The following is a 57,671-nucleotide window of genomic DNA, read 5'->3' on the forward strand; positions in this document are numbered from 1 at the left end:
GGCGGCCTGCGGGTCGCCTCGGGTTCCATGAGCCTCGGTGACGCCACGGCGTTCATCCAGTACTCCCGCGAATTTACCCAGCCGCTGGGCCAGATCGCCGGCATGGCGAACATGCTGCAGTCCGGTGTCGCCTCAGCCGAGCGCGTCTTCGAATTCCTTGACGCCGAGGAAGAGGTCGCAGAGACCGGAACGCGCCACCTGCCTGCCAAGACCGATGGCCACGTCGAGTTCGAGCACGTCTCGTTCAGCTACGTGGAGGACAAGCCGCTCATTGAGGACCTGTCCTTCAGCGCGGAACCGGGTCACACCGTGGCCATCGTCGGCCCCACAGGTGCCGGCAAGACCACCTTGGTGAACCTCGTCATGCGTTTCTACGAGCTCAACTCGGGCCGGATCACCTTGGATGGCGTGGACATCAAGGACCTCAGCCGTTCCGAGCTGCGTTCCAAGGTGGGCATGGTGCTCCAGGATGCCTGGCTCTTCGGCGGGACCATCTACGACAACATCAAGTACGGCAACCTGGACGCCACCGAAGAGCAGATCATGGAGGCGGCCAAGGCCACCTACGTGGACCGCTTCGTGCGTGCCCTGCCGGAGGGCTACCAGACCATCATCGACGAAGAAGGCAACAACGTCAGCGCCGGTGAGAAGCAACTCATCACCATTGCCCGCGCCTTCGTGTCCGATCCGTCCCTGCTGATCCTGGACGAGGCCACCAGCTCCGTGGACACCCGCACGGAACTGCTGTTGCAGAAAGCCATGGCCGCGCTCCGCACGGACCGGACCAGCTTTGTGATCGCCCACCGCCTGTCCACCATCCGCGACGCCGACACCATCCTGGTCATGGAGAACGGCAAGATCGTGGAGCAAGGCAACCACACCGAGCTACTCACCCTCCAAAGCGCCTACTACCGGCTATACATGTCCCAGTTCGCCGGTGAGGAAGAAACCGCAGTGGACGACTCGACGGCGGTGCACAGCTGAGCACGGTTCCGCTGAGTACTGAGTCGGCAGACCCGGCATCCACGGCAGCACAACGTCAAGACGGTCTTGTGCCTCCAGCCCGTATGCTCGACGTCTTCGACCACGCTTCCTAGACTTGTCCTTTCCGTGGCCGAAACAGTTCCTTCGCGCTGAAATGCTACTGCGCCTTTGCCCGCACTTGCTCGGCCAGCCATCCGCTCAGTTCCATAACCCCCGCCTTTGTGAAGTGAACACCATCCAGGTACATCGGCTGGTTTCCGTCCACTGTTCTCTGGCGACAACGGCCGTCCGGACAGAATTGTCCGTTCAGGTCTAAAAGTCGAAAGTGCGGCTTTGCCCTAACAACTTCGGCGATGAACTCATTGTGGCAACGTGCCTGCGCTGCAGTGTTGACCGGTGTATCTACTCGGGAGTTTGTCCAATAGACCGTGGCCGTGGGCGCGAAGGTGGTCAGGATGTTCCCTGCCTCAGCTAGGGCCTCACGATATCGGGATCCACTGTTCGGTGCGCAAAGATCCGTCCACTCGCCGTTACTTCGGTACTCAGTTCCGTCCCACGCGAGGTCGATCAAAATGACATTCGGGTTCGCCGCCTGAATTGATTCTGCCCATCTCTGCTGCCACGGAAGGCAGCCGTTGGGGACGGCCATCTCACCCATGAGGTCAGTTCGCGTGAGCTCCGGGGAAGCGATGCCACAACCGCCAAGGCTGCCATCTGTGACCTCAGCTCCCGGTACTTTATTCATGGCAAGTGCGAAATCGCGGCCCAGCGAATCACCCAAGGTCAACACTCGGGTTCGCGCTTCCGTTGCCGGGATGTTCGTGGGCCACGATGCCGCAACAACAGTGCCTAACCCCATTGCGACCCCTATGAATATCAAGAAGAGAGAGACACGAACGCTTCGGAAGGGGCTGTCCTTCCTTCTGTTGCCGCCACCGAAACGTGTGCGTAAGGAAGCTCGCCACGGCTTTCTGCGCAGAGGTTCCCCGACCGCATGGTGCAGTACCAGACCCAGGATCAAAGAAATGCCGCCACCGACGGCCAGGACCTGCCCGTCGGAAATTGTTGGCTGAAGCTGTATCACCAACCAGTAGATTGGCATGTGGACAAGGAACAGGGCGTAGGAAGCCTTCCCCAATGAGGTGAGAACCGGGAATGAGAACAGTTCTGTCAGGAATGACGGTCTTGTCAGGGTTAGAATGAATCCTGTTCCCATAATTGCGGCCGCTATGAAACCGCCCGAGTACAACCACTCGGACTGATAATCAGTTGCACCGACGCTCATGCCCACGAGGATGCCAAGAAATAACGCCCCAAGTCCCGTATTAAGGCAATATGCGCTCCAATTTGAGCGTCTTTCTTGAGAATCCTTTACATGGAGAAGTACAGCAGCCAGGGTTCCGCAGATGAGTGCCGTGGCATGCGTATCAGTTCCGAGGTAAACCCGATCAACATTGTCCCCATCAAATGCAATGAGTGACCAGACGGCCGACACCAGTCCCATTGAGGCGGAGGCAAGCAGGACTCCTATGAGAACGGCACTAGGTTGTTTCCCTGCTCGTGAGAGAACGAACAATATTACCACCAACAGTGGTGGCCAGATAAGATAAAATTGCTCAGTTACGGCCAAGGACCACAAATGTGACAGTGGCCCCGGGCCGTTGAACGAATCCCAATATGCTTCTTTTCGCACGATCTGTTCCCAGTTCGTAACAAGGAGTAGAGTTGCTGTTGATTGCTCTAGAAAGCGGCGAGCGTCACTGGCGAGGCCAAATAGTTGGACCATAATTCCGGCTGCACAGAGCGTAATTAGCAAAAGTGGGGCCAAACGCTTTATGCGCTTGCGATAGAATGCTCTAAACGAAATGCGCCCGTGTCGCCTGAACTCCGCCAGAAGATTATGTGTAATCAAGAAACCCGAAATTGCCATAAAGAGATCTACGCCGAAGATTCCGTTTGAGTATATATTGCTGTGGTAAATGAGGATACTCAGCACAGCCACCGCCCGCAGCCCGTCGATAGCGGGGAAAAATGCTGTGGGCGGAGGCTTCTCCTCAGCCGGGGCGCCGGCAATCAGAGTTTCCTGAACGCCGGATGCCCACGCGCGATCATGAGTCAGCGGGGCCTCTCCTCTACTACGTATGGTCACTTTCCACTCCTGCTTCGTTGGCGACAAGTCAGGCCGGGAATGAACCAACTGCTCCGAGGGCTACTAGCTCGTTTCCCGCTGTTTATGACGACTAGTCCCCCGGCGGTTTGTTCCAGAGATTCGCGGGCTACAACGAACGGATGCAACGGCTGTTCGATTTCCCAATAAGGTCATGCCGGGGAACAGAACCGGCAGTGGTGCCAAGCCAAAACGGCTGCCAATGCGATTGATGACAAAGCCCGCGGCACGCTTACGGTCGGCCCCGGACACGTCAGAACCGCGCAGAACATCGCCCGCTCAGGTGCGCCTCGACCAGATCAGTCACGATGTGAACCCCCTGGCATGCACATCCAAGGCTCAAGTGGCGTCACAATCCCGGATGATATCGCTACTCACAAGCGAACCTCTCAGAAGAGTGGTCTATCACTGGCGTAGGCGTGGAATGCGTAGACGCTTCAAGACGGAGAACCCAAATGAAGTAACCACTACGGGGAAATGTCCGCACCCAAACACCATCTCATCGTTCGCCGCGCCGATTCTCACCTGCAGCGTTGCAATCCGAGGATCAGATCAGCCCCATCCACCAGGGAACATCGTCCCGACCTGTGACGCCTCAGGTGCGGGTGCTGTCTAGTGAGCCACACACGCCAGAGGCTACGGTCGGTGATCTCCTCATATCACCCACGAGACCTCCACTCATTTATCCATCATCGAGGTTCAAGAAATGACCATGTTCTGGTCCGTTATCAACGCCTTGGCAACGTTTGTCATGGCCCTCTCCGCTGCCTACTTCTTCCTAAACGTCGGGATGGGCATTGGACAGCTTCGCCGCGACAAAACGACGCTGGGACACCAAAGTCACTTTGTCTATGGAAAACCCTTTCAGGTCTCTCCGGACATCGAAATGCCCACAGACTACGTCACTTATTTTCTAGTTGCCTGTTTGAACGAGGAAGCGGTCATCTCATCGACGGTGGCGGGGTTGCTTCACCCCGACGGACAAGCACGCATCGTCGTAATTGACGATGCGAGCGATGACGACACCGGGGCTTTGGCAACTGAAGCCGGCCAGGGCCAGGTGATTCTCGTTCGGCGAGAGCTGCCAAATGCCAGGAAAGGCAAAGGCGCGGCCCTCAACGCCGGATTCACCCGCATTCGTGCAGATGTTGCCGAACGTGGACTCGATCCCGAGAAAGTTATTGTTTGCGTCATGGACGCTGACGGGCAACTTTCAGAAGGTGCAATGGCCCACGTACTTCCGGTCTTCGAAGATCCAAAGGTCGGCGGGATCCAACTAGCTGTTCGTATTCGAAACAGGTCTACGAACTTTCTGCTTCGCTTCCAGGACTATCAATTCTGGTCTCAGTCTGCTTTAACGCAGTTCGGCCGCATGCGAACCAACAGCGTCAGTCTGGGCGGCAATGGCCAGTTCGCACGTTTGTCTGCTCTCTTGGCTGTCGATGACGCCCCTTGGTCCACATCTTTGACCGAAGACCTGGACTTGACCGTCAGTATGGCCACACGAGGCTGGCAGACGAGTTCCACAACTCGAGCAGCTGTCGATCAGCAGGGCGTGGAAACGTTCCAGGCTCTGCTGAAGCAACGCACCAGGTGGTATCAGGGGCACATGCTGACTGCCAGGAGGCTCCCCGAAATACTTCGCTCCGCCAAGATGGGACATGGTGCCGCCCTTGAAATGGCACTCTACGTCCTAGTCCCGTGGATATTTGATCTGCCTTGGTCCATCCTGTACCACCTGGTCTTGATTGAAGTAGCTCTAATGCTTGGAACCCTCAACATCACAGAATGGGGCGCCGTGTCGCTCATTCTCTACGTATTCACGTGGTATCTGCTTGGCTTCTGGCCCGCACTCCTTACGGCGTTCATAGCTCATCGTCGGGACCACACACTTGGGATTGGCGGTGCGCTCAAGATGGGCCACGCGTTCGTTGTCACCAATTATCTGTCCTATGCGTGCGTCTGGCGAGCACTCATTCGAATTCTCCGCGGTCAGCATGGCTGGACAAAGACAGCCCGTACCGCCGAACCCCGGCTAGACAGGATTGGCAATTTCACTGACGCTGCCGACGTTCAAAAGCAAGGACAGTGATGAACTTAAAAACAAAGGCAGATGTCGTGACCTCAAAGTCCTGTCCGGTACCCATCATCCGATGGAGTGTAGCTCTCCTGCTAGTGGGTGCTCTGGTATGCATCTTTTCCGATGAGGCAGCATTTCGTACGACCGAGGCACACGTACTCGCAACATGGCTGAATCCGCTGATTAGTGGTGGTGTCACCCATGCAACAACTTACTTCCTCGTCTATTTACCAGGCTCCGAACTGATCGCGTTCAACATCACCATGGAGTGCACGGCCTTGTTGCTGCTTGCACCCCTCGCAATAGTCAGCGCACTAATGCTGATGTTCACGAGAATTGGCTTAGTAAGAGTGCTCGCGGCTCTGGCAATTTCTGGGAGTTTGACCTTTCTCATAAATCAACTCCGCCTGGCTCTCATTGCGTGGACTACGCAAACCTGGGGTATGGACTTCGGTTATGAAATCGGACATCGGTTTATCGGATCGGTAATCGCACTCTTTAGTTTTGCTCTGGGATTTCTTGTCCTCCTTTGGATGGTTTTTCGTCCCGAACGATCCAAAGGAGTTATCTCACGCGAAAGCCGTACGGAAACTTCGGGGGAAACCTCTTGAATAGCTCCAGCGAAATCGCAAGACAGATTCCATCCCAACGCTCAAGGAACATTAATGATCAACTCTGATGTTGCAGTCGTCATGGGCACTCGGCCCGAAATGATCAAGCTCGTGCACGTAGTCAGACAGCTCGGGGACCGTGTCCGATTGATCCACACTGGACAACACTTCGACGACGAACTATCTGGCCAGATCCAGAGCAGCCTGGGCCTGCCCCATCCTGACGTTGTCCTGAAGGACGTCGGAGGTCAATCTCGTTCCAGGCAAATTGCCACGTGCATGCAGGCCATCTCCGAAGAATTTGACAGGCAGAAACCTGCAGTTGCAATCGTTCAAGGCGATACGAATACAGTGTCAGCCGCCGCCCAGGCCGCCAATTACGCAGGGGTGCCTCTCATACATGTTGAGGCTGGGCTTCGATCCTTTGACAGAGCCATGCCGGAGGAAATTAACAGGCTCGTCGCTGGAGCATTGGCCGATGTGCATTGCGCAGCCACTGAAGCCAACCGATGGAACCTCGCATCTTCAGGCACTGATTCTGACACTATCGCCCTCACAGGGAACACAATCGTGGAAGCCACGCATGCGTCATTGGCCTTCGCTGACAGCCAAGGCCCCCATAGCACCCTCGATAAATGGGGCAACACTGATTTCGCCTTGGCCACGATCCACCGGCCAGAGAACACCGACAGCGCTCAAGCCCTTGAACGCTTTCTGGCAGGATTGGCCGGCATCAATCTTCCAGTGCTTGTAGCGGCACATCCCCGCACGCGCGCGGCCATCGAAAGATGGGGACTAAATCGCTATTACGGCCCCCTGACATTCATTGACTCCGTCCCACATCATGACTTCCTGCGCTTAGCCCGGGCGGCCAATTTACTCGTTTCGGACTCGGGTGGGCTCCAGGAAGAATGCACCGTACTCAAGAAACCTCTTGTGGTCGTCAGACGCAGTACCGAAAGACCAGAATCAATTGCGGCAGGTTTCGCCCAGTTAGTAACCCCAGAACAGAGCATCAGTCGGGTAGCCAATCAAGTCCTCGACAGCAACCAAGAGCATGCTCTTGCCGCTATTTCTTCACCCTATGGAGACGGGCTGGCAAGCCTTCGCATCGCAAACCTTGCATCGTTGATCGCCGACGGATCCGTGCCAAGCGAAGCCATAGCCAAAACCGCTCAAACCTATCCCTTGCTGCTCAACCGATAAACCTGCCATAAAGGCAATCGCTTGAGCGTGAAGCAGAGATTATTCCAGTGCGACAAACAAACTCGCTACATATGAACGACCAAGAAAGATGAAACAACCATGTCAACACATCTCTCCCCCGAACAGTGGCCCGGGCACACCGAATCAGTCACGATGACCTCGCCAAAGTCCGTCCCCGACGTGACAAAAGACAAGTCAAAGTCGGGAAGGTCGACTCCTAAGCCCCTGCCCACAGTTCTTCGGGCCATCCCGCTCCTTGCCGAGGTACTCATCGTCGCAGTAGGTTCTCTCGTGCTGTGGTGGGGTGCAGACGGAAACGGCGTGATCAACGCCAACCAAACGAGCATCACAGTCTTCATCGCGTCACTGACTGCGCTCATGACCGGCCGCGGCTTCATTTTAGTTATGCTCGACGCCCCAATGGCCACCCCAAAGTCCAGTCCGTTCCGCACGCAATGGCTCACCACAGTCAGGAATGTTGCCCTGGTGGTGGTAGCACTGTATTCAAAGTACCTCGGTGACTACATGGGCCAGTGGATCATCACATTTGCTGCGATCGCCTTGGCAGCCACCAGCGCCACGGGACTGATACTGGCCATTATTCGACGCGAACCATCCACGCTTCTCACTCATCGATGCCTCGATGCCTGCGCAGGATTCCTGGCATTGGTTTTTACCTACGACATACATCATTGGGACGCCACCTTTATCTCCGCGCTGACTAGCCTCGTGCTGGTTCCCGCCTTCTTCGCTTGGGCCATAACGAAGACTGTCAGCACCGATTGAAAGAACTATTGACGCACCCCTGGTCACCGTCTGAGGCAGCAAATGCTCGACTTTGGGGGGCCTCCCTCAAGCATAGAGAACATCACGACAGCAACCGGAAAGTCCCGGCAAGAACCGCGGCTTAGCGTTCCCTGCCAGATCCATCCGGCATCCAGGGCGGATGATGACTCATACCCCAGGACACTAAGTGATGAACGGCCACCGAACAGATGGAACTCAAGTTAGATAGCCAAGACCTGGGACACTCTTGAGTCCTGCTCAACCGCAAATAATGCTGCGGTGTTCGCAATACATGATCCAATACGAATTCCTTGGCTTGTCATCATGATTTAGTACATGAGGACTATTGACTTCTGCAAGGGACGGATGCCACTCGAAGTTGCATTGGTGGTCCGGCCTCCATTCTTCCAGCGTCTCAAATACCAAGTAACCAAAAGGAGTCATTCCCATGACCACTAAGATTCGCAAGGCAATCGTTGGTGCCGGCGCCAGCGCCCTGATAGCCGGTGCACTGCTCGCCGGTACAGCCACGGGGGCCTTCGCTGCCACCGTCGCGCCGACCGTCCTCCCGGCAAAAACCATCGCCAAAGGCGCTACAGGAAATGTTGGCGCGTTTGTCGGAAACCAAATCGGCACTGCCCAGACTGGTACGGTAACCCTCAACCTGACAGCGCCAGCCAATTCAATCTTCAAAACCCCTGAGGTTTGGGGCGAGGACGTAAACCAGGGCGTCCCCACAGGGGCGACTTCAAAGAGATTCACAGGCGCAGGTGAAGGGTGCACTATCAGCAACGCCGGAAAGAACATGACCTGCACCGGCGCAATCACGATACCCGCCGCTGGCAACGGCAAACAAAGCGGTGTGAACTTTCTCGCAGACGTGACTGTCCAGTCCAGCGCGGCCGATAACACCCTTTACACGGACGGTGACTTCAACATGACCAACGCCGGGAGCACCATCTCCGGCGGACGAACCAACCTCCAATACCGGACACCGGTAGTGGCCAATGCCCCGATGGTTGACCCGGTGATCGGTGGCGGAGCGGCGGCCGCCGGACTCCTGGCACTTGGTGGAATTTACTTGACGCGTAACCGCAAGAACGCGGCAACTGCCTAGGAACATCCACACGGACAAATCGGCGATCCGAAACGACTTCTTAGGACGATTTCTGGTTTCTCATTCCAGTTCTCGGTTGATATGTAGCTATTGGTCATGAATCTAGTTTGGCCGGCCCGGGGAACAACTCCCCGGGCCGGCCTTTACGTTCTGCAGGTCCATGTGACGTCGGCGTTGAGTCTCCTTACGTGGCTGTGCCGCGTATTGCCGAAGCCCGGCACGTGTCACCCCGTCTCCAAGAGGGCGACGACTGCCTTCCGGTCTGTGGTGATCCACGGCGCTGAAGTCCCACCCATGAGGTCGTCAGCGATGACTCGGTATCTAACGTCTGAATCATCTGTGTTCTGATCAATAGCGGACTTGATCAGGATGCGCCTGTTCACTCGCCACAATTTTGCGATGTCATCGAGCAATGCCATGCCCTCATCACCGGCGATCTTCATCCGCACGGATCAAGCCCCCACAGGAAATCTGTCAATCGCACCTTAAAGACTCCTGCCAGGCAAAGCACCGCCCAAGGGATAGTTTTCCCGAAGATTCCACTGTCGTCGTCATTATCGTCTGACCTCTTGCTATTGAAAGACAGGTCACTCACATGTGAGCAACCATTCACCGGAGATAGATGATCTCGATTTGCAGAGAAGGAACTTATGAAGACACGCATGAAATGGGTAGCAGAACCTCCAACGACCCTTGCCCTAGTTGCTGGTGACTCCCGACACCGCCAACGCCGCTACCACGGTCTCGGGGGCTGATATGGCTGCATATGGTTCCACGGGGCTACCGGGAGGCGGCGGGCTCTTGGGAGTGGCTGGTGGGGGCGTCACAGGCGCCGGAACCCTGGCCTACACCGGATTTGAGTCTTTCTCCGTTGCTCTGCTCGCCGCTGTCTTGATCCTGGGAGGAGCGTTGCTGTTCAGAATCACATCTACGCGCTCCAAAGAGGCAGCACTACCGCCAGCAAGCATTTAGTCCATTCTCGAAAACGTATTTGGGTGGCTTCCGGGACGAAATCCCGGAAGCCACCGAATCCTCTCTAGCGATGTCGGTTTCTGTGCTTCCTCCTCGAACAAACGATCGCAGAGTGGTGGTTCTTTGTTCATCCAATGACCCTGGACCTCGTTCGACAGCTCTGGTCCATGCGTCGCCATCTGGAAGTAATGCTCAAACACCCCTCGAACATAGGGGAATGAATCGCAATTCAGCCACTTGTTGCACTCATCGATTGTCTGGGGTGCCGGGCGTACGCATCGCCGGCAAGTCAATTCAAGTGAGGAACACCAGGCACATGACATCCACCATTGGTACACAGCATCTGCAGGATTGGACCTAACGATGCGGAAATCTATCCGAACACGTGCACACGCATCTTCCGCCCCTGCTGTAAGGCATATGAGAATCACTCCCATCGTCTCTCACAGCCTTGAATCCCCACCAGATGAAACCAGCCGACAAATTTCGTGGGCAAGCGGGCCATCGAAAAACTGTGAGCAGGTAACTGCCGAGGTTGAATGGTTGATTCAGGAACTGGAGCGGGCACTGGCCAATTCTGAAGCGATACGCCACCCCCTTTCCATGCAACGTGCATGAGGCCAGCAACTTGATTTGTCCCTATTGCCAGTGTTCTGAGTGGGAATGCGATGGCGCACATGAAGCTGACTCCGTCACGGAAAAGCGGACGCTTTTCCGCGTCTGGTGGAAACCACCGAGGCTTGGGCAGCGCAGCTGATTCCACTGCTCAAGGGACCGGCAAAATCCATATTGGACCATTCCGGGCCACGGCTGTGTCCTGCTTGCTGATTGAAGCCCTGCTTGATTGCTAGAATATTTGCGTCGAACGAACTCAGGGATTGAACAATATCCTGATTGATCCGGAGTTTTTCAGCACCGTACTTTCTGTCGACCTGAATGGCAGGAAATCCATTCCCGCGGGTCTGACCAAGGGACGAGGGCATCTTCCACTCAGTACTATCACCGGGCTTCCATTCCCCGTCCAGGCCGGAGGGAGCCAGACATGAGCGCCACCGCTGAGAACACCAGGTCATCCGCAAACAGCGTCGGCCCCGGACTGGCGTCGATCTTAGCTGGCGCTCCGGGGACATCTGGGTCGCTGGATTGATCGCCAAGAAGACGGCCGGGATGCTCCGGTAACTATAAGGCCCCCGGGAAGTTCGTAGGTATGACACCGCTCGAAACGATCGAGCCCAGCACGCGCAGCCCCTGATTTACCAAGCCAGCGCCATTTTCCCAGGATTCGACCCGCAGACCTGCCTGTGGAAGTTGACAGCGCTTCTTTCGCGTAGCTCGGATGGGACCACATGGCTCCCGCCAACAAGATCAAGCCCGGCCAGTACAAGCCGTTGGGTCGAAGCTCTCCTGCAGGACCGCATCCATGTTGATCTCAATGCAGAGCCGGGGTCTGCTCGCTTTGAATATAGAGCCGCAGCCGTGCTCCTGTCTTTGTTGACTCGAGATCTTGCAAAGGAGATAAGCATCCCATAAGTTTGTAAAACGATTAACCAAGGCCGACGGCGGCAGCACTTTCCAGGTCGAAAGGCAACACGCAGTGGAATCGTAAGGGTTCCGTGAGACACACTCACTGTCCCATTAGCGCTTCAGCAGAGAGGCGACGATGATAGCTGCCCGAACAACACGATGTGCACAGCCTGAAATACTCACTCGCACTCCCCCTCGGCCGCCCCAAGAACTGGCGATCCTGGATGACGGAGAGCTTCTCATTGTGCTCCGGCAAGGACGCCTCGATGCCTACGCAGTCCTATTCGCACGCCACTCGCCCGCAGCCATACGCAGAGCCCGGCGTCATACCCGCGACCACCAACTAGTCCAAGACGCCGTTCAAGGGGCCTTCGCCAACATTCTGGCTGCCGTCCAATCAGGTCATGGGCCCGTCGGAACCTTCACCGGTTACCTCCATGCCAGTGTCACCCGACACATTCAACGCGAAACCATGCGAAGGAGGAGGGAAATCCTCGTCCCTTACGATGAAGAGCACCTTGCCCTGCACCCCAAGACGTTCCCCGAAGTTGCCTTCAACGCCTACTTGGTGGACGATGCCCTGCAGCAGGCATTCCAGTCCTTACCTAAGCGCTGGCAACTAATCCTTTGGCACATTGACGTCACCGGCATGCCTCCCCGGGAAATCGCACCGGTCTACGGAATCACCCCTAACGCCTTGGTGGCACTCCACCGGCGCGCTAAGACAGGACTGCGTCGGGCGCTCTCCAAGCCGGACCTAGTCCAGTTTCCAGCTCAGCGAACTCTCCCGCCTGCTGGAGCGACGCTTCTAGGAGCGACGACTCACAAATTCAGCAGCGGCAAGAAAGCAATCATGACGAAAGCTGATTCCGAGCGATAGTTTCGATCAGGCAAAGGATAAAGACTCCAACACAGATTATCTGCCACCTCGGCGGGCACTCAGAATCTGCTCTTACGCTCCCGAAGACCACCGGCGGCAGCCGCCCCGAAGGGGCCTTTAGGCCCCGCGAAGCCTGGCCGTGTCCAAGGTACCCCGCCACTGGAATCGATTTGATGACGGAAGTTTGGCGGGGTGTCGGGAGAGTGTGCGGCTGTCCGCTCGGGGGAATGGACAGCCGCACCGTCCGTTGGACTCAGACAACAGACAAACGCACCATGACTGTCGCAGGTACGCTTCCGGTTCGCGTCGAGCAAAGAACGTTATCCAGCTACCTGGCCAGGCACACATCGCCAGATGCCAGGTCCTTTGGATATTCCTTGCCAAGCGAACCCGTGACAAATGAGTTCGTTGCTCCCAACGAGACCCAACACCGCTGACAGACCAGTCCGCCCCGGCTGGTCCCTCGCGGGCTGTCCAGAATCATTAGCGTATCTTCGACCGATCGTGACGCCTTCTGCGACGAATCCCTGCCTAACCACCAGAGTTGGCCTTGCCGGCAAGTGCTGGGAATGGCTGCCGACTTACACAAGCAAACAGCTTTCGTGTGCGTCGGAATGACTGTACTCACACGGTTGAAAGCACTCACGCTTCTAGGAGATGAGTTCACGGAAGCAGAGTCCGTCTCTGCGATCCGAGTTCCTGGTGGACTCGGGCTGGATGGAAATGGCGTCCGTTACGTCACTGGTCGCTGCGAGATGGTCCCACGGCCAGCATTTTTCTCCGCCGCTGTCCTGCCCAAGGTTATTTGAGCCAGAGCCTATTGTCGCTGTGGACGATATGGTGGCGTCGCCTGCCAGCAACCATACGTCTAAACGGGCACATCTGCCCATTTTGCAAGTTTCAATGTCTGTTTTCTATCCCACTCGAGGAGGACTGGCTAGTTATTAGCGGGATCCATCGGAATTGCGACTCCGCGCAGGCCAAATATTTCGCTCGTGGCTAACGCCGTCCCAATTGTCTTCGTCGACGAGACGAATGGTTGTGCAACGAGGATGCGGGTCTTTTCATCGTTTCCTTGGAAGTGACATGGTTGGGGTTGGCGTTTAACAGTTACGCCCGCGTCGCATTCGTCCCATAGGGGGACACCGGCGGCGGTAGTTGCTTGCACCCCCAGGGCGCTGATCAACTCCCCTCCATACCAAAGATCCCTTTCAGTCACACGGTAAGTGAAGGTAATGGAAGCGACTTCGCCCGCTGGCAAACTGCCCAACCGCATGCCAGGCACATCAGGTTCAGTGGCGTAGGTGAGGTTTTCCAATCCGGCGTTGGTGAATGAACGGCGAATGATGGCGATGTCGTGAAGTGGCTCGTCCGTGTCATTCATGACCCAGGCAGCGAATGTAATCATTTCGCCGGGAAACGCCTGAAGTTTGTCGGCGCTGTAGATTAGGGTAATGCCCGTTGTAGGTGGCCTGCCGCGCCCATCCAAGAAGGGGGTTCCGTCCATGACGATAGCTCGAGAAAGGCGCAGCAGGCCTTTGGACCACTTCCTCGCCACAATGGGCGAAATTCCCAACTTCAGGGCCAAGGCCATCGGGTCGAGTCCATCTTCCATAGCTTCAATGAACTGATCTGGCATGGCTGTGGGACTCTCGTCAGTCACGGGCTAAGTCTCCTTGCTGTGCGACCAGTACCGTGAGTCCTGCACACATAGCCGCATCTTCTTTGGGTTGACGGTCACCTTGGCGCCTATTGTCTCCCATTGCGCTTATCGTGCTGGCGCATGGCAGAGGGTCGTAGTCGCTCTGCGCGAACCTTCGGGTCCGCGTCGAGTCCGTCTGGATGTCGGTTGGGTGGCCCTCACAGAGAGTCAGGACCAGCGCCATGATGCTTTTGGCTCGAGCCGTGGCTAGTTCCGGCACGGCAGTCTCCTTGTTCGTTGGTGAAGGATTGGCTTAACTACCTTCGTAGGTTCGAGTAGCCGCCAACTCGTTCAAAATGACGAAAGAAAACTGTCGGTTTGTCTGTTCCACTAGTCGCATTCCCGCAATGACATGACGGGATCGGGTCCGCACGTCGGGCGTGCCGCGTTCGTCGGTATGAATCCGCATTAACTATTGGGCAGTCGCGGCAGATGTGCATGGACTGGGCCAACTCTGCTGTTTGGGTGCCATTTGTGGTGCCGAGATGACGACGGTAAGTGGTGTGGAGGTTTGGCAAGAGGGCCTTGTCAGGGTCAAAGTCAACCTCATCGTGGTGGCGCGGCCGGCGACGGAACGACAGCCAGCGCTGCCGTCAGAGTCCACTGTGCAAGCCCACTCCTCTGGATTCGCCGGAGCTGCTGCGAGTATTGCAGATCCGGAGCCAGGAGAGATTTTTACGACAACGCTTTCGGGTAATTCCGCTAGAGGGACCGGTGTTTCAATTGTTGCTACGGCCTCTAGGCCGTTGTGGTTGAGCATCCTAAACTGCGCTTTCGAGTCTGGAGGATGGTCCGGGGCTGAAGGTGTTGGATTGGGCTGCACGGAGGGTGGATTTGGCGCCAAACCTGTAGCAGCATCAGTCGTGGGAGCTACGAACGCTACTGCTGCCAGGGTGGCAGCAGATACGACCATGACCGTCGCAAAAGAGGTCAACAGGATATCCCGCAGTTTTCCCTGCCCCGCCGGCGGTTCTGTGACAACCGTTGCTGCTGGGTCAGGGAACACTTCCGCCAGGGAAAGCAGGGCCAGCGCGGGAAGTATGGCGCCACGTAGTCGGCCGACATCCTTAATCTGCATCAGAACCGTGCCGCATTCTTCGCAACTCTGAAGATGGTCTTCCAACTGGGTCTTCCGGCTTTTTCTAAGGGTGCCAAGGATGTAGGCAGGAATATCCTTAGACATATCCTTGCACTCGCCAGAGTCCTTATGTGCCAGATGTTGTTGAAGGTACCCGAGTCTCAGACCGGCTTTGGCCCTGCGGTGCAGAGCGACGGTGGCGTTGGGTGACAGCCCCAGCATGGGGCCTGCGTCCCGAGGGGGTATCTCTTCAATCTCGACGTACCAGAGAACTTCGCGCCACCTTGCTGGCAGTTGCTTGAAGGCCTCCCGAGCGGCGTTGTTGTTGAAGTTCTGAACGACGCTGCTTGTGTCCGGCATGACGCCATCAAGAATCTCAGTGTCGTTAACAGGTGCTTCGCGGGCGCTGCGGCCACTATAACGGTAGACAGCGCGAGTGACGCTTGAGAAAAGGTACGGGCTAAAGACTCCCACAGGTCCCGCGCCCCGTCGGATGGCAGCCAGCACGGCGGTGAATGACTCGTTGACTGCGTCCTCTGCCAGATGTCGGTCCGGGGTCTTCCGCCGGGCAACTCTAAGGGCGGCGTCGTTGTGACGTAAGTAGAGGACTCCATAGGCATCGTCGCTGCCCGCTCGGACGGCCTCAAGAAGTTCGCCGTCCGATAACTGACTTATGTCGTCTACACGCGTTGGTTTCACTCGCTCGCCTGTGATCCGGCTCGGCGACTAAGGCGGGCACGCGATAGGTTTCCAAGCAGTCCCGCGAGGAGGGCGGCAAATCCGCTGACGAGCATGGTCGGATTTGGTTTCCACACACCGTTCGCGGGTGTTGATGGACTAACAGATTCGCCGATTGCGGCCTCCTCAACATTCGGGGCACGATTAACGGATGAGATGAGGCGAATCTCGGAGAGACAAGCCGTATCAGGAGATCCGTTGTGACAATTGGTTCCCCCGGCAATCGAAATTCGCAGATTCTTCGGTCCCACGTTAGGTGAATTAACCGCCGCGGAAAATGTGAACTTTCGTTGCTCATCCTTGGCCAATTCTGCGGACAAAATAAGTCTGGGAGCTTCATAATCAATGCCCTCAGAGGCGATACCATCATAGCTTGCCCCAGCCAGGGCATCCGTCAAGTCAATTGTCGCCAAAGGGGAATCTGATACAGGAAGTGAAGCGCCGCTATTAGTGATAGTGGCTGTATAAGTCACAGTATCTCCAGGTAAGACCGTTGATTTATCGGCGGTTATTTTCGCAGCCCAGGAATGCACCGGATTGGTCGTGCAGGTCGACTGATCACCGTTGCATGCATCGGCGGGAGACGCCGAAGAGTCTTCACCACTGGGCATGAGCACGCTGTCGATCAGCTGATCACCGCGTTGGCCATCTGCCTTGACGGTTGCTGCATATCTGATGTCCACAGTTTCCCCGGGGTTCAGGAATCCTTGGATTCTGTACGTTCCGTCCAACCTGGCCGTCACGGTCCATGCCGGTTTGGAAGCAAAGGGAAACGTCGAGAGCGTGGCATCGTCCAGCAGACCGCTGAGATTCTCCGTGCGGTCAATCCAAGCCCTGCCGGTCCCAGTGTTGCTAAAGGTCAGGATGTAGTTCAGATTTTGGTTGACCTCAACTTTGGTTCCCGATGCAGGGTCCACGGATTTAGATGCGTGCGTTACGGGAAAAATATCCGGTTCGTGTTCTGGCCTGCCTTCGTCCTCGTGGGACAGACACACTGCTTCGTCGGTCTCCCCTGCGAAGGTCACCGAATATGTGATGACGACGGCTTCTCCAGCGGCCAGTTCACCCTCCCATTGGAGCAGACTCTCAGCGGATACAGTCGGGGAAGCGCCGCTGGAGGCGGTCGCATCGCCGTTATATCGGGCATACTTTGGAACGTCCTTTAGATCCTGCGTGACGACCGCCGGATGGTCCGGGGTGTAGTCCTCTGTACCCGTATTGGAAGCCGAAAGTGTGTAGTGAACGATTTGGCAATTGCCCATCTTGGCGGAGGCCTTTGACGTCGTAGATACTGTCAGGGTCGGTTTGCCCTGGACGTGAAGCAGGGCGCAAGAGTCAGGCAAATCAAGGCCAATCGGCGTGCCGTAGTTCGACCCGCAACTGGCATAGGTCCCCGGTTGCGGGTCGCCGCCACTTACCCCTGATGTTGAAACGGTGACTGTAGCGGTACACGATTCCTGTCCCTGCCCTAAGTCTCCCGATATAGTAAACGACCCTCGATTGGTCTCGGCGTATGCCGCGCCATTTGGACAGGTGGTTGTGATCTTGTCATTTTCAGTCACGCTGAGCCCTTTAGGAAGCACGCTTGTAAAGGTCCACCCTTCCTTTGCGGCAAGATCTGTGGTGTTTCGAATGACAATTTGCAGTTCCGCTGTTTCGCCCACTTTGACATATGACTTGGAGAATTTCTGCTCTAAGAAAGGTGTAACATCACGGACCAGGACGTTGTCGATGCCATGGTCGTTGCCTGCTGCCACGGGAGTGTGATTGCGGATGGTGACGCCGACACTGTTGCCAGATACCAGCGAGGCCGCCGACGGTCCCATCGTTCCCACCGCACCCGTGTCGCCACCAAACACCCACCCTGAAGTTCCCTCGGGTAGGGGGGAAGACAAAATTTGCTTCTCCGGGTCCGTGCACACTGAATAGGGTGTTTCGGTGACCGGGATCTCTTTGCCGGCGGCGTCAACGAAGAAAAACGCCAATACGGCTCCGCCCGCGCCGCAGGAGACATCGGCGACATCCGCCGAAAATGTCAGAAAACGGTTTGGCTTGCGAAGCGCAAGATTCTCTGTGGTCTGAAATTCGACGAGATCTAGTGGCGCGTCCGTGAACTTTGTGACGTTCCCGAGGGCGTGATTGGCTTGTGATGCCGTTAGAGGGTTCTGCCCGGTTGTTGATCGCATGCTCGTCGGCGTGTCACCCGTATTTAGGTCGTGCAGATGCTTCTGGCCCAGGATGTCGGCGAGGCGTTGCAGATTCTGACGGGAACCTGCGCCACCTTCATCGTCTGCAGGACATGAACCGGTCGCTCCGGAGTTGTAGCTCAGAACTAGGCCGTTGCAAAGACTCTCATCCAGCCAATATGAGTCCGCCGTGTAGGCGGCCCTTCCATCTGAAATGTATTTGGACAGGGAGGATGCATTCGAGTCAGTAGACTCAAAATCTTCAAACAAAACCTCAGCAGGTTCCTTCGCACCCTTGTTCGAGGCTGACCCGTCGGTAACAGGCACAGCTATTGACATAGGCAGCTCTAATCCTGCAGCCGGAACGACATTCACCCCAAAAGCCACAATTGTCGCTGCAACGGCGGCTCTGATGCCCATGCGAGTGTGTAGCGCACTGAGTTTCATTTATTGCCTACGAGGGTGACCAGTTTGTAGCGTGTTCGAACTTCGACCGCTCCCACGGCGAGCATTCCAAATGCTCGGCCGGCGAGAGCGGCACCACAAAGTGCTTGAGGGCACGCGGGCCGGTTCCTGCTAACCTGCAAGTTCCACCGAGACTTCACAATGCCACCCTTTCCATTTCCTGCTCGCGAAGTGTCGCGGTCCATGCCGTGTGCTCTCGCCTTCCGGTTCTGCGATAACGCAAGTCTTGATTGGAGCCGTGCGGTGCAACCAAAAACGATGACAACACACGGCTCATGTGCTCGATGGGGTCACCGAGGGAGTGCTCGCCGGTAGCCAGTACGTCCCTCCACGTTCTAGAGCTCGTGTCTAGTAGCCCGGAACTTCGAAAAAGTGACGTCCAGTCTCGAAATCGTCATTCTCGATCGGGCAACCAGCAGTAGTAGGTTCCCTAAACGTGCTTCGTGGTGATCGATCTCCTCAACCAAGCCCAGAATCAAACGCTGGCGGTCTTGGTGAACCGTTGCCGTGTTGGCCGTGAACCCATGCTCACATCTGCGCGGCTGGAGCTCTCTTGGCAGCATGGCGCCACCAAGTAGGTCCCCCTGGATTTTTGTGAGGGTTCGGTACCGCGGCCATCAGAAATCCGTGTCTGGGCTCCCAGCTTTCCGCATCGATGATCCCGCTGCGTATCGGGTCGGCTGGGTGGCACATCAGCTTTCCACACGCCGACCGGCACCACATTCCCTGCCCAGTCCCCCGGCTCCAATTGTTCTGCTCCCTCGAGAGAACAACATTCGTCGCGAGTAAAGTGAACTGACCAGACGCGTGGCCGGCATCTGCGGGACAGCACTCACCTGCAAGATCAGCTCCGACAATGACCATTCCGCCGGTTTGCCGGCCAACGGCTTTTCCGATCCTCGTCGCAGGCCACGACGGACGCTGTCGCGACCCCTGGAGGGCTGTACGCGGAAGCATCCATTCGATACACCTCGGCAGCAGCACTACCCTCACGATCACCAACGGCGCGTTGGACGTGAGCATCGTGCATTCCGCTGCCGATTGGAGGGTGGGCCCAGCGGCCAGACCGGCATCAAGGCCGCAGTGGTGATACTCCTGACCATTGGCGACAGCGGCCGTCACCTCGGCAAGTCACCTTTGAGGCGAAACCTTCTCGAAGCAATTCCCGTAGGGGCCACTTGACGACAAAGCATGGGACCTCGAAATTCAGGTGCTGAGGTCGGCCCTTAAACTCGCCGTGCCCCGATGCTTGTTTTCTCAAACAACGCCATAACTCGGTCCCAAGCGCGCGTCGCTCGTCCGCGTCATAGTTCCCTGCTGCCGCGCTCTTTACTGATAGTTGGGGGTCATCCCCGCCTGGCGCGCAAATAGTGGAGCCACGGGCCCAGCGCCCGGGTAGGCTCCCTCCAAATGCCCGCGGAACTGACCACGATGACCAATTCGGAGAAGAGCTGATGGAAACTCCAAGGGCAGTCGCGCACAGGGACGACATACTGCGTCGGCATTTCACGGAATGGTGCGCAAAGTTTAGGATCTTTCCTGAAGGTACCGGGTTCATGTCCGCGTCAGGCCGAGCCGTATACCCCGCATACGTAGTAACCGAATCGGACGGAACCACCTGGCTGTCTGCCTTGGACACATTTGAAGAATCTGGCATACGAGGCCACGTTGAAAACAACCAAACGTTCCGAGATATGCTCCTCCAAGTCGCGGCTTCGCCCGATGGACACCCCGACGGGCTAGCCCTGCGAATCAACGATAAGCCATATCAGGTTATCTTCCAGAACACGGAAGAAACCGGCGGCAAGAACATCACTAACGTTGCGTTTATCACCAAACGCGACGAAGCCACCAACGGTCAGTGAGAATAGCAATCTGTTTTGGACTCATCTTGTGGTGAAATCGCAGGGCGGATTCTCGCGATCGTCTAATCAGTACGCGCCTGGCGATAAGCGTCTTTGAGGATCTTGCAAAACGTGAGTCCGGAGCGGCCGCAACTTCTCTCAGCCGTTCGGGCTCTTGACGGACCAAGTCAGTGCCCCACGGGAAATACTTCCTCGGCCAATGGAGTGGTCCACATAGGCCCCGTGTAAAGGATCTAGACCCAGTTCAGGTGGCGCTTCCAACGGAAGGGTCTTGGCCTAAATGGAACTGATCTTCACGTTGGTCGGCAAGTGTCGATTCAGCGGTTGGCGTGCGCTTCCTTCACCGAGGACATCATCAGCGTGACGGGCGGGCCGCTCGAACCAACTCCAGAGTCCACCCATATCTCCGTCGTAATCCAGTCTGATTGCGCTACTACTTCATGACTGGCCGGGTTCGGTATGGGGATATTCCCAACGCCGGCTCGTCACCCACCTGTTGTGTGGGTTGATCAGAAAGCGCTGGGGCCCGTCCTGTTTGGCCATCAGGCCAGGGCAAGAGCGGGCCCCCGCACCCACTGGCCATCGGGCGCTATCGATCGAGGCACCAGACGCCCCCGACGCCTCACCGGCTCGGCACTGTTTGGCTCTTCCAACTCTGGACAGGACGGTAAGACGATGCAGGAACCCAGGTGGAGGCCAATGCGGGATATTGGTGTTACGGCCATGAAAGAAACGGGCAAGTCCAGGAGGGCGGGCATGGTCGCGCGTGATCTCGCGACTGTCCTCCGGGAAGTCGGTCGACAATCCCTGTGGCCAGGCGGCCAGGCAAAGGTGATGGAGTCACTGGGGGCCGAAGTCGAGACATTGATGCAGGAGCTCCAAAGAGCCCTCGAACATCCCAATGCCGATTTCTGAGAAGATATGCAATCGGAGCAAATATCCATCGGTTCACCCAGCCTCCGCCGCTTCTCCACCTGGCAAACCCGCCCCTCGCACAACACGGCAGAAATGTAAACCAGAAACTGGTCACGGGATGAGCCCAACCGCCATCTCGCCATGACCACGTCGCCCCCGTTGAGCATCTTCGGTCGTCTAACTGAGGTTGACGATGCCACCCCAAATGACGTACTGCCCTCAAGTTTGCGGTGAGAAGACTGTTGTTAGTGGCGTCAGTTCCACCTTTCAGGCAGGATGCGCGGCGGGCTTCCGGTAGTGCGCTTCATGATCGAGCCAGGAATGGCTGGTGCGAACACCGATCCATTCAACCGTTCGCTAGCTCGGCTGGAAGCAGCAAGCCTGCCCCGGCGCGGGCTCACTCATGGAATTCAGTCCATCGGGGCCAGTGTTCGTCTGGGGTTTCTCTGTGAATTTCGCGTCATTCTGACGGGGTTGATGGGCTATTAACATCCGGCCGGCTTGCCAGGTTCTTGCGGCCGCCCTACACCCTACTGAATAGACGGACTCATGAATACTGTTCTGACAACAACCAATATTTCAAAATCATTCAACACCGGCCCCGGGGCGGCCCCGGTCGATGTCTTGCGGGGCATTTCCGTGGACATAGAGCTCGGCGAAATGGTGACCATCGTTGGGCCGAGTGGGTCGGGTAAATCGACTCTCCTGCAGTGTATGTCGGGGCTGGACGAGCCGACCTCGGGGGACGTGTTTATTGCCGGCACCGACATCGGTGCACTGAACGGTGATCAGATGGCTGCGTTCCGGCGGGATAACCTCGCGTTTGTTTTCCAGGCCTATAACCTGATCCCGGCGTTAACAGCCTTCGACAATGTCGCGCTGGCGATGCGCATGTCACACGGAACGATCGACCGGAATGCTGTTACTTCTGCGCTGGAGTCCGTGGGCCTCGGACAGGTGGCTGACCGCAGGCCCGGCCAGCTTTCCGGTGGCCAGCAGCAACGAGTTGCCATCGCCCGGGCGTTGGTCACGTCCCCGCACCTGTTGTTCGCGGACGAGCCGACCGGTGCGCTAGACACGGAAGCCGGCAGCCGGGTGTTGAGGCTGCTGCGTGACTATGCGTCCAACGGGAAGAGCGTGGTCATGGTGACGCACGATCTCGAAGCGGCCGCGCTCGGGGACCGGGTGCTGGTCCTGCGCGATGGAACCATCCACGGGGAACTCCATGCCCCATCGGTGGGGCAGATCCTTGATGCCGTCGAACACGCCCGGAGGTCCTCATGATCATCAAACTTGTCACCGTCGAACTGTTCAGCTCCTGGCGGCTCTGGGTGTGCGCTTTCATTGTGGCGCTCTTCGCGGCCCTGATCGCCTGTGTATGCGCGGGCGACTTCTCGACGGCCCGGTTCATGCCGGCGGAGCAGGGCCCGGCAGGGCTGATCAATCACGCCCTCATCTATGGAGGCTTCAACGCGCCGGTGGTCATCGGAGCTCTCAGCGTGCTGCTGACGTACGTCGTGGACCTTCGCCGTGGCCGCTACGCGCTGTGGCAACTGGCTGGAGTCGGTCCCCGCACCATCCGCCAGGTTGTTCTTCTCCAAGCCGCCTTTCTCGGGCTTGCCGCGTTCGCCGTCGCAATCCTTCTGGCCGTACCGACCCTGAATCTGTTCCTCAACACGCTTTCTGCCCCGATGCGCACTGGCAGCAACCCGGTGCGGGAGGTGCGTTTGGAACCTTTGGAGATGTCGGTCGCGTTTGTCGTGTTCATGGCCGTGGTCGTCCTGAGCGCGCTCGGTGCTGCCGGGAAAGCCAGCCGCACTCCGATCCTCGCAGCGATCCGCACCCCGGAAGTCGCCAACGCGCCCCTGTCCAAAGCCCGCCTCATCACTTCGGCAGTCTTCGCCGTGCTTGCCATCGGGGCACTCGTGATCGGTCAGCTCGATCGTAACTTCATCGTTTTCGGAGTGTTGCTGGCTCTGTTCGCCTTCCTCCCTGCCGCCCCGTGGATAGCTGAGAGGGTCACGAGTTTCTGGGTCGGCCTGATCCCCAGACCCACGACAAGCTGGTTCATTGCTAGGGAAACGGCAAAATACAACGTGACACGCAGCCACGCCGGCATCACTTTCATGGTTATCGCCTCCGGCCTCGGCATTGTGACCGGGTACATCGGCCTGTGGGATGACCCGGACTTTTACGCCCTCGCCCTTGCCCTTTTCGGGGCACCCATCGGCCTGGTGCTGTTCGCCGGCGCCGCGACCATCATCATGACCGCCGGACACCGACGGCTGGACACCACGCTCTTGATCGTCTCCGGAGGCACCAACCTCACCGCCCTCAAAGCCGCGGCCTTCGAAGCCCTCATCTTCACCATCACCACCGGGATCATCGCCCTGGTCATAGCTCTACCAGGCTTTCTATGGCCGATGGGATCCCCCCTGGCCGTGCTTCTACCAATCCCGTTCGTTCTCGCCCTCGGATTCATCACCATGCTCATAACCACCACCGCCCCCGTCATCCAAACACGCCGCAACACACCCGCCATAGAAATGCGACGCGCCACCATGTAACCCCCACTACGCACGCCAAACAGCACCGTTTGGAAACGAACGACAAGACCACGGCACGTTCAGTCCCCCTCGTGCGCCGCTGATGCCTTGGTCCAACCAGCGTCACAACACCGGACTGCTCGGACGCAACAGTAGTAGGAGCCTGCTATGCCCCGGCTCCTACTACTGTCTCCAATATCTAGATGACTTTCCAGATGACGCAGACGACGCCAATTCCTAAACGCGACAAAAAGCGCTCACCATACTCACCGCCGAAGAAATGAACCAGATCCGCGCCGCCAGCGGGAGGGGTTTCACCGTTTGTGGGATGTCCAGTGCCGACGACAGAGCTTATGGACGGGTACCGCCACAACGGTGCTCTGAAGGCCGGGGCCGATGATGCCTGACTCTCGGCGCTCCGTGTTGGAGAAGGGTTTGACACATGTTTCCCGACGTACCTGGTTTTCCAGGACGAAGGGTGCGTGTATCCACCGCGCACCCCGGCACGACATTGAATGCCATGCTCGTGAGCCCCGATGGGACCGTCATGGCTCAGGAATGTGCACCATCAGGAGTGGGCGCTGCCCATTAGGGTGGATAGTTCTCGTGTTGGCGGGATTTAGAGGGGTCTGCGAAGCCCACCCGGCCTGGGGTTCGCTGGCTCTTGGAGGACTTCCCTTAGCCCTTTGGTGGCACGGCGGTGGAGCGTCTTGACTCCGGCGGGGCTCAGGCCCAAAAGTCTGGCTACTTCCGGCACGGACACTTTGTTCAAGTCCATTTGCCAGAGCACTTGCCTCCAGAGATCAGGCAGGGATTGAAACGCCTCGCGCAGCGACTCATCGTTCAGGCGTGCGCCCAGGACATTCCCGCCCGAATCATCGTGAACAAGCTCAACACCGGCACTCTCAGGAGCCGGTGCATCTTGCTGGAGGACAGGGTCCGTGCAGTCGAGGACCGTGCCAGCGCCGGGCCCGTCCAGGCCATGCCGTGCAAACGGAGACGGCGGCCCGTACTTCGCCGCGGCGGGTCGGGGGTCAGGGGCGATATCCATGGGCGCCAATCTGCTGAGAAGCAACAAAAAAAGGGGGGTGCATACATGGTCCATTAGAGGATTCGATTATTCATATGATTCAAGATCCGGGCTTGGCCGCCCACTCTCGCCGCTGGGCGGACGGAGCTGTTCAGCGTGCCTAAGAAAGGTGTGCCGCCAAGCCCTGCCCCAAAAGATCAGGGCGGCGCTCCCCGCCGCCAAGTCCGTGCCGCCCCTCTCAGCGCTGAGGCAATAGCGCAATGTGGTTCAGATCACTTCAGTTAACCGTTTAACAAACCATAACTGACCATTGTCATTTTTTGCAAGATCTTGTTCGAAAATGTCGCATAAATCAGCTTTCATTGTCGGCAGACTCTGGGGGCGGTTAGTGGGGAGTAGGCCGCCGTGCGCATGCAGCCGAAGAGCCTGTTGTCTTCGCCGGCCGACGCCCACGAAAAGGTCGCATTCGGCCTTGCGGGCAATTTCAGGCTGAGCTCACAAAATCCAGGCCCCTTGGCCGAGAGGCTCCTTAGCGTACTCCGACGTCCGAACTTTCACGTCACCCCGCACATAGTCTCTGCGAGGTCATACGGTGCTGCACACTCATTTGAGTAAGCTGCTGTCCCGTCTGGGGCATCCGCAACTCCGGACGCACCGCGAACTCTTTCACGGCATCAATCCGAGTCATTCGGATCCCCCGGATCCATGGGCCGAGTCACCATTCAGCCCAGCACCGGCTACTTCCCTCGACAGCAACTCGGCGAACAGGGTTGGCACAACAAGATAACGCACCGTGGTTGGCTCGTTTGCGCATGGCTGAGCACCCGACTAATTCCACACCAATGGAAGAAAAAATGGAGTTAACGGACCCTTACCAGACCACGATGGTGGCCGTTCTGTTAGTGCACGGACTCGGCGTTGTCTTTATCTCGGATGTCTTCGCGCTACTGTTGTTCTCACTCTTCGTGGTCATCATGGCGGTGCACGCCGTCCGAAGCCCGTAGTCACCGCTCCCCCCAATCCGTTATGAGGGAAGAAAATAGCCCTTTGGCCAGCACCATGCCGTTGCTCTGGGCATGAGTCGCGTCATTTGCGCCGGGCTTCTGTCTATCCTCTATGACCCCGGGCATTAGGCCAGGGCAACGAAAGGCAGACGAGATGACGTGGCACAGCGAACCCACCGGCCAAGAACTCGAAGCAGCTCGCGCGGCCGTGTTCCTGGCAGAAACGAAGCGTGCCATGCGCGGTAGCCATTCACCGGACGTGATTCTCCAACTTCAAGTCGAATCCACTGGCCACAACCAGCGCGGATACCGCGTCCACGCCACTATCGATGACCTCCCGATCACCCCACCAGAAGGGCACTATCTCCATCCGATCACCGGTACACCGCACGCGACGGCAAGAATGCTCATCATGTACGCCCGCAACCGGTTAGGCAACACGCAGCCAGGAAGCGTCCCAGCGAATTAGATCTGCGCGACCGTAAGAGCACTGTGAATATGATCGCACCGTCCAAACAGAGCGCTGCAGTCCCGGCCTGGACATCCTGCCCAATCGAGCGCGGCCCGCGGCACCTTTGGTCGAACCATCGGGGGGGTGTGTTGGTCGTTTGTTCGTAGGCGGACGGCGGCAACCAACACGAAAAGAGCCGGCATCAGTCAGCAGCACGACGCCGCTTCCCTATTGGTCCAGCAACAGGCGGGCCACTAACGGTTCAAGGGTTCTCCCACGTTTCGTGCATTCGGAGGGACTGAAATGCAAACCACGCCCAGTCCGCACAACGGTCGAGGCTTCAGCATGGTCGAATGCATTCTGCGTTTGCGTCCTTTTCGGGCGGAAGCGGGCTATTCCCTTGTGTAAGCCGACAGGAGCCCGACATGAGGGGTAGAAGAAACGTGACATGGCATAACGAACCCAGCGGTGACGAGGTCGTAGCGGCCCGCGCCGCCGTGTTCCTGGCAGAAGGTAGGCGGGCCCTGCTTAGTGAGTATCTCCACGAGATGATGGTGTTGCGACTTCCTGTGGAATCCACGGACCTGAATCAACGGGCTTGTCGCCTGCACGCCAGCGTCGGGCATGTACTCCTCACTCCTTTTGAGGGTCATGCCGTTCATCCCATTACCGGTACGCCCCATGCCACGGCAAGGGATGAATGCGATGTACGCCAGAAACGCGGCGAAGACACCCCGGTTGACGACTAAAAGCCCGCGTGAATGCCACGAACGGGAACCATCCCTTGCTCGTGCGCAACTTACAAAGCCGTGCATCTCCATCACTCGAAGTCCCGGCCGGGATGGAACAGCACCACATGTCCTAGACCTTGCCAAAGCCACGAAGACCACCGAATGGAAAGCCAGTTGGAATTGTTGGACCCGTACCAAGCCATGATGGCCGCCGTCCTGATGGTGCACTGTCTGGGCGTCTTGCTTGTCGCGGTGGTCATCTGCGCACTGATGATCTCGCTCTTTGTGGTCACTATGACCGTGCACGCCGTCCGTTGCTGCTGGGCGCCGACCTGGAAATCCGGTCGGGGCGGCTCAATCGGCCGACATCAGAGGGGACGCGAGACAGCACCGATCCGCGCCTGTCGCCAGGGCCACTCCTTTGCCTTGCCGTTCACTGATCAGCACCGATTCAAACTCCGGAAACGTCCCTATTAACTCGCAACGTTCCTAGTAGAAGGGAGCATCACATTGGCGGCTTGCGAATCCTCGACCGTGAAGATCTTGTCCATCCCATGCCTTCGATGCGCTGTCCGCCCCTAGCCACGGGTCCCGTACGCCGCAGATAAGGGACTGCCAGAACCCGACATCGGAAACGCCCCCGACACCTAATGACCACTTCAGTTCTGACCCGGCAGGGTGGGTCCACAAGCTTCAACAGCAATCGGGACTGTGGTCAGTCACAAAGGGTCGCCTGCGCGCATCTCCAAGCCCCCAGTGCAAGATAGCCGCCAAATTATCGGCTTGGTGTCGACCACTGGGGGCGCCCTCCTCGCGAAACGCGATCGTCCTGATCGATGTTGACGTAGGTTAGCTATGGGGATTCAACTTCGCATGGCTGCTTCTGTAGCGTTGGCGACCAAAAGGACGGATGAGCATGTCTCGGCAAGCGCGGTTGGCTCAACTTGTAGAGTTCGTCGTCGACAGGGGCTCTATCCATGTTAGTGAGGCTGTCGAGAGGCTAGGAATCTCGGCTGCAACGGCTCGACGTGATCTTGACTCACTTGCCGAACAGCAGCTTGTCATTCGTACGCGCGGGGGTGCCCGGTCGAACAGAAGTACCGGGGAGGTTCCGCTTCGGCAGCGGGGCGCTATGCAATGGCGGGAGAAGAAGTTGATTGCCTCCGTCGCTGTTGAGCTCGTACAGCCGGGCAACGTCGTGGGTTTTAACGGTGGTACGACGACGACCGCAGCGGCTCATGAGCTTGGCATCCGAGTTTCTGCGGAGCCCGAGTTCGATGCCGGGCTGATCACTGTTGTCACCAATGCGGTGAACATCGCCAACGATCTAACGTACCGCCCACAGTTCCGCGTTGTGGTTACTGGTGGTGTGGCGCGGCCACGGTCTTTTGAGCTGGTCGGCCCGCTTGCAGCGTTGATCCTTCCGTCAATTCAGATCGATGTGCTGTTCCTCGGCGTCGACGCCATTGATCTAACGACAGGTGCGATCTGCGCGGACGACGAGGACGAGGCCGCTGTTAACTCGGCCCTCATGAAGACTTCCAGCCGGACGGTCATCTTGGCCGACTCCAGCAAGCTCGGTCGTTCCGCTTTCGGTCGAATCGGCACGCTCGATGAACGCACGACCGTCATCACTGATGGTTCCGCGGATCCTGCCCAGATTGCGCTTTTACGTGCACTTGGCACCGAAGTGCTGCTCGCCCAAGACTGACCTCCGCTCGCCACAGACCTGCTCATGAGGCCTGCCGGAGGTCTCGTACCATGGGGGACTTCGTGGCGCCCTCTTTGGTGTCGCCCAACAGGATCTGGTTGATGGCTCTGACCCTGCAGGAAGACGAGCGCCGTCGCGACTGGCGCATCCATACACACCAACAACTCCTGCCTCCACCGAGTCTCGAAGTAAAAAAAGTGATTGAAAGTGATTGAAATTAACTTCAACGAAGCACTTGCGATAAGGATGAGCCCAAAATATAGTGATCCACATCATTCATTGGCTGTTCCGGGGGGCGGATGCGGCAGCTACAAACTAGGAGAAAAATGGCCCTCAGGAAGAGTTTCATGGTGGCGGCAGTGCCGCTAGCAATCGCCGCGCTTGCCGGCATCGCGCCCCCAACGGGAGCGGCGGTTCCGCAGGCGGTCCCTGCAGGCACGACGTTCACCGTCTCCGTTGGCGCAACCGCGAGCGGCCCGACGGCGACTGACACGCCCGCCTTTCCGTTTATCGACAAGAACGGTAGCTACTATCACCAGCAGTCTGCTGCCCTGTATGGAGCCAGCGAAAAACGCCAGTGGGATTTCTACACTGGAACGACAATGGACGACGCCACCAAGTCCAGCACCGTTAGTGGTTACGTAAACCCCGCAAACAGTCAGGACAGGAACAACGACACAACGTGGCGCTGCAACAACAGCCCCACCGGTCTCACTTCGACCAACGATCCGTCCGGGACTTACTCGCAGAAGAACTTCTGCGATCTGGCCGGCGTCTGGGTCGACCCCGATACCGGGGACTGGTATGGCCTGGTACATAACGAGTTCACCGGCAGCCCCTTCGGCGAGGGATCGCACTATGACGCCATCGACCGCGCAGTCTCCAAAGACCAGGGCAAAACGTGGTCAATCGCTGACCACATCATTACCTCACCATTCAGCACCACAAGGAACGACACCTCCGCGTTCCCGAACCAGACCTACTACTACGGAGACGGCGACCAGCGCCTGCTCGTTGACCACGCGTCGGGATACTTCTACGTGTACTACGGTTCTCGGGTCATCAACAAGACGGGAGGCTGGCAGTCGTTCCAGAGTCACGTGGCGCGCGCCCCGATCTCCGCGAAGATGTCCCCGAACTCCTGGCAGAAATGGTACAACGGCACTTGGACCGAACCCGGCGTGGGCGGCAAAGAAAGCAGCATGCTCCCGGTAACCGGTGCCGGGCAGACCGGCTACGCAACGGCCGCGACCGAGTACAACCCGGCAAACACGGGGACCGCGCAGCAGCAGATCGCGGCAGGACAGCTTCAGCCGACGTCCCCCCTGTTCGTCATGGACGTCGCCTACAACGCCTACCTCGGCCTGTACATCGGACAGCCCCAGGCCGTGGACCAGAGCGGGAACGCTCCCCAGCAGTTCTATGCCACCGACGATCTCACGAAGCAACAATGGACGCTTATTGGTGACACTGGCGCTTATCACACAAAGTCGTGGTACCGGTGGTTCCTCGACTCGGCGAACAAGACCAGCAACCAGATCATCGGCAAGGACTTCCGCAGTTACTGCTACTTCTGCGACTTGGATGCACAACCAGCCCGGGGAAGTGAATACGTGCCGGTGACCATTACGTCCTCAGCCGCTCCTGCGGCTCCTGTTGATGTGACGAAGCTGTACTCAATCTCCAACGGTGGTGGCCGTCTGCTCGCCCAGGCAAGCAGTGGATCGGCGACAACGTCACTCGCGGCCGGGACCTCTGGAAATACGAGTTGGCAGTTTGATAAGGTCGGCGACGGGTCGTACACCATCACAAACACGGCAACTTCGGGGCGCCTCGGTGTTCCAACGTCCTCGCCCACGAACCGGGCATGGGGGACCCAGCCCACAGTGACAGCGGCAGCTACAGGCTCTGCCGCAGTGGGACAACAGTGGTGGGTCATTAAAGAAACCTCGGCGGCCAACAATGCCCCGACCGGCACCGTGAAGCTCGTCAACCGTTACAGCGGCCTCGTGCTCAACCTCTCCTCGACGTCCACCAGGCTCGCCGAAACTACAGCCCTGCGCGTCTGGAACGACACCTCGGGCAACAGCGTCGGCGGCGGCCGCACAGCCGGCGAACAGACCCTTTCGCTCGCCGTCGTAGGTGCCGCGTCCAGCACCGACCTCACGGGAAACCGCACCCTGAAAATTGGTGCAAACAGCCTTGACGTGCCCAACCACAGCACAGTGAACGGCACACAGCTCGCAACCTGGACCACCAACAATGGAAACAACCAGCTGTTCAGCTTCACCCGTCAGTCAAACGGCACGTACGAGATCAAAGGCGTCGAATCCGGATTGTGCCTAGACGTTGATGGCGGCTCGTCCGCTGCCGGCGCAAAGATCATCCAATGGACGTGCACAGGAGGTCTGAACCAACGGTGGACGCTGACCAAGGTATCGGGAGGGGCTTACACCGTTAGCTCGGCACAGTCCGGTCTTCTCCTCACCGCAGCATCATCAACCGCAGGCGCCTTGGTAAGCCAGCAATCGTCGGCCAGCTCTCCACTGCAGCAGTGGGTCATCGGATAACACCCAACACCTGGGTTGGGGCCTACAAGGCCCCAACCCAGAGGGCCTGAACGAAACTTCACGCTACCGTTTTCGATGGAGCCCATTAGCTTTCAACGGGCTTAGGTCACTGCGTTCAGCGCCCAGGCTTCACCCCCGCCCAAGTAGATATCTGCGGTGGGAAAATCGCAAAAGCATGGACTCGAAACTGATTCGGTAGCAGCTCGCGGGAGATGACATCATCAACCATTGGCCGCAAGTACTGATCAAACAAAGACGGGCAGCCCGACCCGTTGTCCAAGCTGGCCCGTGTGCACACGATGTCGGGTGCGCACGGGCCATTTGGTTGTCTGCGACCTTTAGCTCAATTAGGTCGGAAATAGCTGTCGCCCTCGATGGGTGACCCGTGCACAACAGGTGTTCCAGGTGGCCGGAAAGCAGACTGTCGATTGCCGGGACAACCACGTCCTGGCGGGCGCATTCGACGATCTTGATGGCCTCAGAGCAGTAGTAGTCATTCCCTGGCGGGATGTCCGGGGATGATTTGGGTGCATGGAAGGAGAGCGTGGATGGAAAGCGCAAAATAGGACTGGTTCAGCACTCACAGTTTCACAGTGGACGCCACGGTCTCGGGCCTGCTCCTGCTGTTTTGCGGCGTTTTTCTAGTGGCTCCCCCGTCGTGCTTGGGACGGGGCTGCTGGGCGGCATCATGCTTGCCATCCGGCTGCCCGTTACCGCCGCTGAAGCGGGCATCTTGGGTCTGAGCCGAGGTGCACTGGCACGGTGTTGATCTGGATGTTGGTGCTGGCGAGTTGGACGATTGGCGACCCTACAAGGGTGCGACGCCTGCAGGGTCAGGCTCTCGAAGACCGGACGCGGCGCCTTGGGATTGAGCAGGGGCAGCGTCAGCTTGCGGCCACTGATGAACGCGCCCAAAATCGCGGGGGGAAATGCGCGACGTCGTGGCGCGCTCATTGTCACAGGCGGACGGTGCCAGGTATGCCGCTGCCGTGAAACCAGAATTCGCCACCGAGGCGCTGGCAACCATTGCCAGCACGGGCCGGGAATCACTCGGGGACATGCGACGACTGCTCGGGGTGCTGAGTGCAGACCAAGCGGCGGTCACACACGGCACCAAGCGCTAACACCCTATAGAGTTCCTCCGGCGGCCGCGCACGCAATGGACGGCACCCACAGCCTGCGGCGGGTTCGCTCCGGGTGAACGCGTTCAGCCGTCATCACCGGGACCGGAATGCCTATTCAGTCTTGACAGCCCGCATGGGAATCCCTGGGGGGGCTCCGCGCGGGTGGAGGGGCAGTCTCGTTGTCAATGCTGCCCCGGTCACCATCAGGGGCCGGCTGGATGGCCGGCTCCTCGGAAATGCGCCTCTCCCGTGGTCTCCTACGCGAGGGCGCACTGGTCCGCTGAATTGAGCTCCAGCGGACAGTGCGGCCGCCCAAATCCAGGTCTGGGCGGCTGCACTCCGGCTGTCCCTTCTCGCTCAGAGAGCCACCGGTAAACTACACCTGGCGCAGCACCACCAGACCCGGCAAATTCCGGCCCCGACGCATCAGATCAGGGTAACGACAACCGCCCGACCGGCACCGCAGTCAAACGGACCACGCAGTGTCACACGCCACCCCCTCAAGCCACCCGCGGCCGCACCCCATAGGCGAACAGATACCGCGCGAGAGGGTTGTGCCCACTTGAGGCAGGTGGAGCCCTCCGCACAGCTAAAAGCTGTCCCCATTGGTGCGCGAGCCGGCCCTTCTGGTGTGGCCCTAAAGTGATCCCGCACCACTAAGGGTCGCTGCAGAAGGGAAAATCCACGCCCTGCGGCCGGCATTCCGGGAACTCTGGATCCCGGCGCCGTTCGTGTATGAGGCACTGAGACACGTCATCGCGTCCTGGGCCCATCCAAGCGTCATGTCAGTAGCCAAGGAGGGGTCGGCCGGGTTTTGGGTGAGGCGGCGTTGGAATCTGGTGCGGTATCCATGGTTCCCCATACCTGACGTTCCGAAACGATCGTGATCCGCTCCGATTTCGCTATTCGACGCCTCACGAGGGAGTCATCACCGTGGTGGATAGTGCGGATGGAACACTCAACTCCCCCGGCGAGTTGTAGACCCGGTCCGTTCAGTGGTGTGCTGTTCGAGGGCTTTACGGAGTCCGGCCTTGGCACGGCGGTGCAGGGCGATGACGGCGTTGGGGCTGAGACCGAAGAGGGGAGCTGCTTCCTTAGCCGGCATGCCGCTGATATCCATGTGCCAAAGGACTTGTTGCCAGCGTTCGGGCAGGGACCCGAACGCCCCAAGCAATGAGGGCGCCAAGGACGTATCTTCGGTGAAGTCTTCCTCGGTGGCGGCTGTGTCAGTGAACTCCGGGAGTAGGGTTTCACGGCTTTGGTGCCGGCTTTGCCGTTGGATCTGACGGGTGACACTGACAAAGAGATATGCGGTGAACGTTCCTACAGGGCCTCCGCCTGCTTTGATGGCGGCAAGGATCGTGGTGAAGGCTTCATGAACAGCGTCCTGGGCAAGCTGATGGTCGCGGGTCCGTCGGCGGGCGACCCGGTGGGCGGCCGGGGCATGCCTTGTGAAGAGTAAGCCGTATGCCTCGGTATGGCCATCACGGGCCATCTCGAGCAGCTCCCCATCACTGAGATCCACCAAAGATCCACACGGCAATAGCCCCGAAGGACCACCAACCCCCGTACTCGGCGCTGAACGTGGGTGAGGGCGTGCTAAGACAGCACCCATCAAAAACCTCTCTACTGAAGCGACAAAGAGTATTCTGTTTGTTCGAATGAGCATGATCGGCTCCATTGCCGGGCCAAGCTGCTCAAAAGCCGAAGGATCGCTTGAGCCGCTCCGGCGCGTCTGCCACCGCGACAATACGAGAAGCACAACCATCTGTTCGCAGCCAGAATCAAAGGACCCTTGCTATGACCTTGTTGTCCTTCAGTGTTGAACCGACGACGACAAACCCTACGGACCACCTTTAGGTTGAGCTACCCTAAAAGCGATGTCCCTGGCCATAAAGCGAAGGCCTCTTTGATTGGAGGGGAATGCGCAACAGCAGGAGTTTCTTCCGTCCCGCTGGAAGGGTCGTCCTGGACACTTACGACCCAGACGAAGCCCGTGAGCTGATCAGCGCCACCTACTGCCCGCATACTCTCTCGGTCAAACGCGGCAGCATCCCGTTCCATGCCAGACAGGACGAAGCGAGTCTTGGAGCGATCTCCGTGCACCAACTCGGCTATGGCGCAACAACGGAGGTTGTTCCCGAAGCACTGGAGTCGTGGATACTCGTGAGCGCCCCGATATCGGGACGGATGAACGTGACCTCCGGAGACGACGCACGCTTACTCGGCCCGGGCGAATCGGTAGCCCTGGACGCTTTCCGCAAGTTTCGGTTAACGTTCGATGATGACTGCCTGGCTCGGATATTCCGGTTTGAGCGTACGTTCGTGGAACAAACGCTTGGGGATATCCACGGCGTCGACGGCCCTCTCCGGGCGCGATTTGGGTTGACGGGACCAACGAGCCCCCGCAGTGCTGGAACCTGGCAAGCCATCGCTAACCTACTGATCTGGGAGTCGTCAGCGGACGGCGGGCAAAACGCTCATCCACTACTACAGCACCAAATGGCCAGAACAGCAGTAATCGCCCTTTCGGAAACTCATCCATCCATGAACACCTCAGAATTACGAACGGCCTCTGTCCCGTCACCCCGTACCGTGAAACGCGTCATGGACATCGTTGAAGCCAATCCCGAGCACCCCTTCACCGTTACCGAACTCGCTGCCGCCGCAGGCGTCGGCGTCCGCGCCCTGCAGGAAGCGTTCCGCCGATACCGCGGGACGACTCCTATGAGATTCGTCCGGGACGTCCGCCTCCGCAAAGCACATGAAGAGCTGGCCAGCGGTACCCCGGCGACGGTCGCCGAGGTCGCCTACCGGTGGGGCTTCGGGAATCTGGGGCGCTTCGCGAATTCATACAGGGAAAAGTACGGCCGACCGCCGTCCCTGACACTACGCCGGTAATCACACGTGAGCCCCGATTCCTCAGACCCCGGGTGCGGCCACCAAGACGCGGAGTTGGATGGCCGCACTGCCCGGACCTCTCGGAGCGGACACGCCCCCGCGTCGGTGATGTACAGGGGTGCCCCTTGACGGCTTGGGAGAGGCTCCAGAGCGCACCAGGTGCCGCGGCCCATCGTTCACGTGCTGCCAGCAGTGTTGACCCGGCTGGGGCACTGATCGGTGCCACGGGGGTGTAGTGGCCTACCTTTGTAGGGGACGGATGACCATTTCTTGTTGGTGCATGGTTCCAGGCCGACGTGGACCACGGCCGCGCAGATCCCCAGCGACAGGACAGCGAGCTCCAACGGTCCCAGGGCCGGTGGCTCGTCTGTCCCGGTGTCCGTGTCCGGCTGCCGCTGCTGTGAGGGTGAGCGCGGCTCCATGCAGCGGCATTCCCACTCGAGGAACGTGCAGTCCGGGCAACAGTGACGGCGATCATCCATGCTTGCCCACGAGGCTCAGATGGGGGCAGCAACCTTCTTTCGCCGAACCCTGTCGCCGCGATAGCCGGCGCCAGCCGCATATGCGCAGATAGCGGCGACTGAAAGCGCCGCAAGAACGGCGAGTCCCTCCACGACATCCGCCCGACCTGATCAGCCCCACCTGCAAACGCAAAGGTCACAACCCCAGCCTGGCCATCATCTGCCGCGCGCCCATCCAGCACGAGAAACGCCAGGCCCACCCGAAGGCTCCGGGACACGGAAGACGTCAACCTCAGCAATACCAGGTTCTTCCAGTCGAACAGGAAGCCATCAACAGCCGATCGACGATATCGGCGTGCCATTGGACCGCACGTAGTAGCTACTCGGGAGTGGCCCTCGGAGAATGATCAAATTGAAGGCTTCTCGAAGGTCCTACGGAAATCAGACAGCCGTCAACGCTGCTACCTTGACGGTTCATCCGGGCATAGTGACAGGTTTGCTTGAGCCAAAAAGGTGCCGGAAAATCAACCATCATGAAATGATCCTCGTGCTGGTCATCCCGACGTCCAGGAAACCGTCCGTGAACGCGCCCTCTACGTCCACACCGCTGGCGGAAAGTTGGTGCGCTGCTCGAGCTGGGTGGGTTCATACGGCACGGTCTCGAAGAAACGATATCCGTGCTACCTGTATGGCCCCAAAGACTAGGGGTGCCCGGGTGGTCGTTGCTCGGCGATCCACGGGTGCTGATCCTCTATGAACCTGTCAATGGACTTGATCTGGACGGTATGAACTGGATCGTTCCCTCTTGCGCCAACTGGCCGGCGCGGGCCGCGCAATCTGAGATCGTAGCCAAGTCGTCAGTGTCGCTATGGTTGCCCCGGCCGCGAGTGGGTTGCCCGCGGCTGTGGAGTCGCAGGCAACGGAACGGCCAGCACCTATTCTGTCAGCCGGTCATGGACCTGCGACCAATCCACGGGCTGTTAGTGGTGCTTCCGGCGTGATCTGGTGCGACCGCCATGAGCCAATGCGAGGCCCACGACCAGCAGGAAGCCTGCCATCACCAGGGCTCCGGATTCGCCAGCCCCCGTGACAGCCAAACGGTCAGCCGTCGCTGATGGCTCAGGCGTAGCAGTGGCCGAGGGGTCAGCCGTCGCCGAGGGCTCAGACGTAGCAGTGGCCGAGGGGTCAGCCGTCGCTGATGGCTCAGACGTAGCAGTGGCCGAGGGGTCAGCCGTCGCCGAGGGCTCAGACGTAGCAGTGGCCGAGGGGTCAGCCGTCGCTGATGGCTCAGGGGCTGCGGTCGGATTGATACGGAAGAGCATGGTTCCGGTGGCTGTTTTCCCGGTGGAGTCTTGGACGACGTATTGGGCCCAGTCGAGGGTTTGGGGGCTGGTGACCTTGGGTGGGGTGTAGGTGACGGTATCGCCGGCGCGGGTCAGTGTTCCGCCCAGAGCACTGGTGGTGGTCACGGATTGAAGGCTAAGAGCATCTGCGTTAGCGTCGTGGTCGTTCGCGACGGGATTGAACGGGTAGGGCACGGTAGCGGTCAGGTCATCGACCATATCCAGGGCCGCGTACGGTGGCAGAGCCGGGTTGAACCTGCCAATGTTGGTGAATTTGCCCAGATTCTTGTCGCGGTAGCGCATGATCGCGCTCAGTTCGGTGCCATCGAAGCGATCGTAACTGTTGCCGGAGACGATTGTTGCACCTTCAGGGCCGTTCGTGTGGTTATCTCGGACACTCCAGGTGTGGGCGAACTCGTGACGCTGGACCACGTAGCTGGATCCTGGACTGTCTGAAACTGTATATCCCCAGTCCATGGACCCCGCAGTGCCCACATAGCCCAGGCCACCCTCGCCGCTGCCGTGGAGCAACGCAACATCATCGACGTCGGCGTCCCGGTGTCCAGCGGACCATGCCGTTCTGACAGCAACCAGCCGCTGGCCTGTGTCCTTGCCGACGTACGGATCTTGGGTCGGGGAAGCCCGGATAATGACCCTGCCAAGCGACGGGCGCAGCAAAGCATTGCTTTCATAAACATCCAACAGTGACACTGCGGCCAGATCTATGTAGTCCAAGGCTTTCTCCACAGACCCGTTCACCGGGGCAGAGGTGAACCAGTCATTATCGACGTCATAGCCCAGGGTCCAGCCGTAACTCGTGGTACCCACCTGGTCCGGTGCCGTAGAGACGTTCCGTGTTGCGTCCTCCGAGGAAGGCCATCTAAACGTGGGTTGCTCCAGCCCGCGCGTTCTCGTGACCGTATCGTCGCGCACAAACCAAGTACCACCCCGGTCAAAAACGACTGTGCCCTGGAAAATCCCCTCGGAATCAATGATCCCGGAAGCCCTCGCCCCGGAATCCTCATCAACACTGCCAAGGTAGGCGCGCTCCGCGGGTGCCGTGTACGGGGCCAGGGAACCATCTTCTTGCTGAACAAGGACCTCGAACTTACTCGCATGCACCGGCACCGGTGAAAGCCGAAGCGTCAGATTCTTCCCCTCATAACTGACTGTTCTGCTCAGCAGCGCCGGATCCTCCGCAATGGCCTCGGGAGCAGAAACTACGCCAGCAGAAACCAAACCAACAAGTGCCGCGCAGACCGCAACCGCGCCAATGGGACGACTTGCAAAACCAAAACCACGAGTGAAGCGAGGCATACAGACTTCCTTTGTTCAGATCGGACCACATACATCTTGAAGACCGTGGCTCCCTTCCAAGAGGCCAAGCCTGCTGTGGAGGCTCAGCGCCCATCGTCGTGTCGCTCTAAAGTGGATGCGGCCCTGCAGGAGCACTTTCGGGACAGTAACCACCAGGAAGTAGACAACACGCCGGGCAACGTGACGGTAGTTGTGCAGCCAACTAATGGACTACCTCGGATGTCAGGCCTTCAAACGGTCGTGAAACTTGACCACCATGACTCCATAGAATGCCCAGGAAACACCCGCACCTGGCCTAAACTGAGTCGGCGCAGGTATTATCCGTGCGCGCTTGGCTATTCCGTGCCTTGCGAGACACTGCGGCCCCTGGACCCCGACGCAACCGTACGGACGAAGCTCCTCAAAACTCACGTAATAAACACTCCGGATTGAGGACGAAATTCTGGCGACGAAGAGTGACGACGGTGGGCCGGCCGTTCCTGTTGATCTCGCCTCCGGGACGCTATGGGCAGCGCGCTGCCGGGACTTCGCACTTCGGGCTGCCGAGGGTTTCTGGGGGCGTTTGTCCTAGGCGGTCCGGCGGCCGGGTTCCGGCCCGTCGGCGAAGGTGGCGCAGACGACGCTTGCTTACTCTGCTCGGCGACCACCTCTCCACTCACCACGTCGCCCTGCCTTGCGGCGCCGCCGCGAGCAGAGTCTGCTCCGTACGATGCCGAAGCGTTTACACCTGAGGTGAGTATCGGCGTCGTACTCGTAAGGCTGCGCGGCAGGGCCACTGAAGGTGGCAATACGCGCGTGGGGATGTCTCTGCGCCTAGAGGGAATAGGTCGAGCTAGGGACGACCTGCCCAACATTGATGCAATCGTCATGCGCCTACCAAGTTGTCGGCTGAACCTGGAGGCAACACTGCTGCTGCGAGCAAGAACGTGCCCGCTGCCAGCCGCTAGGGCTGCCGCCGCGAGTTCGCCGCCCGCAAAGCTCACCAACCTCAGCGCCATAAACGATGCACCGCAGGCCAGAACCATGCCGACAGTGCCGGCCGCCAAACCTGCAAAGGACGTCGAATCCGCGAACAGCTTGATCGCCGCTGCAAGAATTGTCGCCGCCAACGGTTTCGCCAGCAAGAGCGCGACGACGACTTCGCACCACCGCCCGGCCCAGGCCTTTGACTTCTCCCAAGGCATCATCATGAGGGCGACCGGTGCGACAGCCGCCAGGACGGCGAGGGCGAATGTCCTGAAGATCATCGAGCACATGAGGATGAACGCCAGAATCCACACGACGATGACCGCCATGACCGTCACTATCGCGCCGCCGACAGCTCCGCCTTGGTTGCCAGGCGCCAGGGAGATGACGTTCCATTCGCGTTCGGAGCCTTCGGGAGCTCGTTCGAAGCCGAAGAGCCGCATGAACACGACGTACGGATCCGTCCCGATGGATTCGAGCAGGGCCGCCGCCGCCCCGTCGCTGACCCTCGTGAGCTGCCGAACCAAGTAGACGGCCGCTGCCACCAGCGGCACTGCCGCCGCTCCCCCGACAAGTGCCCTCAGCAGCCGGCGTGGTTGCTGGCTGATCAGTCCGGAAAAGAGTTGAAGGATCATCACAACCACCAGCGGAGTCATCATGACAATGACCCACCAGTTGGTTAGGACGCGGATAGCCGCCCATTGTGATTCATCGACTTCGGAAACGCTGAAGGCCCCAGTGATGAACCCCCACATCCACGAGGCAATGTTCTGAAGGACGTTAGCGAAGATTGAAGTGATGGAACCTTGGACGCCGTCGTTGGCTTGGGAAACCAGTCCGCAGCCCGGCGGCCACCAACCGTTGAGGTCACACTCGATAGGCATGATCGCGAGCGGCTAGAAGCCCAACGGAAATGCCGTCTGCGACCAGAGGATGTAGCCGTTGATCCCGCCTAGGATTGCCGCGACAGGGCCGGTCCACAGTAGGACCACTCCGCCGCCAGATGCAAGGCGCGACGATTGGCTAAGCTTGCCCGCTAACAGCATCGCGGCTCCGATAATTGCCACAATCGCAATGACGATGAAGGCGCCGACAAGGATGCCGCCACCGATCTGCTTGAGTGACTCAAGAAAGGGAAAGTTCGCGTTTGGTGTTATCCCAGGATCCACCGCTGCCAGTACCATCTGGTGCTCCATCCAGTCGTCTTCCTATGGAATGAGCTGATTGGGCTCACGACTTCATGGGGCTGGTGGCGCGGACCGACATGATTTTGTGGCCCGGCCCACGTCCAACCGCGCGATAAGTCAGTCCGCAGTTTTGACAGCAGTCAGGGGCAGGAAGTCACCAGAATAGAGACCACCGTGCTTCGTCTCTCCCTAACGGCCCGCACCGTCTCGTTGGATGGGGGAACAGTCACCCCCACCTATGGGAGAGGGCAGCTCAATGCCTTGTACACCGAAGTTGACTCTGGTTATCGGGCCGCCTCGAGACTTTCGGGCGCTCCCTGCTCTCTTGTCGGTATCGGCCGAAGACGAAGAACGAACGGAATCGCTTCGACGAAACGGACTGCGGACCTGTATTTTTCTGCTACTTCTTGCGCCGTCATCGAGGCAGTCTGGGTAGCCAGATCTAGATGTATGAGCACATTCCTGGCCTGCCCGAGCGCCAGGAAGTCCCGTGCCGCATCGTTCAGCCAGTCATGTTGAACTATCTGGGTCGCGAAATGCGCCTTACATTGTGGGCCAAACAGTCCCACGAATGCATTCACATTTGCGGCATCCCAGTTGAACAGCGAGTGGTACTGGCGATTCAGAGCCTTCTTCTTCACGAAAGCCGCCACTGGTTCGAGCTCCGAGATTTCCGAATAAAAGGTCTCTATGTGGTCCGTCACATCACGTTCGAAGCGACTAGCGACCGACAGAATGAGGACTTTCGGCAAGTCTGAATGGTAGACGTTCAGCAGCGAGTATTCATTGGCTTCACCAAGCAGATCACCAATTTCGATACGCTCCTCAAAGTAGCTTTCCAGGCTCATGAGATGTTACTTCTCACCGCGAAGGTAGGCACGCGCGACTGCAACGCGCTGCAAAATATTCTTTGTATCCGTCGTATGAGTTTCAGTGGCATCGACGAATTGCGGATCAACTTTGAGCCTCGCAAGTACGTCATCACGCAGGGTGGGCTGCTCCCCTTTCTTGCATTCTTGGGCGTATGCCGCGAAGATCGCTTCGAAAATGGGGACGCTGAACCGCTCTGAAATCAGGAACGCGGCGCGGTCCACGTGCCGAGTATCTTCGAGGAATCGCTCAAGTGCCATCCGGCGTGGCCGAATCTGTTCTTGCTTGAACAAGCGAGTGCGATCCGCATACCGATCGAGGAATCGCACCATGGAAGGTCGATACTCGTCCGATTCGTCCGCCATAGCGAATGCCCGCAGCAGCACTTCGATGTCGCGAAGTCGAGGATCTGGAGTAGCGACACCAAACAGCTGACGCCAGACGGGATCCATATTGAACTCGACAATCTGTTCCATGAAGGCTGAATCAGCCAAACTCATGCGAATCTCTTGAGCAGTTAGGTTTACGCCCGTCGTGTTGAGTCTGTTGAAAATTTCGTAGACGGCACCGCGGCCCTCAGGGTTGACTTGCTTGATCACGATATTTCGGAGAGTACGCATGCCGAGTTGAATTTGCCGCTCTTCTAACGTGTCGTATTTGAGCCCGTGCAACGTATTACTCGGGCCGTTCTGGGGCGACGGCAGATGCAACCTGAAAGACTCAAACAGCCCGTCATCTGAGAGGATGTGAGGCGGAATACCCCCTTGCTGCCCCCAGAATTCGCGAAGCCTTGGCTTTGCGGTCTTACGGGGAAAGCGCCCCACCAAGAAAAAGTAAATGGACATCAAGCGCTGTTGTCCATCGATAATCTGGAATGAGTTCCGCGCTTCCTCGTACAAGAAGACCTGCGGAACGGGGAGGCCGAGGATCAGAGACTCAATGAGTTTCGAAGCACGTGCCCGATCCCAAACGAAATTGCGCTGATACCTAGGGACCTTCACCGCGCCGGTATCGAGAAAGTTCTTGATGGTTAGAACGTTGAAGTCGTTTGGCGTGGAAACCAAGTCGTACTCTCCGACCACGGCCGCACCAGTACTCTCCTCAACGGGGTCGAAGAGTAGGCCTTCGACGTCTACCTCCTCGGTTACATCCTCGGTCGAGTCGATCAATTGCTCGTTCACTGGCGGGCGCCTATCAGTAGATTATGGGTTCCATGTGATGCTACAGGTTTCGCTTACTTTGTCCCGATCGATCCATGTATTCGACACCGCCGATCGACGAAGGCGCCATGGATGCCGAGGCAGAACCGTACCTTGTTCGAAATGGCCTTCGTCAAGGGCAAAGACCTCGCCCCCACCGAGCATTCGGCGCTGCCTCTTCTCCAGGACCTGCGGATCGAAGGTCGAGCCGATGTCCCTCGGTGCGTCGATGGACGCTATCACCTGCCCGAACCACTCGCGCGCCGAGTCGATGCCTTCCAGGACGAACGAGTTTCCCCCGACCTCCGTCTCCCCGCGAGCATCGCGGTACGCGGGATCCCAGCCGTCCATCGCGCGCAGGGGCAACGGCCGCCACTCCTGTGCACAGCGGAAGTCCAACGTAGGCACGCAAAACTCCCGTACGGAAGCCAGATCGGGGCCGGCGTCCCACAGCAGCTGCAGATCCACCAGATCGTGGGCCCGGGCATAGTCGAGGTCCGTCACGGCGCGGATCTTCTGCGCGATCTGGTACTCCAAGTCGATCAACTCCACCGGTTTCAGTTGCCCAAGGCCGAAGTGGATGCTCAGCTCGATGAGCTGGCCATCGACGACGCGGCGCATGTGGGTATGCGGCCCGATCTCGGAGTCGGACACCTCCACATCCAGCCCGGCCCATTCGCTTCCGAGGAAGGACAGCGTGACCCTGTAGGGGTGTGCATCACGTACTGAGGCCGAGCGAGCCCAGGGTCGTGCAGCGGCTGCGCTTCAGGGACGCAGTAACGCTACGCGGTCTGGTGCATCCGGATTCTTGCGCAGCGAGCCCTTGAACGCGGGCACGGCGCCCCAGCCCTGTGCCAGTCGAGCGCGGAACGCTTCCTCGAAGGCCTCGCCGCGCTGCCACGTGGAGACCTCCAGATCAGCCGTGGCCAGTGTGCCGCACTCCCCCATGCGAAGCTTGACGCCCATGCCGCCCTTGATGGCGACGGCGTCGGGCAGCATCTGGGATACAATCAGCGTGCGCAGCATCCGGCGCACGCGTGCGCTCGATACCCCGAGGTCGCGGGACGCCTCCTCCGGCCGGGCGTTCAGCTGCACGGTGTTCAGCGGTGGTGCCGCGGCGCTCATGCGACGTGCTGCTTCTCGTTCAGTTCAGCGACGCCGCGGTCGTCGATCAGCTCGCGCCGGCGCGCCTGGTCGACCAGCGCCTCCCAGCGCTCCGGAGGCATTCTGTCGTGCACGTCCTCCAGGGCGCGCCGGACTGTGGTTGCCGGGATGCCCTTGTACTGCGTCAGGTCCTGGTCAGGGACGTCCGTGCGGGTCTCGAGCTCGACCCACTCGGGAAGAGCCCTCCGCACCCGGCGGCGGGTCGCGACCCGAATGCGGCGGGGGGCCTCTGAATGTTCGGCTTCGCTCCCGACGGCAGAATGTTGGGCACCACTGATTGCTCGCCGTCTTCCGAATCGGCGCCCCTATGCACTCCACCTCTAGTGCTGAATGACAACACCACGATCCCCCAAAGTCTCGTCCACCTATGTCCCTAAAAGGTCGAAATAGGCGCTACCCGGATTCCAGTCGATTGGATGAAGCAAAGTGCCGGCAGACGGATTGAGCGCGCTGTACATCATCCCCTGCCCAGCGAAAATTTCCCACGTGCCCCCAGTTGTAGGGACCCTGAGGGTTTTGAACGACAAGGTCGCCGACTTGAGGACTCTCAGTCATTAGCCCGACACGCCACTGCTCCACTCGCGGGAGCTCGATTCCCACCTGCCGATAGATCCACTGCACGAATCCCGAGCAGTCCCAGGCCTTGAAAGCCGTCCCACCCCAGACGTAGGCACCACCCACACCCATCTGTGTGAAACGCAGAATGTCCTGCCTGATTTGAGATAAGCCTCCTGGAGAGACCGGACCTGGCCGGCCACTCACCCCCGCGCTGCACGTCGGGACCGTGGTGACACCCTGAAGCAGGTCAACGATAGCTGTCGCCTGTGGTTCCCATCGAGCATAGAGCTCTGGAAACGCTGACACTTGGACTGCTTGGGCAGCTTGCCCTCTGCTCATGGCCGACCAGCCTGGCACATCCAGCAAACCTCGAGGACTACCCTTGTTCGGTCCAGACGGCCCTCCATAGAATGCTCGTGCGTTGTAAGAAAGATCCATCAGCTCTGCAACGGTTCCCCATCCAGCCGCTGGCCGCTGCTGTGCCGAACCTACTGAGTCATGGTCACTTCCAACCCCGTCATGAGGAAACTGAAATGACGCAGGGACATTCACGTTGGCGAGCATCCGGAGGGTCGACTCCTGGAGAGACATCATTATGGCGATCACCATCGCCTCCCGCTGAACACCAAGTTGCTTCCCGACGGAAACGTACCCCCGTGCCACAGCAATCTGCCCTGCCGAGAGTCCAACGGCTTGACCATCCGGCCGCGTTCCACTGTTCTCGAGGACGCTTTGTGCGACAGCGCCGCTAGACACACACCCGACAGGTGATTCCGGCTTCTCCCCCACCAAGGCTAGAGCGACGGCACTGACGACAACACCCAGGGAAAGCACGATGACGAGAACGACGGCGGTTGCACCCCGTGCGAGCGTTCGACGCCTGACTACGTCCATCGCCAAAGCCGGATGCGGCATCAGTAGACGATCCGGCCAGGCGAGGCATAGAGGCCGACCAATTGGCATCGACCAGGCGGGGCGGTCGCTGCCGGCGGGCAATTAGCCATGACACTGACCGGCGCCGTGTATGAATTTCTGCTACTAATTGTCTGGTCAACGACCCTGAGTCGAACCGTGCAGACATGAAGCCCCACCCACGGAGCCGGCCGTTCGCGAACTTTTACGAGCTCGTCGTCACATGCCATGGATTCGAACGTCGCTGCCCTGTAGGCACGTTGGCCCGCAAGCGAAGCGAAGGACCCCGCGTTAATGCCCGTTGCCTCAAACTCCTGGACCAGGACGGCCAACGGATTTGATCCGTCAGGGAGGACGAACCACCAACCCCGAATTCGCGCATACACATCCGAATAGGACGAACTTCGGGTGTCCCAGCTATACATAGCCACGGCAGCCGCGGAAGCAAGCGCCCGATAATCGGCAGTGACAGGCGGAACCGACGTAGGGACCTTCGAGAGTGGAGCTGACTTCGTTGGTTTCGCTGGAGTAGTCGGGGAAATGCTCGGCAGATCCCGCGGCGTCGAAGACTCTGCCGATGCGACAGCCGTCCCTTTCGTAGACGGGGACTCCCGCGGCGCGACCGCGACGAGATTGATGGCACCTAAGATGGCCGCCAATGCCAGGACAAACACCCACCGCCGAGTTGTTCGCCCGCGCCAAAGGGATTTCACCATGTTTGCCTCCTAAGCCGGTCCATGGCTCAGCTCGCCAATGAGCAACATGACTCAAACAGCCGAAGTCATGGAACTGCGAATGACTCTCCATGCCGTTTGATACAGGCGACGGGCCGTGCCAATTTGGACTGCCACATATCGCTCAGTGACTTTGAACTCCTCGGCAACCGCGGCGATGGCAACCTGCCGTTCGACGCCGTGGTGTTCGGGCACAACGATTGCTTCGGCCACTCCCTGCAGGAGCAGACTCGGCAGACAACCAACAGCCTGCCGGCATAGTCCGGGCATGCCATGCACAGTTTCAGGATCTACATCCAACGCTTGGCTGACTGTCTTTGCAGTCTGCCGAACCGCAGTGACTGCATTCCAGCGGCGACGGTCTTGCGGCGACGGAGGGGCGTGTCGTCGCGGCTCGCTAAGGCTGCTCACCGCGAGGCGCCATACCGGAGCTGACACGGCGGCCCGAGTCAGCCCAAGAACTATATGGGCCCATTCTTGATCGATGATCTCATCGGCATCGCGGTAATCACGTGACACGACCAGAGCCGTTAGGTGCCGAACAAGCTCCGGATTCTCACCGTTTCCCGAATCCAAAAGCAGCGGCAGCGTCTTGCGCCCGAGTTCCCTGCGGACGTGCGCTGCGCAGACATTCCCGGTGACGCCTTGCACCCACGCCCCAAATGGAACTCCAGGGATCTGTCGGTGTTTCCGCGTACTACCCCGTCCCAGACAGCCATCCTGATGTCTTGCATGACATCGTCCACATCGCACGAGCGGCCGATCCTGGCCAAGTGCGAGATGACGTAGCGGCGCACGCCTTCGACCGCTCCCATCATTTGGTCGACGGAAACTCGCAGGGTCGGTGCAACCGGACCCAGCAGCGTAATGTCCACCGGGGATGCGTTTGAGTTCTCTATTTCAGCGTTGCCCGCCAGGTGTTCTAGGCTCATGGCTCTCACCGCTTTGACTAACGGATTCGAATATCTCCAGCGTCACCAGTTGTGGCGACACAACGTGGCAGAAACGATCCTGACCACAACACAAGCTTCTAAAAACTATTGTCGACGATAATTAAAGTATCGTCAAGGTCCCAGTTCTTACTTTTTGCATGTTGTTCAGCAAGAATGGAGCCATGCCGCGGATCACGCAGCCTCACGACGACGCCTGGTCGCCTGACGTTGAAGACGCCGTGGCGACGTTCGGGAATCGCTCACGGAATGAGATTCTGAGGTTCCTGACGGCAAGTGGTCCTGCGTCCAGGGGGGACATCGTCGCAGCGGTCAGCGCCGGCGAGCCCAGCGTAGCCAAACACCTCATAGCCCTTGAACAGGTCGGCGCCATTGAGGTCGATGTGGAGGCTGGGCGGCGTCACGGCCGGTCTCCTCGCTACTCAGCGAATCCTGCCCGCATCAAGGAGTTGCTGGACGCCCATCTCCGGTATGTATTGGAGGAGTAGCCGCGGCACGCTCCCCGTTCGGGTGTAGGTCGATGTCTTTGTTCAGATACTCGGAGATTGCGCGAAGCGTTTCCGGCGAGACGTCCCCGAGGGTCCTAGCAGCGAATGACTTCACCCGGGCTGCCCTCAGAGACTTCACAAACTCCAACTGCGAGTCGATCCGTTCAGGAAGGTCGCCTTCGACGCCGTTCAGCAAATAGGACGGATCGACGTCGAACATCTCGCAGATAGCGGCGAGCAGCTGCGGATCACTGACCAGTCGCCCTGTTCCATCCTTCATGTAGAACCACCTGGCCCTGGAAATCTTGACGCCTCGACTTCGGAGTCCGACCTCAATCTCCCTGAAAGTGACGGGCGAACCTCTCTCGGCTACAACGACGTCGAGCAGCAGGTTTAGTCGGCGGGCGAGGGTCGCCTGAGGTGACAACTCGCCGTTCCGGCTAGCGTCTTTTGCCGGCATGCTCCACCTTTCGACCGCCTCGTTCGATGAGAAATACTGCTGCGTTGCCCTCAGTATTCCGCGAGCGCCGAGGCTAGACAATCAGCTGGACATTGAATCTTTTCCGCGATCTACATGAGGCGTATCCTGTTGCTGTAGACCCGTCTACAGCAAGCATCCCCCCAGACCTGAGCCGTGGTTTGAATGTCGACATCCATCTTGATGAACCGAACACGGAGCCAGATTCTTCGCTTCCTCATCAGGAGTGGGCCATCGACGACCGGAGTCTTGGCGTCAGGGATTCAGGCTTCTCGAGCAACGATTCGGCGTCATCTCCTCATCCTTGAATCGGCTGGTTACATTCAGGCTTTGGCCGACGAGCGTTACTCCGCTCACGCCTCACTCGTCGAGTGTCAGCTCATTGACCTAGCGGCCCAGTACTCAGTGCAAATGCCTCCTACGACGGTGCCGCCGCTTGCTCAGGACTAGCGCCGGCCAACTGGAGACCATGGAACCACTCCTCGACCGATCGCTCCCACTTTTCTGGGTCGACATTCCACTCCAGAGAGTGGCCCTCAGATTCAAACTCCACCAATCTGACTAGGTCCGGCCTTAGGCTGGCAGCTTTCTTGGATGCTTCGAAGGGCGTTGTGTCGTCCTTCTCTCCATGGAGTACGAGGATCGGTTTGTTCAATTCAGTTGCTCGCGCCAGCCAGTCCAGGGAATCGAGACGTATCGGTTCAGCAAGGCCAGTCACCCACCGGAGGGCCTTGGATCGAAGAATGGTGAAGCCCAGGTGCACAAATGGCCGAGGAAGTCCGGCCGCCCTGGCGTTCGCTGCCAAGGTCGTTCGCCAGTCGAAGACTGGAGCGTCGAGAACCATCCCAGCTACTCGCGAGGAATTCGGCGACAGGGATGCTGCTTGAAGGGCGATTGAAGCGCCCAGCGACCACCCAAAAAGGACAATGCATTCCGCGCCATTAGAAATGGCGTAGTTGATGCCGGCCTCGACGTCGCGCCATTCGGTCTGGCCGAGACTGTAGCGGTGATCGTACGACGGCGGGGCGTCACCGTCGTTGCGGAACGAGACTACCAGCGACGTCAGTCCCAGACGCCTCGCGATGGGTATTCCGCGAAGGGTCCCGGCCCTCTTGCCGCCCATTCCGTGGACGTGGATAGCCCAGATGCTTGGCGCCTCAGCAACGGAGAGCGGGTTAAACCGCCACGCTGGGGCGACACCGTTGTCGACTGGAATCATAACGTCTTGGTACGGCAGACCAAGTTGTTCAGGTTTTGAAAAGACGTACCCACTCCAGATCCCAGCGCTGGCCAGTTTGAGTTCTCCAGCGTCTACTCGCTCAACCGCCCGGGTTACTGTGCTTCGGTCGTGGTTCGACTCAACGACCGACCCTAGACATGCATGACCTGTTCCTTGGTCAAACCAAAAGCTGTATCGTCCCGGCGCTCTCGTTTGTTCAGTAGCGGGAAATTCGATCTCGAGAGATCCGTCTCCCCGAGTGTGCACGGCACGAACCTTCAAATCCTCACGACGGCTGTATTTCGGGACTACAACCTGACGGGCAAAGTACATTGAACCCGCGACACCTGCGAGCAAACACACGGATGCAGCAAGAATTCCTACCTCTGTAGCCCTACGACTAGTGGCTGTCGGCATCGTTGACCCCCTGGGCCCTTTTGCGTTCGTCAATCACTTGGCGAAGCCTCACCAAGGTTTCCGGAGAGATCCCCTGCAACTGACGAGCGGCGAAGTTCCGCACACGTGACTCACGCAGCGTACGAAGAAGTTCCAGCTGAGCGTCTACAAGCTTTGGTATTTCCCCGGCATCGTCCAAGAGGTAATCACGGTCCACTCCAAAGAACTCTGCAAGGTTCCGAAGCAGCACGGGATCGGTCGCCAGCGAGTTATCCCCGCCGCGCATGTAGGCCCAGCGGGAACGGGAAAGTGGCGTTCCACGCTGACTCATGTGCCGATTGATCTCGGGGTAGGTCAGTGCCTCCGATCCCTCGGCCTCATAGAGGTCCAGAAGGAGATTGAGCTTCCGCGCCAATCTGGTCTGAGGGGTCTCGGAGGAACTCGCATCATCCGTCATTTCGCGCGCTCCCCCTTCCGTCTGCGAACTGGAACTTGGCGCACGAAAGGTCCCGCCAGATAATTCTCAGCAGCATTCAAGACATTGAGGTCATGGATGTCCAAGAAGCTGCCTAAACTGGGCTCGACCAATAGCGCGTCCTGTACTTCAACAAGCATTCTATGGAGCCTTTGGGCCTGGTCCTGTTGGCTGATCATTTCGGTGTCTCGCACGAGCCGAACGTCTTGCCGTTTGTTTGTTGTCTTTTCCCAGATTTTCGTGAGGCCGCCGACCAGCTCCGCCTCTGTCGCGGATTGCCTCTGGCCGATAACTCGACGTGCCACAGGCGGGACGGCCAGACCTACGCACAGGAAGGCCATGGCGGCAACGACCGCAGCATCATAAATAGGCGAGACCGCACGCATGGCATCCAGGCGCCCTTGCAGATGCAGAACATCCATGACCAGCACAAGCAATACGAGAAGAACAGCGAAGCTACAGCCAACCCCGATGAACGCTAATGCCGTGCGGAAATAGGGCCTCGACATGTCGCCGCGAAATCGAAAACACGTAAAACCGGTAACGCTAACCACGTAGCCGATATAGACGAACTGGATGGACGAGTAGAGGGCAGCAGGCAACTGGTCACCGTAATCGACCATGAAACGGGTCGAACTGCCTTGGGTGGCGATGGCACTGAAGCTGGCTGCGAGCCCTAAGATCACCGTGGCCAGCAGAATCATGCCAGCACTGTCTCGGTTCTCGAGCGTCTCGTCCGGCGTGGCCGCCCGGATGATAGCTCTCGAGAGAAAGTAGATCCCAACGACCATAGAGACATTGGCCGCCAGGTCAACGAAGTTGCGACCACCCAGTACCGAATCGATGCTCAGATAGACCTGGTCGATGTTCAGCGTCAGAGCGACTGATATCGTGATGGCGGCTGTCAGCACGCTGTGATCGCGCCGTACCCGGATTCCAGGGAGGAGACAGACAACGAGTAGCCAAATCAAAGCTGCCGCCAAAATCTGGATCATTCGAAAACCCACTCGAACGATCTTGGCTCTTTCGCGCTGTTCCTGATTGCTGCTGCGAAGAGATCAGCAAGCGATTCCGCGGCGGCTTCCAGGTCATCACTGAAGCTGCTCCGGGCGAGTACGCGAGAGACAAGTCCTGCCGGAAGGTTCGGGAAGAGGACTTCGATGTAATCTGCTGGGACGGCTAGTTCATCATGCCTCAAGACCATGTGCCCGAGTTCGTGCAGGACGAACTGTTGCCGGTGCAGCCCAGACGGGCTGATGGCGTGCAATATTATCTCGACGGCGTCCGTGGACAGCCACAAACCGCAGACCGATCCACCATTTAGTGCTCCGGCCGCTTCGATCTGTATAGGTCGATGCCGGACGCCTTCGACGATCGCAACAAGGCGTTCCAGATTCAAGTGGGTCGGAAGCTGTAACGCATCGAAGGCATTCGCAGCGCGTTCTGCCGGTGATTGTCCTGAGGTATGTGGAACGTTGTTCATGAGCATCCCCAGTGATGCGTTCAACCTGGGCTCGTGGTGACGGAGTGCCAATAGCAGCACAAGCCCGCGAACCCTTAGTTCCATTGAACTCCAGGGCTCTGGACATGTCCAGAGCCCTGTGATCGGGATTCGATTATTGAGTACTGCTTCGACCGGAGCGGACTCCGTGCTTCAGAACGCAGAACGGGAACGGAGTCACCACGGCGCACGAATCGTGGATTCCTTCGACTCCTACGTTTAGAGCGAGGCGCACAGATGTCATCTCCTCCTGAAACCCGTGATGGTGAAGAAGAGGTCGACAATGCCTGGCAAATCCGGATTGATAGATTTCTTTCGGGAAGGGGCCTCAACCTTCGAAGCAATGGCAGGGCTGGGCCATTTGGCTAGCGTTTCCCGGATTTATTCCGGGGCGCGACACCTCCCTCCCCAATCCCCGAGCCGCCGAGGTAAGTGGAAAACACAACTATATGGATGTGAGTTGGTCGACTCAGCTTGCTGTAAAGTCACGGATCAGTGCGAATGCAATAGAGGGGGCCGTCTGATGGAAACAAGCCTGATAGCAGCTTGGGCAATAGCCCAGAAAAACGGCTGGGCGTGGGGAACAGGGCATATCGGCGTTCTGCGTTTGGAGGCGACTCAGGCAGGCTGGGTGGAAGTGGAAACACGGAAGGGAGAAGGCGTCACCTCCGTACTGCGACCAACTACCCGCGCTGCCGCTTGGCCGCGCTCAATAAGCGCCGCATACGGCTTAGACGAGCAACCGCTCCATGTGGACGGCTCGCACATGCCAGAGCCGCCGGACGCCGTGCTCCTCGTCAGTAAGAAACAAAATGATACTCCGACTAATCTCCGCCGCCTCAAAAGCCCAGACGGAAAAACCCCATGGGAGGTGTTGCGGCACGGTACGTTTGTGGTCGGCAGCGGTCCGTGGGCGTTTCTCGCGCCGGTCTTGGAAGACGACAAGATTCGTTACGATCCAAACGTAATGGAACCTGCTGACGCACGAGCGCGGGAGGCCGCGGCCTACATGGCATCGCTGCAGGAGAGTTCCGAACCCTTTGAGTGGGAGAAACCGGACACTTTTCTGTTGATCGCTAACCGAAGCGTTCTGCACGGTCGGGCCAAGGTTGAGGCAGGTGATGAGGATCGAGAAGTCCTCCGCGTCGCGTTCCGAGTAGGGGAGGAAAATTGAGTCTCGCATATGATCCGGAAGCAATTTGGCTCAAAGCTAAGCTATTCATAAGCCGTACCCTAGACGACGACGAAAGGTCGTTTGATGAGCGTGTGCTGTGGGCATCCTTGGCTCTTGAACTCCTAGCGAAGTCCGCACTTGCTAGAATTTCCCCAATCCTCATCGCTGATCCAACTGAGGACGGTAGGAACATACTTGCTGCCGCGGGGCTCGGCGAGGTTGGAACCCAGTTCACATCAGTGCGGGCCTCGACCATTTTTGCTAGGTGTAAACGTGTCTTTCCTCCGTTTAACGCCGATGACGCCCTAAGTCTTTCTAAATCTCGCAACGAGTACGTGCACGGCGGCGGAATCGGATTTGGCAGTGTCCGGCCGGACAAGTTGTGGCCCACCTTTTGGAGTCTTGCAAGCACTCTGATTGACGCCCAGGACAGAAGCATCGAAGACCTTGTTGGGCCCTCGCGGGAAGCGGTAGTGAACGCCTATTTGGAACAAAACAACCAATACTTGGATCAGAGGCTTCAATCACTCCTTAGTCGGGCGAAGCAGCGATATCTTCAAAAAGGACAAGGAAATCTGCCCGAGAAGGTGCAGAACCAGTGGCGGTCCGAAGGTCAGTTATCGCCTCAACTCCCTTACTCCACATATGAGGACTGCCCAGCTTGCGGAAATCCGGGACTTCTGGAGGCACACGATGCCTACAACCAGCGTGTGGATGGTTACTTCGATGCTTCTTCGGGTGATGAAGACTCTTGGGGGGTTGCGGACGCCGCATCAGAGTACTTCTCATGCCAAGCGTGCCAACTTGTATTGGATCAGTTTGAACTGATCGAACGATCTAGCCTGCCGGACTCTTTTGAAGTGCAGGGGGATGAGTTTGTTGCCGAAGCAGAGGGGGAGTACGGGAATGACTAGCAGGCTTCAGGATGTGTGCCTACCCTGACAGGATGGCCGATCCGGCATCGGCCTCTGCCCGCTGGATGGCTCAGTGTGCAGGAAAACTACACCACGAGCGATGCTTCGCGTCGGGCGTTGTCCAAATTGTAAGCATGAGGTGGCCGTCCGCTGGTGCGGTCCACGCGGCGGCGCTGGACCGCCCTATTCCTCAGGGGAAATACGATTCTCGAAAAACTGAACGAGAGCCTCCGCCACACATGGACAATGACCGACCTAGAGGGGCGACTTGGCGGGGCTCTCGAAGATTTGGAAATTATCTTGGACGGACCTCAATCACCGCGCCAGTGCATGGTTCTCTTTAGTCGACCTCCAAGGTGTCATCCCCGCAGTGAGATTTACGTTTACGGCTGTCCTGGTCTTTTGCCAATGACCTCGCTGTGCTTGGGGTCGTTGATTGACTTGAGGAAATCGGAGGTGCCACCAGGCCACGCCGAGGGAAAGCTGTCTCCTATAACAGGCCCCTGTTGACTAGCAAAGGAGCGGCTACGCTCTAGAGGTGGATATCAACGCATTGTTTACGAACCCGGATTGGGGTTCATTGGCTGACTGGTTTGCCGCCTCGGGTACGATCGCAGCGGTTGTTATAGCGCTCAACTTCGGTCTTGCCGATAGGCAACGCCTCAAAATTGAGCGTAAGGAGGCCGCCGAGGACCGTAGAATTTTCCGCCAGGAACGAGCTGAACAGGCTGAGGCAGACAAGCGGCGTATCGCCTCCAAAGTGACCGTCCTCGTCGAAGGATTCTGGCTTGGAGACCTTGAAGCCGAGAATGGGCGCCGACGCTCAATCAAGTGGGAAGTGCACAATGGTGGGGACGAACCAATCTCCATGGTTTGTGTTGTCCAAACCCTGACTCCTAAAGCGCCGGGAGCTGCCGAGGCCCCGTATCAGATCGACCATGTCTGGCCAGCAATTAAGCCCGGGCAAACCGTGAACCACACGCAGGCGTTCTACCGAGACTCCTCTGATTTCTTACCCTTCCGCGAGGTTTGGTTTACCGACAGCGCGGGACAGCGTTGGCGGCGAAATCAATTCGGAACTCTAGACGAGATCGCCAAAGGTGATCCACGTGCAAATGGCGCGATCCCTGTTGCGGTTCCGTGACACCCTCCTAACGGAGGGTGGGCGTAAGCCGACGAAAAAGTCCCTCTCGATATCTCGACAGTTCTTAGACACCGAGCGGGGCCATTTTCACCTCTCGCAGAGCACTTCGGTGCTGACGGGGTGAGGATACTTCAGATGCTGTGGCGTCGGAGCCGATAATTCATGACGGCTTTGAACTATTCTCTGTGGTAGCTGCTAGAGCATCTAGCTCCTTAAGTAATTCATCGTCATCACCATCTGTAATAGTCACATCCACCTCCACTCCCGGCAAGAAGCTCCCATGCTTCTGCCGTAGATGCTTCATCACTTCCACGTTGGTCGGGCCGAAGCTGAGCCCGTCTTGTACAAACTTGAGGCGGTGACGCGCGTCCCTGATGATTTGCGACCACGAGACCGCCCTAATTGTCACGGGGTATTCAGCCGACGGCTCTTGAATGACGCCGCCACGGGCCGTCTTCATCCTGGCTGCGTTGGCGATCTTGTCGCCCACAATCCAGAACTCCCAAGTAGTGGAGGCAAGATCGAATCGGCCGTCGTCCACGACCGATGCGGCATATCGTTCGATCTGACTGATCTGGTTGTGGCCAATATGCACGGTGGGCCGCTTGATCTCGATAACAATGTGGTGGCGTTTGTTCTCCTGCTGTTCGACTACGCGACTCAGTATCAGGTCGACGACGGGAATACCCCCTGTATGATCGAGAACTTCGCGTTCCCTGTCTTCGTCGGAACTCGGATCATCTGTCTTTAAAAGGTGACCGTACCTGTCCAGAGCAGTCTTCAGCGTAGTGTCGTCAGCTGTTAATTGATACTCCTCGCGGAAGACCCATGTTTCGGCCGCCAAGATTCGATGCAACTGTTTGCGCTCCAGGATGGTCTTCCGGAAGTCGTCACCGTAAATTATCTCTTCGAGGCCCGATACAAACTTGAGCCTGTCGGTAATTTCCCGCGTGGAGCGGATGATATTGCTCAGAGTCGTTTCCTTGAGTAGAGCGCCGAGGTCGGCGAGATCGCTCTCCGGAAGGCCAATTACTTCCCCGAGTACGTCTTGGAGTCCTCCGGGGTTATTTTCTAGGGCCTCTTTAATAAGGTGGAGCGACAGCCTCTTGGACTTCTTGTCGGTGTCCTTGAAAGCATCTGCCGCTGTCACGGCGACTATCTCAAACAGCTCTCGTTCAGCTCGTTCAACCTCGCTCGAAGGCTGCTCCTTGAATGGATAGATATCGTCGTCTTTCCAAGCCTTCACCAGCTCAGATCCGCGCGACCTGACCCGGTCAGAGAAGTAGGACTTCATAGCGACCCTGCCTGCAGCCAATACTGCCTGGACTGAATCGGGAGCAAAATCGGCCAAAGCGAGATTGGCGGCGTGTTCCTTGAATCCTTCCCACTTTATGTAGGCCGTGAAGTTGAAGCCGGGGGCTTGAATGCCCACATTGGTTTCGTGGAGCGGCGCGCCGCTGGAGTCGCAAAGAAGTAGTTTTCTACCTTCTGGTATCTTCCACTCGATTATTACAAGTTCCACTTGTTCGTGATCAGCGCCGAGAGCCTCCACGGTGAGGAAGTCCGACCATCGAGCACTCTGGATGTCTCGCGGGTCGATTTTTCGCCCGTCCCACCGGAGGTCGACACCATACTTCTCTAGAGAGAGGGCAAACGTAGAGGTCAGTCGGTCGGGGGCCTTCGGCGATTCTAACCACTTCAAGGCGCCATTGGAGAGTTGGCTAATTTCAACCGTGGTTCCCTTGGTTGCGCGGGGCGGCTCAACCACTTCGATCTGGATTTCCTGCAGGTTTCCCCGGCGCCCCGTTATTTCAATTGTCCGCAGTCCGCCGCCTTCAACCGCCTCACTTGTCGAAGTCCACCGGACCCAGTCGCCGATGCCGAACGCTGCGAGTCGCCCCTGGCCCGCCTGTCCGTGAAGGCCACGGCCGCCTTCAGTTTTCTCCGTTTGTTTCTTCCATGAGCCGCCGAGGCGCTCAAACGATATGTTGGCTCGCTCCTCGGTGATGCCCTCTCCATTGTCGGAAATGGTAAGGGAATCCAGCCCACCCGAAGGCAAGAGAACAAGGCGGCACTCGACCGTGTCCGCATCCGCGTCGATAGCGTTCCAGACTAACTCCTCAACGCCCGCTGCCGGCGTCTTGACGAGTCGCTCTAGATGATCCTTCTGGACTTCGAGGCGCTTAATAGGCATGCCCGCATGATTCCACACTTTTGAATGGTTCCCTACCCGCCCTGAATCAAGCGCATTCGGCCATTGAACAGGATTTTTCACAACCCCCGGACTCACGCCCAGAGGAGAAGCCATGCCTCTTCGGGTGAGCGGCAGGGGCGGGGAGCGGGTCAGCCCCTAGGGCGCCATCATGTCCTTTTGCCTCGGAATCCACATGAATTGCCGAGACGAATGAGAGGAACAGACATGAACATAGAATTCTTCGAACCCGCCGAGGCCGCTGCGCTAATGCGCTGCACTGAGGGATGGCTGCGGGACGGCGCTGCTGCGGGGCGCTTCCCGCATGCGTGCTGGGGCAAGGGAAAGATCGTCTTTACGTCTGAACACATTGCAGAGATAGCCAGGCTAAGTGAAATCTTGCCCGCCCCGCACCCAGCGACGGCGCCACACGGCGGCACAACGAGCACTCGACTCATTGGCACAAGAACCCGCAATCGCCTCGTTTCCTGACTAGCCCGTAGCCTCAACCGCTTCACCGCATAAACGCCGACACCGACCGCTCCGTGGCATCCGCCCCGGCCTGCAAGGCTTCCGGCATGAGGTGCCCATACACGCCCTCTGTTGTTCTCGTCGACGCGTGCCCCAGCCGTCGCGAAATCGTGAAGATCGGGACACCGTCCTGAATCAACCACGACGCATGCGTA

The 57,671-nt window shown here is 58.4% G+C and carries 48 protein-coding genes and 2 pseudogenes (1 of these 50 running past the window's edge); 26 read left to right on the forward strand and 24 right to left on the reverse strand.

Translation table 11 applies throughout. The features are described 5' to 3' along the window. On the forward strand, window positions 1-984 hold a 984-nt coding region (locus tag ACFRJ9_RS19560), incomplete at its 5' end, for an ABC transporter ATP-binding protein (RefSeq protein WP_377671390.1). 157 nt (window positions 985-1,141) lie between these two features. Here the strand turns inward: ACFRJ9_RS19560 and ACFRJ9_RS19565 are convergent. Next, window positions 1,142-3,133, reverse strand: a complete 1,992-nt coding sequence (locus ACFRJ9_RS19565) for an acyltransferase family protein (protein WP_377671392.1) — start codon at window positions 3,131-3,133, stop codon at window positions 1,142-1,144. A 724-nt stretch (window positions 3,134-3,857) separates the two neighbouring features. On the opposite strand from ACFRJ9_RS19565, the gene ACFRJ9_RS19570 reads away from it, so the two are divergent. The 5 genes from ACFRJ9_RS19570 to ACFRJ9_RS19590 all read left to right on the forward strand — a co-directional run bounded on the left by ACFRJ9_RS19570 (window position 3,858) and on the right by ACFRJ9_RS19590 (window position 8,951). Then, a complete protein-coding gene (locus tag ACFRJ9_RS19570; RefSeq protein ID WP_377671394.1) occupies window positions 3,858-5,243 on the forward strand; it encodes a glycosyltransferase in 1,386 nt (461 codons plus the stop codon). After that, on the forward strand, window positions 5,243-5,842 hold the full coding sequence (locus tag ACFRJ9_RS19575; protein ID WP_377671396.1) for an archaeosortase/exosortase family protein: 600 nt from the start codon (window positions 5,243-5,245) through the stop codon (window positions 5,840-5,842). The genes ACFRJ9_RS19570 and ACFRJ9_RS19575 overlap by 1 nt, the downstream gene beginning before the upstream one ends. Window positions 5,843-5,896: 54 nt before the next feature. Further along, window positions 5,897-7,048 (forward strand): non-hydrolyzing UDP-N-acetylglucosamine 2-epimerase, encoded by a 1,152-nt coding sequence (wecB, locus tag ACFRJ9_RS19580; RefSeq protein ID WP_377671398.1) that lies wholly within the window; start codon window positions 5,897-5,899, stop codon window positions 7,046-7,048. Window positions 7,049-7,147: 99 nt separating this feature from the next. Next, window positions 7,148-7,834, forward strand: coding sequence for a hypothetical protein (locus ACFRJ9_RS19585; protein WP_377671400.1), 687 nt, complete (start codon window positions 7,148-7,150; stop codon window positions 7,832-7,834). A 448-nt stretch (window positions 7,835-8,282) separates the two neighbouring features. Beyond that, entirely contained in the window at window positions 8,283-8,951 is a 669-nt protein-coding gene (locus ACFRJ9_RS19590; RefSeq protein ID WP_377671402.1) for a hypothetical protein, read from the forward strand. A gap of 224 nt (window positions 8,952-9,175) precedes the next feature. Here the strand turns inward: ACFRJ9_RS19590 and ACFRJ9_RS19595 are convergent, their stop codons facing one another. Both ACFRJ9_RS19595 and ACFRJ9_RS19600 read right to left on the reverse strand, forming a co-directional pair. After that, window positions 9,176-9,400, reverse strand: coding sequence for a hypothetical protein (locus ACFRJ9_RS19595; RefSeq protein WP_377671405.1), 225 nt, complete (start codon window positions 9,398-9,400; stop codon window positions 9,176-9,178). Between the two features lie 1,215 nt (window positions 9,401-10,615). Then, window positions 10,616-10,906 carry a hypothetical protein gene (locus tag ACFRJ9_RS19600; protein WP_377671407.1) on the reverse strand — a complete coding sequence of 97 codons (291 nt, stop codon included), beginning with the start codon at window positions 10,904-10,906 and terminating at the stop codon, window positions 10,616-10,618. Window positions 10,907-11,691: 785 nt separating this feature from the next. Between ACFRJ9_RS19600 and ACFRJ9_RS19605 the strand changes: the two genes are divergently transcribed. Beyond that, window positions 11,692-12,327 (forward strand): RNA polymerase sigma factor, encoded by a 636-nt coding sequence (locus tag ACFRJ9_RS19605; protein WP_377671410.1) that lies wholly within the window; start codon window positions 11,692-11,694, stop codon window positions 12,325-12,327. Between the two features lie 937 nt (window positions 12,328-13,264). Here the strand turns inward: ACFRJ9_RS19605 and ACFRJ9_RS19610 are convergent. From ACFRJ9_RS19610 to ACFRJ9_RS19620, 3 genes are all read right to left on the reverse strand, one after another. Further along, on the reverse strand, window positions 13,265-13,990 hold the full coding sequence (locus tag ACFRJ9_RS19610; RefSeq protein ID WP_377671412.1) for a hypothetical protein: 726 nt from the start codon (window positions 13,988-13,990) through the stop codon (window positions 13,265-13,267). A gap of 451 nt (window positions 13,991-14,441) precedes the next feature. Next, window positions 14,442-15,806 (reverse strand): sigma-70 family RNA polymerase sigma factor, encoded by a 1,365-nt coding sequence (locus ACFRJ9_RS19615; RefSeq protein WP_377671415.1) that lies wholly within the window; start codon window positions 15,804-15,806, stop codon window positions 14,442-14,444. Further along, on the reverse strand, window positions 15,803-18,451 hold the full coding sequence (locus ACFRJ9_RS19620) for a hypothetical protein (RefSeq protein WP_377671417.1): 2,649 nt from the start codon (window positions 18,449-18,451) through the stop codon (window positions 15,803-15,805). Before ACFRJ9_RS19620 ends, ACFRJ9_RS19615 begins: the two co-directional genes overlap by 4 nt. Before the next feature lie 1,739 nt (window positions 18,452-20,190). Between ACFRJ9_RS19620 and ACFRJ9_RS19625 the strand changes: the two genes are divergently transcribed. From ACFRJ9_RS19625 to ACFRJ9_RS19635, 3 genes are all read left to right on the forward strand, one after another. Next, window positions 20,191-20,361, forward strand: a complete 171-nt coding sequence (locus tag ACFRJ9_RS19625; RefSeq protein WP_377671420.1) for a hypothetical protein — start codon at window positions 20,191-20,193, stop codon at window positions 20,359-20,361. Between the two features lie 1,464 nt (window positions 20,362-21,825). After that, on the forward strand, window positions 21,826-22,560 hold the full coding sequence (locus tag ACFRJ9_RS19630) for an ABC transporter ATP-binding protein (protein ID WP_377671423.1): 735 nt from the start codon (window positions 21,826-21,828) through the stop codon (window positions 22,558-22,560). Beyond that, window positions 22,557-23,843 carry an FtsX-like permease family protein gene (locus ACFRJ9_RS19635; RefSeq protein ID WP_377671426.1) on the forward strand — a complete coding sequence of 429 codons (1,287 nt, stop codon included), beginning with the start codon at window positions 22,557-22,559 and terminating at the stop codon, window positions 23,841-23,843. Before ACFRJ9_RS19630 ends, ACFRJ9_RS19635 begins: the two co-directional genes overlap by 4 nt. 598 nt (window positions 23,844-24,441) lie before the next feature. Here the strand turns inward: ACFRJ9_RS19635 and ACFRJ9_RS19640 are convergent. Beyond that, window positions 24,442-24,873, reverse strand: a complete 432-nt coding sequence (locus ACFRJ9_RS19640) for an RNA polymerase sigma factor (RefSeq protein WP_377671429.1) — start codon at window positions 24,871-24,873, stop codon at window positions 24,442-24,444. Window positions 24,874-25,706: 833 nt separating this feature from the next. Here ACFRJ9_RS19640 and ACFRJ9_RS19645 point away from each other — a divergent pair. The 8 genes and pseudogenes from ACFRJ9_RS19645 to ACFRJ9_RS19680 all read left to right on the forward strand — a co-directional run bounded on the left by ACFRJ9_RS19645 (window position 25,707) and on the right by ACFRJ9_RS19680 (window position 32,443). After that, the gene (locus ACFRJ9_RS19645; protein WP_377671431.1) at window positions 25,707-25,856 is read left to right on the forward strand and encodes a hypothetical protein; all 150 of its coding nucleotides are present in this window, start codon (window positions 25,707-25,709) and stop codon (window positions 25,854-25,856) included. 154 nt (window positions 25,857-26,010) lie between these two features. Continuing rightward, a complete protein-coding gene (locus ACFRJ9_RS19650) occupies window positions 26,011-26,325 on the forward strand; it encodes a hypothetical protein (protein WP_377671434.1) in 315 nt (104 codons plus the stop codon). A gap of 425 nt (window positions 26,326-26,750) precedes the next feature. After that, entirely contained in the window at window positions 26,751-27,056 is a 306-nt protein-coding gene (locus ACFRJ9_RS19655) for a hypothetical protein (protein ID WP_377671437.1), read from the forward strand. 898 nt (window positions 27,057-27,954) lie between these two features. Further along, window positions 27,955-28,128: pseudogene (locus tag ACFRJ9_RS19660) on the forward strand (DeoR family transcriptional regulator); the annotation flags it as partial. Window positions 28,129-28,170: 42 nt separating this feature from the next. Next, window positions 28,171-28,749, forward strand: a complete 579-nt coding sequence (locus ACFRJ9_RS19665) for a DeoR/GlpR family DNA-binding transcription regulator (protein ID WP_377671573.1) — start codon at window positions 28,171-28,173, stop codon at window positions 28,747-28,749. 326 nt (window positions 28,750-29,075) lie between these two features. Then, window positions 29,076-31,319, forward strand: a complete 2,244-nt coding sequence (locus ACFRJ9_RS19670; RefSeq protein WP_377671440.1) for an RICIN domain-containing protein — start codon at window positions 29,076-29,078, stop codon at window positions 31,317-31,319. A 378-nt stretch (window positions 31,320-31,697) separates the two neighbouring features. Then, window positions 31,698-31,841, forward strand: a complete 144-nt coding sequence (locus tag ACFRJ9_RS19675; protein WP_377671442.1) for a hypothetical protein — start codon at window positions 31,698-31,700, stop codon at window positions 31,839-31,841. Between the two features lie 407 nt (window positions 31,842-32,248). Then, a complete protein-coding gene (locus ACFRJ9_RS19680; RefSeq protein ID WP_377671444.1) occupies window positions 32,249-32,443 on the forward strand; it encodes a histidine kinase in 195 nt (64 codons plus the stop codon). Between the two features lie 958 nt (window positions 32,444-33,401). Here ACFRJ9_RS19680 and ACFRJ9_RS19685 read toward each other — a convergent pair. After that, a complete protein-coding gene (locus ACFRJ9_RS19685; RefSeq protein ID WP_377671446.1) occupies window positions 33,402-33,968 on the reverse strand; it encodes an RNA polymerase sigma factor in 567 nt (188 codons plus the stop codon). 398 nt (window positions 33,969-34,366) lie between these two features. Between ACFRJ9_RS19685 and ACFRJ9_RS19690 the strand changes: the two are divergent. Both ACFRJ9_RS19690 and ACFRJ9_RS19695 read left to right on the forward strand, forming a co-directional pair. Then, a pseudogene (locus ACFRJ9_RS19690) lies at window positions 34,367-34,957 on the forward strand (hypothetical protein); the annotation flags it as partial. Window positions 34,958-35,050: 93 nt separating this feature from the next. Further along, on the forward strand, window positions 35,051-35,344 hold the full coding sequence (locus ACFRJ9_RS19695; RefSeq protein ID WP_377671575.1) for a helix-turn-helix domain-containing protein: 294 nt from the start codon (window positions 35,051-35,053) through the stop codon (window positions 35,342-35,344). A 1,441-nt stretch (window positions 35,345-36,785) separates the two neighbouring features. Here ACFRJ9_RS19695 and ACFRJ9_RS19700 read toward each other — a convergent pair. The 9 genes from ACFRJ9_RS19700 to ACFRJ9_RS19740 form a co-directional block, all read right to left on the reverse strand. Continuing rightward, entirely contained in the window at window positions 36,786-38,465 is a 1,680-nt protein-coding gene (locus ACFRJ9_RS19700) for an Ig-like domain-containing protein (protein ID WP_377671449.1), read from the reverse strand. Window positions 38,466-38,872: 407 nt separating this feature from the next. Then, window positions 38,873-40,315, reverse strand: a complete 1,443-nt coding sequence (locus ACFRJ9_RS19705) for a type IV secretion system protein (RefSeq protein ID WP_377671452.1) — start codon at window positions 40,313-40,315, stop codon at window positions 38,873-38,875. Between the two features lie 12 nt (window positions 40,316-40,327). Further along, complete coding sequence (locus tag ACFRJ9_RS19710; RefSeq protein ID WP_377671454.1) at window positions 40,328-40,627, reverse strand: hypothetical protein; 300 nt, start codon at window positions 40,625-40,627, stop codon at window positions 40,328-40,330. A gap of 275 nt (window positions 40,628-40,902) precedes the next feature. Further along, window positions 40,903-41,466 (reverse strand): HEPN domain-containing protein, encoded by a 564-nt coding sequence (locus tag ACFRJ9_RS19715; protein ID WP_377671457.1) that lies wholly within the window; start codon window positions 41,464-41,466, stop codon window positions 40,903-40,905. Window positions 41,467-41,472: 6 nt separating this feature from the next. Then, window positions 41,473-42,669: a DUF262 domain-containing protein gene (locus ACFRJ9_RS19720; RefSeq protein ID WP_377671459.1), complete on the reverse strand. Its 1,197-nt coding sequence runs from the start codon at window positions 42,667-42,669 to the stop codon at window positions 41,473-41,475. 21 nt (window positions 42,670-42,690) lie between these two features. Next, a complete protein-coding gene (locus tag ACFRJ9_RS19725) occupies window positions 42,691-43,341 on the reverse strand; it encodes a nucleotidyl transferase AbiEii/AbiGii toxin family protein (protein WP_377671461.1) in 651 nt (216 codons plus the stop codon). A gap of 111 nt (window positions 43,342-43,452) precedes the next feature. Then, complete coding sequence (locus tag ACFRJ9_RS19730) at window positions 43,453-43,812, reverse strand: hypothetical protein (RefSeq protein ID WP_377671463.1); 360 nt, start codon at window positions 43,810-43,812, stop codon at window positions 43,453-43,455. Further along, window positions 43,809-44,042, reverse strand: coding sequence for a hypothetical protein (locus ACFRJ9_RS19735; RefSeq protein ID WP_377671466.1), 234 nt, complete (start codon window positions 44,040-44,042; stop codon window positions 43,809-43,811). Before ACFRJ9_RS19735 ends, ACFRJ9_RS19730 begins: the two co-directional genes overlap by 4 nt. 202 nt (window positions 44,043-44,244) lie before the next feature. After that, entirely contained in the window at window positions 44,245-45,372 is a 1,128-nt protein-coding gene (locus ACFRJ9_RS19740) for a C40 family peptidase (protein WP_377671577.1), read from the reverse strand. Window positions 45,373-46,133: 761 nt separating this feature from the next. Between ACFRJ9_RS19740 and ACFRJ9_RS19745 the strand changes: the two genes are divergently transcribed. Both ACFRJ9_RS19745 and ACFRJ9_RS19750 read left to right on the forward strand, forming a co-directional pair. Then, window positions 46,134-46,316 (forward strand): hypothetical protein, encoded by a 183-nt coding sequence (locus ACFRJ9_RS19745; RefSeq protein WP_377671468.1) that lies wholly within the window; start codon window positions 46,134-46,136, stop codon window positions 46,314-46,316. An 853-nt stretch (window positions 46,317-47,169) separates the two neighbouring features. Beyond that, on the forward strand, window positions 47,170-47,493 hold the full coding sequence (locus ACFRJ9_RS19750; RefSeq protein WP_377671470.1) for an ArsR/SmtB family transcription factor: 324 nt from the start codon (window positions 47,170-47,172) through the stop codon (window positions 47,491-47,493). Here the strand turns inward: ACFRJ9_RS19750 and ACFRJ9_RS19755 are convergent. After that, entirely contained in the window at window positions 47,447-47,953 is a 507-nt protein-coding gene (locus ACFRJ9_RS19755; protein WP_377671473.1) for a hypothetical protein, read from the reverse strand. The genes ACFRJ9_RS19750 and ACFRJ9_RS19755 overlap by 47 nt on opposite strands. Window positions 47,954-48,154: 201 nt before the next feature. On the opposite strand from ACFRJ9_RS19755, the gene ACFRJ9_RS19760 reads away from it, so the two are divergent. After that, window positions 48,155-48,421, forward strand: a complete 267-nt coding sequence (locus tag ACFRJ9_RS19760) for an ArsR family transcriptional regulator (RefSeq protein WP_377671579.1) — start codon at window positions 48,155-48,157, stop codon at window positions 48,419-48,421. On the opposite strand, the gene ACFRJ9_RS19765 is transcribed toward ACFRJ9_RS19760, so the two are convergent. The 4 genes from ACFRJ9_RS19765 to ACFRJ9_RS19780 form a co-directional block, all read right to left on the reverse strand. Continuing rightward, a complete protein-coding gene (locus tag ACFRJ9_RS19765; RefSeq protein ID WP_377671476.1) occupies window positions 48,390-49,190 on the reverse strand; it encodes an alpha/beta hydrolase family protein in 801 nt (266 codons plus the stop codon). The genes ACFRJ9_RS19760 and ACFRJ9_RS19765 overlap by 32 nt on opposite strands. Window positions 49,191-49,590: 400 nt before the next feature. Next, the gene (locus tag ACFRJ9_RS19770) at window positions 49,591-50,043 is read right to left on the reverse strand and encodes a hypothetical protein (RefSeq protein ID WP_377671479.1); all 453 of its coding nucleotides are present in this window, start codon (window positions 50,041-50,043) and stop codon (window positions 49,591-49,593) included. Further along, on the reverse strand, window positions 50,040-51,056 hold the full coding sequence (locus ACFRJ9_RS19775; RefSeq protein WP_377671482.1) for a hypothetical protein: 1,017 nt from the start codon (window positions 51,054-51,056) through the stop codon (window positions 50,040-50,042). The genes ACFRJ9_RS19770 and ACFRJ9_RS19775 overlap by 4 nt, the downstream gene beginning before the upstream one ends. Next, window positions 51,053-51,544, reverse strand: a complete 492-nt coding sequence (locus tag ACFRJ9_RS19780; RefSeq protein ID WP_377671484.1) for a hypothetical protein — start codon at window positions 51,542-51,544, stop codon at window positions 51,053-51,055. The genes ACFRJ9_RS19775 and ACFRJ9_RS19780 overlap by 4 nt, the downstream gene beginning before the upstream one ends. A 541-nt stretch (window positions 51,545-52,085) precedes the next feature. Between ACFRJ9_RS19780 and ACFRJ9_RS19785 the strand changes: the two genes are divergently transcribed. From ACFRJ9_RS19785 to ACFRJ9_RS19795, 3 genes are all read left to right on the forward strand, one after another. Then, a complete protein-coding gene (locus tag ACFRJ9_RS19785) occupies window positions 52,086-52,736 on the forward strand; it encodes a hypothetical protein (protein ID WP_377671487.1) in 651 nt (216 codons plus the stop codon). Continuing rightward, complete coding sequence (locus tag ACFRJ9_RS19790) at window positions 52,733-53,650, forward strand: hypothetical protein (protein WP_377671490.1); 918 nt, start codon at window positions 52,733-52,735, stop codon at window positions 53,648-53,650. Before ACFRJ9_RS19785 ends, ACFRJ9_RS19790 begins: the two co-directional genes overlap by 4 nt. Before the next feature lie 538 nt (window positions 53,651-54,188). Next, the gene (locus tag ACFRJ9_RS19795) at window positions 54,189-54,794 is read left to right on the forward strand and encodes a hypothetical protein (RefSeq protein ID WP_377671493.1); all 606 of its coding nucleotides are present in this window, start codon (window positions 54,189-54,191) and stop codon (window positions 54,792-54,794) included. 160 nt (window positions 54,795-54,954) lie between these two features. Here the strand turns inward: ACFRJ9_RS19795 and ACFRJ9_RS19800 are convergent, their stop codons facing one another. After that, complete coding sequence (locus ACFRJ9_RS19800; protein ID WP_377671495.1) at window positions 54,955-56,988, reverse strand: ATP-binding protein; 2,034 nt, start codon at window positions 56,986-56,988, stop codon at window positions 54,955-54,957. A gap of 511 nt (window positions 56,989-57,499) precedes the next feature. Further along, on the reverse strand, window positions 57,500-57,671 hold the 3' end of the coding sequence (locus tag ACFRJ9_RS19805; RefSeq protein WP_377671497.1) for a tyrosine-type recombinase/integrase. The gene runs 911 nt beyond the window's last position; 172 of the gene's 1,083 nt are visible here — the last part of the coding sequence; the start codon falls outside the window, past its right edge; the stop codon is at window positions 57,500-57,502.

Origin of the sequence: Paenarthrobacter sp. NPDC056912 (assembly GCF_042786555.1) — a bacterium.
Taxonomy (GTDB): Bacteria; Actinomycetota; Actinomycetes; order Actinomycetales; family Micrococcaceae; genus Arthrobacter.

Coding starts and splice junctions, on each gene's coding strand:
- ACFRJ9_RS19625 (WP_377671420.1), top strand. CDS start 20,191: ATGCTCCTCCAAGTCGCGGCTTCGCCCGATGGACACCCCGACGGGCTA.
- ACFRJ9_RS19710 (WP_377671454.1), bottom strand. CDS start 40,627: ATGGAGCACCAGATGGTACTGGCAGCGGTGGATCCTGGGATAACACCA.
- ACFRJ9_RS19645 (WP_377671431.1), top strand. CDS start 25,707: ATGGAGTTAACGGACCCTTACCAGACCACGATGGTGGCCGTTCTGTTA.
- ACFRJ9_RS19785 (WP_377671487.1), top strand. CDS start 52,086: ATGGAAACAAGCCTGATAGCAGCTTGGGCAATAGCCCAGAAAAACGGC.
- ACFRJ9_RS19620 (WP_377671417.1), bottom strand. CDS start 18,451: ATGGGCATCAGAGCCGCCGTTGCAGCGACAATTGTGGCTTTTGGGGTG.
- ACFRJ9_RS19800 (WP_377671495.1), bottom strand. CDS start 56,988: ATGCCTATTAAGCGCCTCGAAGTCCAGAAGGATCATCTAGAGCGACTC.
- ACFRJ9_RS19585 (WP_377671400.1), top strand. CDS start 7,148: ATGTCAACACATCTCTCCCCCGAACAGTGGCCCGGGCACACCGAATCA.
- ACFRJ9_RS19695 (WP_377671575.1), top strand. CDS start 35,051: ATGGACATCGTTGAAGCCAATCCCGAGCACCCCTTCACCGTTACCGAA.
- ACFRJ9_RS19670 (WP_377671440.1), top strand. CDS start 29,076: ATGGCCCTCAGGAAGAGTTTCATGGTGGCGGCAGTGCCGCTAGCAATC.
- ACFRJ9_RS19770 (WP_377671479.1), bottom strand. CDS start 50,043: ATGACGGATGATGCGAGTTCCTCCGAGACCCCTCAGACCAGATTGGCG.
- ACFRJ9_RS19750 (WP_377671470.1), top strand. CDS start 47,170: ATGCCGCGGATCACGCAGCCTCACGACGACGCCTGGTCGCCTGACGTT.
- ACFRJ9_RS19760 (WP_377671579.1), top strand. CDS start 48,155: ATGAACCGAACACGGAGCCAGATTCTTCGCTTCCTCATCAGGAGTGGG.
- ACFRJ9_RS19680 (WP_377671444.1), top strand. CDS start 32,249: ATGCGCGACGTCGTGGCGCGCTCATTGTCACAGGCGGACGGTGCCAGG.
- ACFRJ9_RS19570 (WP_377671394.1), top strand. CDS start 3,858: ATGACCATGTTCTGGTCCGTTATCAACGCCTTGGCAACGTTTGTCATG.
- ACFRJ9_RS19635 (WP_377671426.1), top strand. CDS start 22,557: ATGATCATCAAACTTGTCACCGTCGAACTGTTCAGCTCCTGGCGGCTC.
- ACFRJ9_RS19780 (WP_377671484.1), bottom strand. CDS start 51,544: ATGAACAACGTTCCACATACCTCAGGACAATCACCGGCAGAACGCGCT.
- ACFRJ9_RS19755 (WP_377671473.1), bottom strand. CDS start 47,953: ATGCCGGCAAAAGACGCTAGCCGGAACGGCGAGTTGTCACCTCAGGCG.
- wecB (WP_377671398.1), top strand. CDS start 5,897: ATGATCAACTCTGATGTTGCAGTCGTCATGGGCACTCGGCCCGAAATG.
- ACFRJ9_RS19600 (WP_377671407.1), bottom strand. CDS start 10,906: ATGCCCTCGTCCCTTGGTCAGACCCGCGGGAATGGATTTCCTGCCATT.
- ACFRJ9_RS19715 (WP_377671457.1), bottom strand. CDS start 41,466: ATGAGCCTGGAAAGCTACTTTGAGGAGCGTATCGAAATTGGTGATCTG.
- ACFRJ9_RS19730 (WP_377671463.1), bottom strand. CDS start 43,812: ATGAGCGCCGCGGCACCACCGCTGAACACCGTGCAGCTGAACGCCCGG.
- ACFRJ9_RS19705 (WP_377671452.1), bottom strand. CDS start 40,315: ATGCCTATCGAGTGTGACCTCAACGGTTGGTGGCCGCCGGGCTGCGGA.
- ACFRJ9_RS19775 (WP_377671482.1), bottom strand. CDS start 51,056: ATGATCCAGATTTTGGCGGCAGCTTTGATTTGGCTACTCGTTGTCTGT.
- ACFRJ9_RS19575 (WP_377671396.1), top strand. CDS start 5,243: ATGAACTTAAAAACAAAGGCAGATGTCGTGACCTCAAAGTCCTGTCCG.
- ACFRJ9_RS19640 (WP_377671429.1), bottom strand. CDS start 24,873: ATGGATATCGCCCCTGACCCCCGACCCGCCGCGGCGAAGTACGGGCCG.
- ACFRJ9_RS19630 (WP_377671423.1), top strand. CDS start 21,826: ATGAATACTGTTCTGACAACAACCAATATTTCAAAATCATTCAACACC.
- ACFRJ9_RS19740 (WP_377671577.1), bottom strand. CDS start 45,372: ATGCCAATTGGTCGGCCTCTATGCCTCGCCTGGCCGGATCGTCTACTG.
- ACFRJ9_RS19765 (WP_377671476.1), bottom strand. CDS start 49,190: ATGATTCCAGTCGACAACGGTGTCGCCCCAGCGTGGCGGTTTAACCCG.
- ACFRJ9_RS19700 (WP_377671449.1), bottom strand. CDS start 38,465: ATGCCTCGCTTCACTCGTGGTTTTGGTTTTGCAAGTCGTCCCATTGGC.
- ACFRJ9_RS19590 (WP_377671402.1), top strand. CDS start 8,283: ATGACCACTAAGATTCGCAAGGCAATCGTTGGTGCCGGCGCCAGCGCC.
- ACFRJ9_RS19665 (WP_377671573.1), top strand. CDS start 28,171: ATGCAATGGCGGGAGAAGAAGTTGATTGCCTCCGTCGCTGTTGAGCTC.
- ACFRJ9_RS19650 (WP_377671434.1), top strand. CDS start 26,011: ATGACGTGGCACAGCGAACCCACCGGCCAAGAACTCGAAGCAGCTCGC.